This is a genomic window from Serratia sp. PF-27 (assembly GCF_030053255.1).
Taxonomy (GTDB): domain Bacteria; phylum Pseudomonadota; class Gammaproteobacteria; order Enterobacterales; family Enterobacteriaceae; genus Serratia; species Serratia bockelmannii.
In genome coordinates, this window is the sequence record NZ_JASGBT010000015.1 from 278,698 (window position 1) to 334,769 (window position 56,072).

Annotated in this window: 52 protein-coding genes and 1 pseudogene (2 of these 53 only partly in view); 32 read left to right on the plus strand and 21 right to left on the minus strand. The window is 60.5% G+C overall.

Features of this window, described 5'->3' with window-relative positions; all coding sequences use genetic code 11:
- The 4 genes from QMZ29_RS06285 to QMZ29_RS06300 all read right to left on the minus strand — a co-directional run.
- Positions 1–23: the 5' end (the start) of a toxin-activating lysine-acyltransferase gene (locus QMZ29_RS06285; protein WP_043143242.1), read on the minus strand. 427 nt of this gene lie to the left of the window's left edge; 23 of the gene's 450 nt are visible here — the first part of the coding sequence; its start codon is at positions 21–23; its stop codon lies beyond the left edge, outside the window.
- 18 nt (positions 24–41) lie between these two features.
- Positions 42–1,568, minus strand: coding sequence for an MchC protein (locus tag QMZ29_RS06290; RefSeq protein ID WP_197770224.1), 1,527 nt, complete (start codon positions 1,566–1,568; stop codon positions 42–44).
- A gap of 78 nt (positions 1,569–1,646) precedes the next feature.
- Complete coding sequence (locus QMZ29_RS06295; RefSeq protein ID WP_125460888.1) at positions 1,647–1,934, minus strand: E492 group microcin; 288 nt, start codon at positions 1,932–1,934, stop codon at positions 1,647–1,649.
- Entirely contained in the window at positions 1,931–2,221 is a 291-nt protein-coding gene (locus QMZ29_RS06300) for a hypothetical protein (protein ID WP_025302735.1), read from the minus strand. The genes QMZ29_RS06295 and QMZ29_RS06300 overlap by 4 nt, the downstream gene beginning before the upstream one ends.
- Before the next feature lie 300 nt (positions 2,222–2,521).
- On the opposite strand from QMZ29_RS06300, the gene dcp reads away from it, so the two are divergent.
- Both dcp and QMZ29_RS06310 read left to right on the plus strand, forming a co-directional pair.
- Positions 2,522–4,723 carry a peptidyl-dipeptidase Dcp gene (gene dcp / locus QMZ29_RS06305; protein WP_147823760.1) on the plus strand — a complete coding sequence of 734 codons (2,202 nt, stop codon included), beginning with the start codon at positions 2,522–2,524 and terminating at the stop codon, positions 4,721–4,723.
- Positions 4,724–4,812: 89 nt separating this feature from the next.
- A complete protein-coding gene (locus QMZ29_RS06310; RefSeq protein WP_043143238.1) occupies positions 4,813–5,436 on the plus strand; it encodes a hypothetical protein in 624 nt (207 codons plus the stop codon).
- Positions 5,437–5,472: 36 nt separating this feature from the next.
- Here QMZ29_RS06310 and QMZ29_RS06315 read toward each other — a convergent pair whose 3' ends face one another.
- From QMZ29_RS06315 to QMZ29_RS06335, 5 genes are all read right to left on the minus strand, one after another.
- A complete protein-coding gene (locus tag QMZ29_RS06315) occupies positions 5,473–6,783 on the minus strand; it encodes an MFS transporter (protein WP_016927840.1) in 1,311 nt (436 codons plus the stop codon).
- 142 nt (positions 6,784–6,925) lie between these two features.
- On the minus strand, positions 6,926–7,555 hold the full coding sequence (locus tag QMZ29_RS06320) for an N-carbamoylsarcosine amidohydrolase (protein WP_025302739.1): 630 nt from the start codon (positions 7,553–7,555) through the stop codon (positions 6,926–6,928).
- Positions 7,556–7,564: 9 nt separating this feature from the next.
- Entirely contained in the window at positions 7,565–8,317 is a 753-nt protein-coding gene (locus tag QMZ29_RS06325) for a maleate cis-trans isomerase family protein (protein ID WP_015377793.1), read from the minus strand.
- Between the two features lie 15 nt (positions 8,318–8,332).
- Entirely contained in the window at positions 8,333–9,127 is a 795-nt protein-coding gene (locus tag QMZ29_RS06330) for an alpha/beta fold hydrolase (RefSeq protein WP_025302741.1), read from the minus strand.
- The gene (locus QMZ29_RS06335) at positions 9,124–10,275 is read right to left on the minus strand and encodes an FAD-dependent monooxygenase (RefSeq protein ID WP_033645813.1); all 1,152 of its coding nucleotides are present in this window, start codon (positions 10,273–10,275) and stop codon (positions 9,124–9,126) included. Before QMZ29_RS06335 ends, QMZ29_RS06330 begins: the two co-directional genes overlap by 4 nt.
- Positions 10,276–10,601: 326 nt before the next feature.
- Between QMZ29_RS06335 and QMZ29_RS06340 the strand changes: the two genes are divergently transcribed.
- The 4 genes from QMZ29_RS06340 (at position 10,602) to QMZ29_RS06355 (ending at position 16,390) form a co-directional block, all read left to right on the plus strand.
- Entirely contained in the window at positions 10,602–11,660 is a 1,059-nt protein-coding gene (locus QMZ29_RS06340) for a 2,5-dihydroxypyridine 5,6-dioxygenase (RefSeq protein WP_025302742.1), read from the plus strand.
- Between the two features lie 66 nt (positions 11,661–11,726).
- Entirely contained in the window at positions 11,727–12,200 is a 474-nt protein-coding gene (locus tag QMZ29_RS06345; RefSeq protein ID WP_049207179.1) for a MarR family winged helix-turn-helix transcriptional regulator, read from the plus strand.
- 85 nt (positions 12,201–12,285) lie between these two features.
- A complete protein-coding gene (locus tag QMZ29_RS06350) occupies positions 12,286–12,828 on the plus strand; it encodes a (2Fe-2S)-binding protein (RefSeq protein ID WP_025302744.1) in 543 nt (180 codons plus the stop codon).
- Positions 12,821–16,390 carry a molybdopterin cofactor-binding domain-containing protein gene (locus tag QMZ29_RS06355; RefSeq protein ID WP_261425937.1) on the plus strand — a complete coding sequence of 1,190 codons (3,570 nt, stop codon included), beginning with the start codon at positions 12,821–12,823 and terminating at the stop codon, positions 16,388–16,390. The genes QMZ29_RS06350 and QMZ29_RS06355 overlap by 8 nt, the downstream gene beginning before the upstream one ends.
- Positions 16,391–16,396: 6 nt before the next feature.
- Here QMZ29_RS06355 and QMZ29_RS06360 read toward each other — a convergent pair whose 3' ends face one another.
- Positions 16,397–17,278, minus strand: coding sequence for a LysR family transcriptional regulator (locus tag QMZ29_RS06360; RefSeq protein ID WP_282981031.1), 882 nt, complete (start codon positions 17,276–17,278; stop codon positions 16,397–16,399).
- 107 nt (positions 17,279–17,385) lie between these two features.
- Here QMZ29_RS06360 and QMZ29_RS06365 point away from each other — a divergent pair, with 107 nt between their 5' ends.
- Positions 17,386–18,129, plus strand: a complete 744-nt coding sequence (locus tag QMZ29_RS06365; protein ID WP_197770234.1) for a sulfite exporter TauE/SafE family protein — start codon at positions 17,386–17,388, stop codon at positions 18,127–18,129.
- A gap of 291 nt (positions 18,130–18,420) precedes the next feature.
- Positions 18,421–18,687, plus strand: coding sequence for a hypothetical protein (locus tag QMZ29_RS06370; protein ID WP_043143311.1), 267 nt, complete (start codon positions 18,421–18,423; stop codon positions 18,685–18,687).
- Positions 18,688–18,756: 69 nt separating this feature from the next.
- Here the strand turns inward: QMZ29_RS06370 and QMZ29_RS06375 are convergent.
- Positions 18,757–18,956, minus strand: a pseudogene (locus tag QMZ29_RS06375) (FAD-dependent urate hydroxylase HpxO); the annotation flags it as partial.
- 109 nt (positions 18,957–19,065) lie between these two features.
- Here QMZ29_RS06375 and QMZ29_RS06380 point away from each other — a divergent pair.
- From QMZ29_RS06380 to QMZ29_RS06400, 5 genes are all read left to right on the plus strand, one after another.
- Positions 19,066–20,121: a P1 family peptidase gene (locus QMZ29_RS06380; RefSeq protein WP_025302749.1), complete on the plus strand. Its 1,056-nt coding sequence runs from the start codon at positions 19,066–19,068 to the stop codon at positions 20,119–20,121.
- Between the two features lie 16 nt (positions 20,122–20,137).
- Positions 20,138–20,962 (plus strand): M55 family metallopeptidase, encoded by an 825-nt coding sequence (locus QMZ29_RS06385; protein ID WP_060433005.1) that lies wholly within the window; start codon positions 20,138–20,140, stop codon positions 20,960–20,962.
- 200 nt (positions 20,963–21,162) lie between these two features.
- Positions 21,163–23,385 (plus strand): xanthine dehydrogenase family protein molybdopterin-binding subunit, encoded by a 2,223-nt coding sequence (locus tag QMZ29_RS06390; RefSeq protein WP_049207190.1) that lies wholly within the window; start codon positions 21,163–21,165, stop codon positions 23,383–23,385.
- Entirely contained in the window at positions 23,385–23,843 is a 459-nt protein-coding gene (locus tag QMZ29_RS06395; RefSeq protein WP_025302752.1) for a (2Fe-2S)-binding protein, read from the plus strand. Before QMZ29_RS06390 ends, QMZ29_RS06395 begins: the two co-directional genes overlap by 1 nt.
- An 11-nt stretch (positions 23,844–23,854) precedes the next feature.
- A complete protein-coding gene (locus tag QMZ29_RS06400; protein WP_025302753.1) occupies positions 23,855–25,159 on the plus strand; it encodes a c-type cytochrome in 1,305 nt (434 codons plus the stop codon).
- 36 nt (positions 25,160–25,195) lie between these two features.
- On the opposite strand, the gene QMZ29_RS06405 is transcribed toward QMZ29_RS06400, so the two are convergent.
- Positions 25,196–26,365, minus strand: coding sequence for a cupin domain-containing protein (locus QMZ29_RS06405; protein WP_261425942.1), 1,170 nt, complete (start codon positions 26,363–26,365; stop codon positions 25,196–25,198).
- Between the two features lie 559 nt (positions 26,366–26,924).
- Between QMZ29_RS06405 and QMZ29_RS06410 the strand changes: the two genes are divergently transcribed.
- From QMZ29_RS06410 to licT, 3 genes are read left to right on the plus strand one after another with little or no spacing between them, the layout of a single operon-like run.
- Positions 26,925–28,778, plus strand: a complete 1,854-nt coding sequence (locus tag QMZ29_RS06410) for a beta-glucoside-specific PTS transporter subunit IIABC (RefSeq protein WP_261425944.1) — start codon at positions 26,925–26,927, stop codon at positions 28,776–28,778.
- Positions 28,775–30,190 (plus strand): glycoside hydrolase family 1 protein, encoded by a 1,416-nt coding sequence (locus QMZ29_RS06415; RefSeq protein WP_043143223.1) that lies wholly within the window; start codon positions 28,775–28,777, stop codon positions 30,188–30,190. Before QMZ29_RS06410 ends, QMZ29_RS06415 begins: the two co-directional genes overlap by 4 nt.
- Positions 30,191–30,210: 20 nt before the next feature.
- A complete protein-coding gene (licT, locus tag QMZ29_RS06420; protein WP_282994151.1) occupies positions 30,211–31,053 on the plus strand; it encodes a BglG family transcription antiterminator LicT in 843 nt (280 codons plus the stop codon).
- On the opposite strand, the gene QMZ29_RS06425 is transcribed toward licT, so the two are convergent.
- On the minus strand, positions 31,038–31,952 hold the full coding sequence (locus QMZ29_RS06425; RefSeq protein ID WP_043143219.1) for a LysR family transcriptional regulator: 915 nt from the start codon (positions 31,950–31,952) through the stop codon (positions 31,038–31,040). The genes licT and QMZ29_RS06425 overlap by 16 nt on opposite strands.
- A 103-nt stretch (positions 31,953–32,055) precedes the next feature.
- Between QMZ29_RS06425 and QMZ29_RS06430 the strand changes: the two genes are divergently transcribed.
- Positions 32,056–32,622: a chromate transporter gene (locus tag QMZ29_RS06430; RefSeq protein ID WP_043143217.1), complete on the plus strand. Its 567-nt coding sequence runs from the start codon at positions 32,056–32,058 to the stop codon at positions 32,620–32,622.
- Positions 32,619–33,140, plus strand: coding sequence for a chromate transporter (locus tag QMZ29_RS06435; protein ID WP_025302761.1), 522 nt, complete (start codon positions 32,619–32,621; stop codon positions 33,138–33,140). The genes QMZ29_RS06430 and QMZ29_RS06435 overlap by 4 nt, the downstream gene beginning before the upstream one ends.
- A gap of 4 nt (positions 33,141–33,144) precedes the next feature.
- Here the strand turns inward: QMZ29_RS06435 and QMZ29_RS06440 are convergent, their stop codons facing one another.
- Complete coding sequence (locus tag QMZ29_RS06440) at positions 33,145–33,498, minus strand: protease inhibitor Inh/omp19 family protein (protein WP_016927814.1); 354 nt, start codon at positions 33,496–33,498, stop codon at positions 33,145–33,147.
- Between the two features lie 411 nt (positions 33,499–33,909).
- Here QMZ29_RS06440 and QMZ29_RS06445 point away from each other — a divergent pair, with 411 nt between their 5' ends.
- Together QMZ29_RS06445 and QMZ29_RS06450 are read left to right on the plus strand one after the other, a co-directional pair.
- Positions 33,910–35,526, plus strand: coding sequence for a serralysin family metalloprotease (locus tag QMZ29_RS06445; RefSeq protein WP_261425950.1), 1,617 nt, complete (start codon positions 33,910–33,912; stop codon positions 35,524–35,526).
- Between the two features lie 61 nt (positions 35,527–35,587).
- On the plus strand, positions 35,588–36,373 hold the full coding sequence (locus QMZ29_RS06450; RefSeq protein WP_115117046.1) for a 2-phosphosulfolactate phosphatase: 786 nt from the start codon (positions 35,588–35,590) through the stop codon (positions 36,371–36,373).
- Here QMZ29_RS06450 and QMZ29_RS06455 read toward each other — a convergent pair.
- Together QMZ29_RS06455 and QMZ29_RS06460 are read right to left on the minus strand one after the other, a co-directional pair.
- Positions 36,301–36,954 carry a dihydrofolate reductase family protein gene (locus QMZ29_RS06455; RefSeq protein WP_261425956.1) on the minus strand — a complete coding sequence of 218 codons (654 nt, stop codon included), beginning with the start codon at positions 36,952–36,954 and terminating at the stop codon, positions 36,301–36,303. The two genes, QMZ29_RS06450 and QMZ29_RS06455, sit on opposite strands and share 73 nt — an antisense overlap.
- A gap of 69 nt (positions 36,955–37,023) precedes the next feature.
- A complete protein-coding gene (locus QMZ29_RS06460; RefSeq protein ID WP_173888950.1) occupies positions 37,024–38,025 on the minus strand; it encodes an alpha/beta fold hydrolase in 1,002 nt (333 codons plus the stop codon).
- 233 nt (positions 38,026–38,258) lie between these two features.
- On the opposite strand from QMZ29_RS06460, the gene QMZ29_RS06465 reads away from it, so the two are divergent.
- The 5 genes from QMZ29_RS06465 (at position 38,259) to QMZ29_RS06485 (ending at position 44,498) form a co-directional block, all read left to right on the plus strand.
- Positions 38,259–38,690 (plus strand): DcrB-related protein, encoded by a 432-nt coding sequence (locus QMZ29_RS06465; RefSeq protein ID WP_049207056.1) that lies wholly within the window; start codon positions 38,259–38,261, stop codon positions 38,688–38,690.
- A gap of 31 nt (positions 38,691–38,721) precedes the next feature.
- Entirely contained in the window at positions 38,722–42,933 is a 4,212-nt protein-coding gene (locus QMZ29_RS06470; RefSeq protein WP_282994146.1) for an RHS repeat-associated core domain-containing protein, read from the plus strand.
- Positions 42,933–43,622, plus strand: a complete 690-nt coding sequence (locus QMZ29_RS06475) for a hypothetical protein (RefSeq protein ID WP_202669465.1) — start codon at positions 42,933–42,935, stop codon at positions 43,620–43,622. Before QMZ29_RS06470 ends, QMZ29_RS06475 begins: the two co-directional genes overlap by 1 nt.
- A gap of 67 nt (positions 43,623–43,689) precedes the next feature.
- Positions 43,690–44,088: an Imm50 family immunity protein gene (locus QMZ29_RS06480; protein ID WP_197781495.1), complete on the plus strand. Its 399-nt coding sequence runs from the start codon at positions 43,690–43,692 to the stop codon at positions 44,086–44,088.
- 110 nt (positions 44,089–44,198) lie between these two features.
- Positions 44,199–44,498 (plus strand): hypothetical protein, encoded by a 300-nt coding sequence (locus QMZ29_RS06485; RefSeq protein ID WP_197781496.1) that lies wholly within the window; start codon positions 44,199–44,201, stop codon positions 44,496–44,498.
- A 149-nt stretch (positions 44,499–44,647) separates the two neighbouring features.
- Here the strand turns inward: QMZ29_RS06485 and QMZ29_RS06490 are convergent, their stop codons facing one another.
- The gene (locus tag QMZ29_RS06490) at positions 44,648–45,544 is read right to left on the minus strand and encodes a PhzF family phenazine biosynthesis protein (RefSeq protein ID WP_261425964.1); all 897 of its coding nucleotides are present in this window, start codon (positions 45,542–45,544) and stop codon (positions 44,648–44,650) included.
- 54 nt (positions 45,545–45,598) lie between these two features.
- Positions 45,599–46,516: a DMT family transporter gene (locus tag QMZ29_RS06495; RefSeq protein ID WP_261425965.1), complete on the minus strand. Its 918-nt coding sequence runs from the start codon at positions 46,514–46,516 to the stop codon at positions 45,599–45,601.
- 181 nt (positions 46,517–46,697) lie between these two features.
- Here QMZ29_RS06495 and QMZ29_RS06500 point away from each other — a divergent pair, with 181 nt between their 5' ends.
- The 4 genes from QMZ29_RS06500 (at position 46,698) to QMZ29_RS06515 (ending at position 49,283) form a co-directional block, all read left to right on the plus strand.
- Complete coding sequence (locus QMZ29_RS06500; RefSeq protein ID WP_261425972.1) at positions 46,698–47,567, plus strand: helix-turn-helix domain-containing protein; 870 nt, start codon at positions 46,698–46,700, stop codon at positions 47,565–47,567.
- A gap of 17 nt (positions 47,568–47,584) precedes the next feature.
- Positions 47,585–48,019 (plus strand): VOC family protein, encoded by a 435-nt coding sequence (locus QMZ29_RS06505; protein ID WP_261425979.1) that lies wholly within the window; start codon positions 47,585–47,587, stop codon positions 48,017–48,019.
- A 310-nt stretch (positions 48,020–48,329) separates the two neighbouring features.
- Positions 48,330–48,782 (plus strand): MoaF-related domain-containing protein, encoded by a 453-nt coding sequence (locus tag QMZ29_RS06510; RefSeq protein WP_142590397.1) that lies wholly within the window; start codon positions 48,330–48,332, stop codon positions 48,780–48,782.
- A 9-nt stretch (positions 48,783–48,791) separates the two neighbouring features.
- The gene (locus tag QMZ29_RS06515) at positions 48,792–49,283 is read left to right on the plus strand and encodes a nuclear transport factor 2 family protein (protein ID WP_025302780.1); all 492 of its coding nucleotides are present in this window, start codon (positions 48,792–48,794) and stop codon (positions 49,281–49,283) included.
- 171 nt (positions 49,284–49,454) lie between these two features.
- Here the strand turns inward: QMZ29_RS06515 and QMZ29_RS06520 are convergent, their stop codons facing one another.
- Positions 49,455–50,654, minus strand: coding sequence for a multidrug efflux MFS transporter (locus QMZ29_RS06520; RefSeq protein WP_004940721.1), 1,200 nt, complete (start codon positions 50,652–50,654; stop codon positions 49,455–49,457).
- A 251-nt stretch (positions 50,655–50,905) separates the two neighbouring features.
- On the opposite strand from QMZ29_RS06520, the gene QMZ29_RS06525 reads away from it, so the two are divergent.
- Positions 50,906–51,352: a MarR family winged helix-turn-helix transcriptional regulator gene (locus QMZ29_RS06525; protein ID WP_164100175.1), complete on the plus strand. Its 447-nt coding sequence runs from the start codon at positions 50,906–50,908 to the stop codon at positions 51,350–51,352.
- 36 nt (positions 51,353–51,388) lie between these two features.
- Here the strand turns inward: QMZ29_RS06525 and QMZ29_RS06530 are convergent, their stop codons facing one another.
- Positions 51,389–51,670, minus strand: a complete 282-nt coding sequence (locus QMZ29_RS06530) for a YjcB family protein (RefSeq protein WP_004940713.1) — start codon at positions 51,668–51,670, stop codon at positions 51,389–51,391.
- Positions 51,671–51,965: 295 nt separating this feature from the next.
- Here QMZ29_RS06530 and mrdA2 point away from each other — a divergent pair, with 295 nt between their 5' ends.
- A complete protein-coding gene (mrdA2, locus tag QMZ29_RS06535; protein ID WP_261425984.1) occupies positions 51,966–53,891 on the plus strand; it encodes a peptidoglycan DD-transpeptidase MrdA2 in 1,926 nt (641 codons plus the stop codon).
- A 107-nt stretch (positions 53,892–53,998) separates the two neighbouring features.
- Positions 53,999–55,717, plus strand: a complete 1,719-nt coding sequence (locus tag QMZ29_RS06540) for a penicillin-binding transpeptidase domain-containing protein (RefSeq protein ID WP_043142739.1) — start codon at positions 53,999–54,001, stop codon at positions 55,715–55,717.
- Positions 55,718–55,723: 6 nt separating this feature from the next.
- On the opposite strand, the gene QMZ29_RS06545 is transcribed toward QMZ29_RS06540, so the two are convergent.
- Positions 55,724–56,072 carry the 3' portion of an SRPBCC family protein gene (locus QMZ29_RS06545; protein ID WP_089180885.1) on the minus strand. 47 nt of this gene lie beyond the right edge of the window, so only the last 349 of its 396 coding nucleotides appear in the window; its start codon lies off the right edge, out of view; it ends in the stop codon at positions 55,724–55,726.

The following is a 56,072-nucleotide window of genomic DNA, read 5'->3' on the forward strand; positions in this document are numbered from 1 at the left end:
TGGTTTTCTTTGATAAAACTCACGAAATATCCTCAGCGTTGTTATTGTAATACGTTGATCGCCTGGCGCTCGAAACGGTCGAGATAGGTTTGCAATTGTTCGGTGATCTCGCTGACTTCGCCGCGCCAGCCGGAAATTTCTTGAAAAATCACTTCACGGCGCATGAACGTGCGGGAACCCAACCTTCTGGTGACGGTCTGCTTCATCGCCAGTTGTAATCCGGCGGAGGTTTGAGCTGCTGATGTTTCCTGAAGGTATTGCGCGTATAACCGACGGAACGCCAGAGAAAATCTCTCCTCCGCGGTCGTACCCTGTTGTTCGGCGGGAACCCTTACGGGTGCGTCGATGAGCCGGTGCAATAGGGCAATCGCCGGATGAGCATTCCCCAGGCCAAGACCTTGTCGACGGGTAAAGACGCCGGGAGCCAAATCGAACATTTTTTGCAAGCGTTCGCCTAAGGCGAACCACTCGGCGGTGAGAGGCAGGCGTTGTAAAAATGCAGGGTCAAAACCCGCCATACCGAGATTATCCAGCAGGCAGGCTCGTTTATAGGCCATGTTGAAGGCCGCACCGATGCCTTGGTGCGCTGCCGCGAGAAATGCCGGGCCGAATTGATGCTTGGCTAAATAAAAAGCGAGATCTTGCAAGCCTCTCAGCAACAAAGGGGCGTCTTCATTGAGCTTGTTGTGTTGAATGTAGCTGCGCCCGGAATCGCGACGTTCTGCGGGAAAAACACTGCGAACACCATGAAAGTCCAGCAGCCTACCGGCCATATCGCAATTGGAGGGTGAGGTCATCATCACCAAATGCCGGGTGCGGCAGTACGCGATCTGCGTCGCGAGACGCCGGGCAAGCTCGCAGAGCCCGTAGAATGCTTGTTCTTCCTGGGGCAATGCCAACCAGCTTGCGGCGTCAAACTCCGGGGGACGAGGCAGAAAAGCCGGTGCGGTGACAATCAGCTTTTCGACCCGCTGAATATCCGAAGGCTGCCTTTGCATCGCATCATGAGGATGATAGTAGGGTGCGCGGCAAAAATGTGCAGGGCGCACGACGGGCTCACGCACCAGCAACGCCTTACGGTTATGGGGACTTCTCGCCGATTCAGGAGAAATGGCGGCTAAGGGGCTATCGGTCACCAAGATCGCTTTATTGGGCACGGCACCGTAAGGCAGCAGTTTGGCCATGACGTTCCCCCATAATGCCTCCAATACTGCGCCGGTCATCGTCAACTCGCCATCGACATGCTTTGCCCCTTGACCGACTAACGCATTAGCCCCAATACCTTTAACCTGCCAACGCCCATCAAAGCCACAGCGTGCTCCGCCGCCGTTGCGCGAAATAGCGCCGCCGCCATAACGTTCGGCGAAAAAGACTTTTTCATCGTTTAAGCGCGGCGTACCATCATCAAAAATAGCATGGCGATTATTTTCTTCGATGAGATAGCTGGTCTCTTTTTTCAGTTCGTCTTGTTCAGCAGGGCTTAATGCATTGTGCCAGAGTAATTGAGAACCTGTCTTTTTTGCGACGAAAGGGATCAAGCTTTCGTGAAGCATGGCGAGTTTTGTCATTTTTTAATCGTTATTTTTATTGGTGCAGAGTAAGTTAAATCCCGGCCTTATTGCACAAGGAATAATAAGACTGTTTTTTTAATTTGATGAATCCGGTGTTGAAAGTGAAGACGAAGGTGAAGGGCGGCCACCGCCACTGCCATTCCAGGTTGGGCCCATAGGAACCTGTGGAATAGCAACGTTAACCGGCATGTGTGGTGCGGCTTGAATAGCTATTTCCGTCCCGACGCCCACGGCTAAGGATACGGGGGTGGGTAATTTCGCTATTGTGCTCAGGCTACCGACAATGAGCGAAGTCGGATTATAAGAATCGTTGCCGTCAGAACCGTTAATACATGACAATTCAACTTCCGTTAAGGCTCTCATTTAAACTCCTTCTTGCGAGAGGTGATAGATAAAACAAGCGAAAAAATAATCGCCATCGGCAAACCATAACTGGCCGTGGTTTTAAGGGCGGCCGTATCCAAAAGGATCGCCTGGCGCTGCAGGCAGTAGTCTAAAAATACGGCAAGGGGAAATATCAAGAACAGCATAACGATGTGGTACGTGCGCACGCCTTTTTTCTTCGCGTTTTTATAGATCGCACTGATAATGAGGATGAAAATGACAATAAGAACTATTTCCGTTATAAGATACAATTTGATTAGCTCCATTAATCAAAATTTACATCAAGTTACATTGGGTAACCTGATAAGTCAACAGGGTATTTTATGATTCCTCTTTATTTATCATAGTATTGAATTAATTAATCATAAAATGATTACCTTTTGTGACTATGTGTCGATGATGAAAAATAAAGATGTCAAAGAAGCGTTTGGCCGCGGTCGGCGAGGCGGTTAACTTCTAATCACTTGTTTTTGCTCAAACTGCCAACTGCGCCTAAGCTAGGTGATGACTCTGAGGGAGCCATTCCCCGAGACCTTATTCCGTGAACATGGAGGAGTTTCGATTTGATGCGTTTATCCACATTGGTGCTGGCGATCGGCATGGCGCTGGGCTCGCAGGCACAGGCAGCAGAAACCCAACCTCACGCCGACCATAGTGCGCTGCCCAGCGGCCAGGCGAAGGAGGCTACCGTGACCGGTGAAGCCAATCAGCACGATAAGCAAAAGACCCAAAACCCGTTCTTCTATCAAAGCCGTCTGCCGTTCCAGGCGCCGCCGTTCAACCTGATCAAGGAAAGCGACTACGCGCCGGCGATCGAGGCGGGCATCAAGCAAAAGCGGGAAGAGGTGGAGAAGATCGCCAACAACCCGGCCAAGCCCAACTTCAAGAATACCTTCGTGGCGCTGGAGCAGGCCGGTTCGCTGCTGACGCGGGTGATGAACGTGTTCGGCGCCATGACCTCGGCCAACACCAGCGATGCGCTGCAGAAGCTGGATGAAGAAACCTCGCCGATGCTGGCGGCACTGAACGACGACATCATGCTCAACGGCAAGCTGTTCGCGCGCATCAAGGCCATCTATCAGGATCGCGATGCGCTGAAGCTGGATCCGGAATCGCGCCGGCTGGTGGAAGTGACCTACAAGAACTTCGAGCTGGCGGGCGCCAACCTGTCGGACGCCGACAAGGCCAAGCTGAAGACGCTGAACCAGGAAGCGGCGACGCTGAGCACCCAGTTCACCAACAAACTGCTGGCGGCGAGCAAAAACGGCGCGCTGGCGATAACTGACCAGGCGAAACTGGACGGTCTGTCCGAAGGTGAGCTGGCCGCGGCAGCGCAGGCGGCCGCCGAGCGCAAGCTGGAGAAACAGTGGCTGTTGGTGCTGCAGAACACCACCCAGCAGCCGCTGCTGCAGAGCCTGAAAGATCGCGACACCCGCCAAGCGCTGTTCGACGCTTCCTGGACGCGCGCGGAGAAGGGCGACGGCAACGATACCCGCCAGACCCTTTCCCGTCTGGCCAAGGTACGCGCCGAGCAGGCCAAGCTGTTGGGCTACCCGAACTACGCCGCCTGGAAGCTGCAAAACCAGATGGCCAAGACGCCGGATGCCGCCTTGAGCTTTATGCGCAACATCGTGCCGGCGGCCACCGCGCGCGCCGAGCGTGAAGCCAAAGACATTCAGGCGGTGATCGATCAGCAGAAAGGCGACTTCAAGGTGCAGGCCTGGGACTGGCAGTTCTACGCCGAACAGGTGCGCAAGGCCAAGTACGATCTGGACGAATCGCAGATCAAACCTTACTTCGAGCTGAACAACGTGCTGAACAACGGCGTGTTTTACGCCGCCAACCTGCTGTACGGCATCAGTTTCAAAGAACGCAAGGACATTCCGGTCTACCAGCCGGACGTTAAGGTGTATGAAGTGTTCGACAAGGACGGCAAATCGCTGGCGCTGTTCTACACCGACTACTTCAAGCGCGACAACAAGGGCGGCGGCGCCTGGATGAGCAACTTCGTCGATCAGTCGAAGCTCAACGGCACCAAGCCGGTGATCTACAACGTCGCCAACTTCACCAAACCGGCGCCGGGGCAGCCGGCGCTGCTGTCGTATGACGACGTGATCACCATGTTCCACGAGTTCGGCCACGCGCTGCACGGTATGTTCGCCGATCAGGAATACCCGAGCCTGTCGGGTACCAACACCGCGCGCGATTTCGTCGAGTTCCCGTCGCAGTTCAACGAGCACTGGGTCAGCGATCCGAAAGTGTTCAGCCACTTCGCCAAGCATTATCAGACCGGCGAGGCGATGCCGCAGGAACTGGTCGACAAGATCAAGAAGGCCGACAAGTTCAACAAGGGCTACAGCATGACCGAGCTGCTGTCCGCCGCGCTGCTGGACATGCACTGGCACATGCTGACCGCCGACCAGCCGCAGCAAGACGTGGACAAGTTCGAGGCCGAATCGTTGCAAAAAGACAAGGTCGATCTCAGCTACGTGCCGCCGCGCTACCGTTCCAGCTATTTCCAGCACATCTGGGGTAACGGCTACGCCGCGGGCTATTACGCCTATCTGTGGACGGAAATGCTGGCGGACGACGCCTTCCAGTGGTTCACCGAGCACGGTGGCCTGACCGCCGAAAACGGCCAGCGCTTCCGCGACATGATCCTGTCGCGCGGCAACAGCCAGGATCTGGAGAAGCTGTACATCGACTGGCGCGGCAAAGAGCCGAGCATCGAACCGATGCTGATCAACCGCGGGTTGAAGGACGAGTAACCGCGAGTGTGTTCATGCAGAGTAAAAGGCGCAGGAGATTGCGCCTTTTTACTTGGCGATCTTGATTGAAACATGAAAGGAACATGGATATGCAGGAGCTACTGAAAATTGGAAATTGGATTTTATCAACGTTCCAAAGTGGGACTTTAAATGTCATGGCATTAGGCGCCATCTTTCTTATTTTTAGATGGCTTTTCCGTGATATTTCCTCAATAAAACTCTTTGGTTTAATGTCAGATCGTTATCGTAAAAGGCTGGTTGCTGAGAAGAAAAACGGCATTGCGGAAAAAGAGCATGCGGAGATTGTTGATTTTGAAATAAAGCGCACGTCAATTAAAAAAATCATTGGAATCAGTAATTCACACATACAGAATGAAATGATTAAAATTATCATGAACTCCCATGAGTTACTGGGCCCCAAGTACTTCAGTAAATTTAATTTTTTCATGTCATTGAAGAGTGGGAAGGTCTTTGTCGATGAGGGGAAAATAAAAAGAAGATATAAAGATGCATTCTGGATGATGCTGTTTTCGTTTTCTTTCTTGATAGCTTCCTTTGTTAACCTCAGAAGCGATCCTCTTTTTGGATTCGCGCTTTTTGTTCTCTGGGGGGTATTTCTGTTGATATCAATCGCTGCATTCCCCCCATCTTGCGGGCTTAGAAAGAAAGCTCAAGAACACATAGACGCCTATTATTCAGATTCTGGGCGGTAATGTCGGAGCGCAAAATATTGCGCCCCCATCATTAATTCAGCGGTTCACCACCTTGGCCGGCAGGGCCACCACCAGCAGCGAGCTGAGCAGCAGGCAGCCGGCGAAGGCCCAGAGCGCACCGCCGCTCTTGCCGGTCAGATCCAGCGCCAGCCCCATCAGCGAATTGCTTACCAGCCCGGCGATGTTGGCCAGAGAACAGGCCAGCGCGAAGCCGGTCGCCGCCGCCGTGCCGCGCAGGAAGGTGGCCGGCAGGCTGAAGAACACCGGCACTGCGCCGATGATTGCCGCCTGGGCGATGGAGAACAGCAGCACCGTGGCCAGCGCATTGTGGGTGAAGAAGGTGCTGCCGGCCATCGCCAGCGCGCCGATGATAAACGGCACGATGATATGCCAGCGCCGTTCGCGCAGCCGGTCGGAACTGCTGCCGATCAGCAGCATGCCGAGCAGGGCGGCGACGCTGGGGATCGCCGTCAGGTAACCGATGGTGGTGATGTCGGTAACGCCGGCGGTTTTGATGAAGGTCGGCATCCAAAAGCCCATGGCGTAGGCGCTGAGCAGAATAGCGAAGTCGATGCCGCCGAGCATCCACACCTTCAGGTTGAAGAAGCCGTCGCGGAAGCTGTGCTTGCCGTGATCGGCCTCGGCGTCGTCGCGCGCCAGATCGTCGGCGATGCGCTGTTTCTCCTCGGGCGTCAGCCACTTGGCCTGCTGGTAGGTATTAGGCAACAGCCAGAAGGTCAGCACGCCCAACAGCACGCTGGGAATGCCCTCCAGCAAAAACAGCCACTGCCAGCCGTGCAGCCCGTGGCGCATGTCGAAATGGCCCATGATCCAGCCGGAGAGTGGCCCGCCGATCACGCTGGAGAGCGGCAGGCCGATCATGAACAGCGCGATGATGCGGCCGCGGCGATAGGTCGGGAACCACAGCGTAAGGTAAAAGAGCACGCCGGGCAGGAAACCGGCCTCCGCCACGCCGAGCAGAAAGCGAATGACGTAGAACTGGGTCGGCGTGGTGACGAACATGGTGGCGGTGGACAGCAGCCCCCAGGTGATCATGATACGGGCAATCCACATCTTGGCGCCGACGCGCTGCAGGATCAGGTTGCTCGGCACCTCGAACAGAATATAGCCGACGAAGAACAGCCCGGCGCCCAGACCAAAGGCCGCTTCGCTCAGCTGCAGCGCGTCGGCCATCTGCAGCTTGGCCAGCCCGACGTTGATGCGATCGAGGTAGGCCGCCAGGTAACACAGGCAAAGAAACGGGATCAGTTTCCAGGTGATTTTGCGGTACAGCAGCAGCGATTCTGCGTCCGCTTTCCCCGCCAGCGGGGTGTCGACAATGGCCATGATGTTGTCTCCAGGTGGTGCGTGTTGGCCTCCGCAGGAGGCGCCTGTTGTGTTTGCGTTGCATGGACGCCGCCCTGTTTCGGGCGGTCGCGTGAGGCGCTGTCTGCGCCTTCGTTATTGTCGTTGCAGGTGAATCGTTGACTCATAACCGGTTCAGGTAGTCGAGCGCCTCCCGTTTGTGCACCACGTCGCCGTATTTGCTGTCGATGTCGAACAGGTTGGCTTCGTGCGGGTCGGGGTGACGATCGCCGACGCACTCGCGCACCACCATGGCGCGGAAGCCGTGCTGCACCGCGTCCACCGCGCTGGCGCGGATGCAGCCGCTGGTGGAGCAGCCGATCATCAGCAGCGTGTCGATCCCTTGCGCCACCAGCAGCGGCGCCAGCGCGGTGCCGAAGAAGGCGCTGGCGTATTGCTTGCTCAGCACCACCTCATCGGCCAGCGGCGCCACCGGCGGGCAGAACGCCGCCAGCGGGTTGCCCGCCACCATGTCTTTCATCACCGGCGCTTTCTTCACCCACAGGCCGCCATCGGCAAAATGGCCTGCATGATAGCGGATATGGGTGTGGATCACCGGAATTCCCGTTCGGCGCGCGCAGGCCAGCAGCTCGCGGCTTTCCTCGACCGCGCTCACCACGCCCGGCGCGAACAGCGGCGCGCCTTCGGTGGTGTAGGCCTGCATAAAATCGATCGCCAGCAGCGCCGGGCGCCGGCCGAAGCCGATACGCTGGCCCCAGACGCCGCGATAGTTGTCGCTGAGGGTGTCGTTCATTCTGCCTCCTCAATAGGCGCCGGACAGCAGGGCGCCGGCGCCGGGGACGATCGGTTCCAGCTCCAGCGCGGTCAGCATCGCGTAAGTGGTGGCGATGGCGGCGGTGATCACCGGTTTGCCGGTTTGGGCCTCTACCGTTGGGACGGCCGGCAGCGAAGGCATCTGCACGCAGGCGGACAGCACGATAGCATCGACCTCGCGTAAATCCATCTCGGCGACGATCCCCGGCAGCCTGGCCGGATCGTGCCGGCCGACCTCGAGGTTGTCCGGGATCTCCAGCGCGCGCCACACCTTGACCTCGATGCCTTCGTGCTGGATGTAGTCCACCACCAGCTGGGTCAGCGGTTTCATGTAGGGTGCCACCAGCGCGATGCGTTTGGCGCCGATCACCTTCAGGCCGTTGACCAGCGCGCCGGCGCTGCTGATAACCGGCGCGGCGGCCTGATTGTCTTTCGTCACCTGCGCCAGCCGGGCCTGCGATTCGCGGTGATAGCCCAGCCCCATCGCCATGATGGCCACCAGGCAGGCGTAGCCGAGCACGTCGACCCGCGCGTCGGACAGCTCCAGCGCGCAGCGATCGGACTCGGCGTCCATCGCCGCCAATTCTTCTTTATTGACGTGTTTCATGCGCATGCGGCTGGAGTGAAAGGTGAAACGCTCCGGGCGTATCAGCTGGCGCGCGCCCAGCATCGCCGGGATCTCGGTTTCCATCGTGGTGTTGGAGCTGGGCACGATCTGGCCGATGCGGTAGTGGTTGCTCATGTCGGTGTTCCTCAGTTAATCCAGAAAATCGCCCAGGGCGCGGAAGAAGCCGTCGAAATCGTCCCACGGGATCATGTGTCCGGCGTTCTCGACCTCGACGATGGCGATCTCCGGCTGTAGCGCGCGGATCTCTGCCCGGTCTTCGGGCTGAATGACGCCGCCTTTGCCCGCGGCCATCAGCAGCGTCGGCATGGTCAGCAGCGGGTAGTCACGGTGGCTGTCCACCTGATGAAAATCGTCGTAGGCGCGTTGGATCGCCGGCTCGTAGCAGGTGTGCAGCCACTCGGCGCGCAGCCGGCGCTGCTCTTCGCTCCAGGTTGGGCAAAAGGCGCGCATCTGCTCGGCGCTCATGCCCGGCAGCGACTGCCGGATGGAGTCGGCGTACCACGGCCATTGGCCGGGATAGGCGCGGCGGCCGGGGCCGGAAACCGGCGGATCGACCAGCACCAGCCGCCGCACGCCGGCGGGCTGCAGAGCGGCGGCGCGCAGGGCGAAGCGGGCGCCCATCGAATGGCCGAGCAGGGCGTAACTGCCCAGGTTCAGCGCAGCGGCGAAGGCGTTGACGTCCTGTGCGCAGGTCTCTGCGTCATAAGCCAGTTCCGGGCCGCTGGACGACAGACCGCGGCCGCGCACGTCGAGCACGTAGACGTCGTATTTTTCCCCCAGCCGCTCGGCGACGAAGCCCCAGGTGATCGCCGGGCTGGTGATGCCGGGGACCAGGATCAGCGCCGGGCCGTGGCCGCCGTAGCGCAGATAGTGTTGGCGAATGTCGTTGGCGTGAACGTGGGCGCCGTAGAGGAAGGTGCTCATGCGGCGTTCTCCGATTTCAGCGCTTGCGCGTACAGGTCGTAGCCGTAGACCCAGGCCGGATCTTCCTGGGTGCGCAGGAAGGTGTTGGCGTTGGACACCGCCTGCACCCGGGAGGCGCGCTCCTTGCGGTTGGCTTCATACAGCTGGAAGGCGGTGCGGTAGTCGCCGAGGCCGGTTTCCTGCAGGCAGCGGGTCAGCATGGCGGCGTCTTCGATCGCCATCGCCGCGCCCTGCGCCATGTGCGGTTTCATCGGGTGGCAGGCGTCGCCAAGCAGCACCAGACGGCCTTCGCTCCACAGCGGCAGCGGTTTGCGGTTCAGCAATGGCCATTTGGTGACCTGTTCGCTGGATTCGATCAGCGCCTGCACGATCGGGTGGTAGCCGGCGAAGGTCTCGAACATTTCTTCGCGGCTGCTGTCGATGAAGCTGCCCTGGAAATCCCAGGCCGGGTGCGGCACGCCGCTGACGTAGTAATACTCGTCGCGCCGTTGGGTGGTGTAGTAGACCATCAGATGGCGATCCGCCGACCACCACTTCACGCAGTCTTCGAACGTCAGGTTGTATTTCGCCAGCTTCTCGCCGCGGATCAGCGCGCGGTGGGCCACCCAGCCGCTGTAGGTCGGCGCTTCAGCGCCCAGCAGGTGCTCACGAATGCGCGAATTGATGCCGTCTGCGCCGATCACGATGTCGGCGTGGGCCGAGGTGCCGTCGACGAAGTTCAGCACCACCTCGTCACCGCGATCTTCAATTTTGCTCAGGCATTTGCCGAAGTGCAGGGTGCCGGGCTGCAGCGCGGAGAGCTGCAACGCCTGCAAATCGCCGCGGTGCACCGTCACATAGGCGGCGCCGTACTCCCGGCGGGCGAAGGCGCCCAGTTCGATGCGCGACAGGTAGTCGCCGCTTTCGGCGTCGCGGCTGAACCAGAAATCGGGATGAGACGCCATCTGCTCCAACCGCTGCTCAATACCGAGACGGCGGAAAATCTTCAGTACGTTCGGCCCCATGTGAATGCCGGCGCCAAGGCGTGAGAACGCCGGGCTCTGTTCATACAGATCGACGGTAAAGCCGGCTTTTTGCAGCAGCCCGGCGGCGGCGGCGCCCCCCAGCCCGGCGCCGACGACGGCGATGCGTGGTTGTTTGCTCATCATGTTTCCCCTGTCTGTTGGCTTTTTTCAGCGTAGGCCCAACGCGTGGCTGGACGATCGATTTATAGTGTATGCACTAGATAACGCAAAGTTGCAAAAGTGTTAAATCAGATCTTGCTCACGCTAATTGACGGCGTATTACTGTTAAACTCATGTTAATCACAGGATTGATGCGGGATGAAATAGGACTTTCTTATGGTGGATATTCGCAGCTTGCTTTCCTTTGCTTTTTTGACTTAGATAAAATGAGTGTGTTCACTTTAAATTGTTTGAAAAATCACCGCCGCCTTGCGGGCGTCGGTCACCCTTGACGAGACAGGAGACAGGCCATGGCGGTCAATGAAACCCAGTTGGTACAGCTGTTCGAGCAGGTGCTTACGCTGTCGAAGGTCGATGCTTCGCAGAGCGTGGCGATTTTGAAAAGCCATTATTCCGATGCGCGCACGGTGCGCGCCGCGACCGACGCAGCGCTGCGGCTGGGCGCCAAGGTGTATGCCGTCGAACTGCCGGCGTTCAACCATCCGCGAGCGATGGGCAACGACATGACCGCCTATTGCGGCGATACCGCGCTGACCGGCAATCTGGCGGCGCAGCGTGCGCTGGAGGCCGCCGACCTGATCGTCGATACCATGATGCTGCTGCATTCGCCGGAGCAGGAACAGATCCTGAAAACTGGCACCCGCATCCTGCTGGCGGTGGAGCCGCCGGAGGTGCTGGCGCGCATGTTGCCCAACGCGGAGGACAAGGCGCGGGTGCTGGCCGCCGCCGCCGTGCTGGAGCAGGCGAAGCTGATGCAGGTGACCTCCGCCGCCGGCAGCGATTTCCGCGCGCCGCTGGGGCAATACCCGACGGTGACCGAGTACGGCTATGCCGATGAACCGGGGCGCTGGGATCACTGGCCGAGCGGTTTCCTGTTCACCTGGCCGAATGAGGAGCAGGCGGAAGGGGTGCTGGTGCTGGAGGTCGGCGATATCTTGCTGCCGTTCAAAAGCTATGCGCGTGAACGCATCACGCTGGAGATCGAACAAGGGTTCGTTACTCGCATTCACGGCGGCTTCGAGGCGGAATACCTGCGCGAATACATGAAATACTTCGACGATCCGGAGGTGTACGGCATCTCGCACATCGGCTGGGGCCTGCAGCCGCGCGCCCAGTGGACGGCGATGGGTCTGCACGACAAGAACGACGGCATGTGCATGGACGCGCGCGCGTTCTACGGCAACTTCCTGTTCTCCACCGGGCCGAACACCGAAGTGGGCGGCACGCGCAAAACGCCTTGCCATATGGACATCGCGCTGCGCCGCTGCGACATCCGCCTCGACGGGCAAACGGTGGTGGCGGACGGGGAAGTGGTGGCGCCGGAGGCCTCGCGCGTGCGCCGGGCGTAATCGTTGCTGCCAACGGCGGGGGTTTGTACTATTCTCGTGGATTCCATAGATGGTGAGAGTAACGCAATGACGCCCCCCGAATACCCGTCAGCCGTGAGCGGCCAACCCGAAAATTATCATTTTACCGAGCAAGTCGGGCACCTGCTGCGCAAGGTTTATCAGCGCCACCTGGCGATTTTCCAGCAAAACGTCGGCGATTCGCAGCTGACGGCGGTGCAGTTCATCACCCTGTGCGCGGTGCGCGATATGGGGCCGAGCTCGCTGACCGAGCTGGTGCAGGTGACGGCGGTGGATCAGGCCACCATACGCGGTATCGTCGAACGGCTGAAGGCGCGCGATCTGATCACGGTGACGCCGGATCCGATCGATCGGCGCAAGGTGGTGGTCGGCCTGACCGACGCCGGCGCCGTGCTGCTGACGGAAACGGTGCCGCAGGCGGCGAAAATCACAGAGCTGACGTTCGGAACGCTCAACCCGGCCGAACGGATAGCGCTGATATTCCTGCTGAATAAAATGCTGGAAGATCCGCCCACCGGCTGATTCGCCCGCGCAACGTCGGTTGCCTGGTGGTCGGCGGCGAGAGGCCAGCCCATAAGATCATCACGTGCAGGCGGAGACGCGAACAATGGCGATATCTGAAGTGCAATCGCTCAGGGATGGCGCGAAAACCACGCTGACGGAGCATCCGCTGATGCTGTCGGTGAACGGCGAACAGCTTCATGCGCAGGTGATGGCGGATACGCCGCTCTTGCTGGTACTGCGCAACGATCTGGCGCTCAACGGCCCGAAGTACGGCTGCGGCCTGGGCGAATGCGGTGCGTGTACCGTGTTGATCGACGGCGTGGCGGCGCGCTCCTGCGTGATCCCGGCGCTCGGCGTGTCCGGCCGGGCGATCGTGACCCTGGAAGGCCTTGGCGATCGCCAGCGCCCGCACCCGGTGCAGCGTGCCTTTATCGAAGAGCAGGCGGCGCAATGCGGCTACTGTCTCAATGGCATGATCATGACCACCAAAGCCCTGTTGGATCGTAATCCCGCCCCGAGCGAGGCGGAGATCCGTCAGGCGCTGTCCGGCAACCTGTGCCGCTGCGGCACCCATCTCGAAATCCTGCGTGCGGTTCAGCGCGCCATCATTCTCTGCCGCGATGAGGACGCCCACGCCCATGACTGATTCCCGTGCCCCATCGCCGAGCCAGGCCGACTTGCTGCAGCGCGACGGCGTGCTGCTGATCGTCGACAGCGTGCAACCGCCGCCGGGGCTGGTGCCCAAAGGGCAAACGCCGGTGCTGAAGCCCAAAGAGCAGGGGCTGTTTATCGCCCTGTGCGGCAGCGGCGAAATCTATGCCTTTAACGGCCATGTCGATCTTGGCACCGGCGTGCGCACCGCGCTCGGGCAGATCGTCGCCGAAGAGTTGTACCTGCGCATGGATCAGGTGCAAATGGTGTTGGGCGATACCGAACGCGCGCCGAATCAGGGCGCCACCATCGCCAGCGCCACGCTGCAGATCTCCGCCGTGCCGCTGCGCAACGCCGCCGCCGAAGCGCGCCGTTGGCTGTTGCGCCAGGCGGCGCAGCGCTTCGATGCGCCGGTGGAACAGCTGACGCTGGAGGAGGGCGTGATCCGCAGCCCGCAGGGGCAGGCGCTCAGCTACGCCGAGCTGGTGGCCGGCGGTCATGTCGAGCTGTCGATTTCCGGCGACGCGCCGCTGAAACCGCAGGCGGAGTATCGCCTGGTGGGCACCAGCGCCGCGCGCGTCGATATTCCGGCCAAGGCGACCGGCGAAACCACCTACGTACACGATATGCGCCTGCCGAACATGCTGCACGGCAGGGTGGTGCGGCCGCCCTATGCCGGGTACGACAGCGGCGAATTTGTCGGCACCAGCCTGTTGGCGGTGGATGAAACTTCGATCGCGCATATTCCCGGCATCGTCAAACTGGTGGTGATCGGCGATTTCATCGGCATCGTCGCCGAGCGCGAAGAGCAGGCGATCAAGGCGGCGCAGGCGCTGCAGGTCAGCTGGAAAGACTGGCGCCGCAATTTGCCGCAGATGACCGACGTGGCGCAGGCGCTGCGCGACAATCCGCACTCGACCCGGGTGGTGCACGATACCGGCGATGTGGACGCGGCGCTGGCGGCGGCCGACAGGCGTTTCACCCGCAGCTACCTGTGGCCGTATCAGCTGCATGCCTCGATTGGCCCTTCCTGCGCGCTGGCGGATTACCGGCCGGAGCGCCTGCAGGTCTGGTCAGGCAGCCAGAACCCGCACCTGCTGCGCGCCGATCTGGCCTGGCTGCTGGAATACCCGGAAGCGCAGATCGAGATCGTTCGCATGGAGGCGGCCGGTTGCTATGGCCGCAATTGCGCCGATGACGTCTGCGCCGACGCGGCGCTGCTGTCGCGCGCGGTGGGCAGGCCGGTGCGGGTGCAGCTGACCCGCGAACAAGAACATGTGTGGGAACCGAAGGGCACGGCGCAGCTGATGGAGGTGGACGGCGGGCTGGACGCCGCCGGGCACCCGGTCGCCTATGACTTTCGCACCTATTACCCTTCCAACGGCGCGCCGACGCTGGCGCTGCTGCTGACCGGCCGGGTCGAACCGCTGCCGGTGGCCTATGAAATGGGCGACCGCACTTCGGTGCCGCCTTATGCGTATCCGGCGCTGCGCGTCAGCATCGAGGACATGGCGCCGATCGTGCGCGCCTCCTGGATGCGCGGCGTTTCCGCCTTGCCGAACACCTTCGCCCACGAATCTTATATCGATGAGCTGGCCCACGCCGCCGGCGTCGACCCGCTGGAATATCGGCTGCGCTATATCCATGACGAACGCGCCAGTGAACTGATGCGCAGCACCGCAGAACGCGCCGGCTGGACGCCGCACACCGAACCGATGCAGACCCCGGCGGAAGACGGCGTGCTGCGCGGGCGCGGCTTTGCCTATGCCCGTTACATCCACAGCAAGTTTCCCGGCTTTGGCGCGGCCTGGGCCGCCTGGGTGGCCGACGTGGCGATCGACAAAGCCAGCGGCGAAGTGGCGGTGACGCGCATCGTGGTCGGCCACGACGCGGGCATGATGGTCAATCCGGACGGCGTGCGCCACCAAATTCATGGCAACGTGTTGCAATCGACCAGCCGGGTGTTGAAAGAGCGCGTGACCTTTGAGGAATCGACGGTCTCCGCCAAAGAATGGGGGGCTTACCCGATCCTGACCTTCCCGGAGGTGCCGGAGGTGGACGTGGTCATGATGCCGCGCCCTTACGATCCGCCGCTGGGCGCCGGGGAGTCGGCGTCGGTGCCCAGCGCGGCGGCCATCGCCAACGCGGTGTTCGACGCCACCGGCATTCGTTTTCGCGAGCTGCCGATCACCTCGGACAAGCTGCGTGAAGCGCTGAACGGGCCGGATGCCGAGCGGCAGGCCGCGCCGCTCAAGAAAAAGAAGCGCGGCAAATGGTGGTTCGGCGGCGCGGCGGGGCTGTTCGGCGCGGTGCTGGGCATCGCCGGCAGCGCCTTGCCATGGCGGGCGGAGATCGCGCCGGTGGCGACGCCCGGCGCCGGCACCTGGTCGGCCGCCACGCTGGATCGCGGCCGTCAGTTGGCCGCCGCCGGAGACTGCGCGGTTTGCCATACCGCGTCGGAAGGGGCGACCAATGCCGGCGGGCTGGCGATGGCGACGCCGTTCGGCACGCTCTACAGCACCAACATTACTCCGGACGTGGCAACCGGCATCGGCAACTGGTCATTTACCGCATTCGATCGGGCGATGCGCCAAGGCATCGCCCGCGACGGCCGCCACCTCTATCCGGCATTTCCTTACACCGCCTTCAGTAAAATGACCGACGGCGACATGCAGGCGCTGTACGCTTATCTGATGTCGCAACCGGCGGTGCGCCAGAGCAATCCGGCCAATCAGATGCGTTTCCCGTTTAACCTGCGGCCGCTGATGGCCGGCTGGAACGCGCTGTTCCTGCGCCAGGGAGAATATCAACCCGATCCGCAACAAAGCGCGCAGTGGAACCGCGGCGCCTATCTGGTCAACGGCCTTGGCCACTGCGCCGCCTGCCATTCGCCGCGTAATCTGCTGGGGGCGGAAAAGGGCGGCGCGGCCTTCCTGGCGGGAGGGATGGTGGACGGGTGGGAAGCGCCGGCGCTGAATCAATTGGCCAATGCGGACAAGCCCTGGACTGAGGAGCAGCTGTTTCAGTACTTCCGCACCGGGCATTCCGCCGAGCACGGCGTGGCGGCCGGGCCGATGGGGCCGGTGGTCAGCGAACTGGCGACGTTGCCGCAGAGCGATCTGCGGGCGATGGCCAACTATGTGATGTCGCTGAGCGCCAAGGCGACGCTGAATGTGGAACCGCAGGCGCAGTTGGCGGCCCGCGCGTTGCCTGCGGGTCAACTGGCGGGCGAGCGGTTGTTCCAGGGCGCTTGCCAGGCCTGCCACAGCGCCGCCGCCGGCGGGCCGCAGCTGTTCGGCGTCAGCCCGGATCTGGCCAATAACACCAATATCTTCAGCGATCGCCCCGATAACCTGATCAAGGTGATCCTGCAAGGGATCCCCAAGCCGGCCACCGCCGAATTGGGCTTTATGCCGGGCTTTAAGGACAGCTTTTCCGATCGGCAGGTGACGGCGCTGGTGAATTATCTGCGCCAACGCTATGCCGGCGACAAACCGGCCTGGCGCGACGTGGAGGCTCAGGTGGCGCGGTTGCGCGCAGAGCCTGGCACGCACTGAGCCGCCTCAGGCATGGCGCAGGAACGCTACCAGCCGCTGCGCCGGCAGCGGCAGCTGCGCCAGGTCACGCACCGCGATTGACAGACGCCGGGTCGCCCACTCGTCCGTCAGCGGCAGGGCGCCGTGTCGGATCTCCGGATGGCGTTGGGCGCTCTCTTCCGGCACCACCGCCAGCCCGGCGCCGCGCAGCACCATGCGGCAGATGGCGTCGAAATTAGCCGCACGCGCCCGCAGCCGCATCGGGCCGCCGCTGCGTATCGCCAGCTGTTCCAGATGCTGTTGCAGCGCACTCTCTTCCGGCAGGCCGATGAAATCAAAAGGCAGGGCGTCCGCAAAGCTGAGCGAGCGGCGGCCGCTGAGCGCATGCCCCGGCGGCAGCGCCAGCACCAGACGATCCTGGCGAAAAGGGTAGCTTGCCAGCCCACGCAGATCGGCGTGGTCCGCCACGATGCCGATATCCGCCGCCCGTTCGGCGATCGCCAGCGCGATGGCCGGGCTGGGCAGCTCCTCCAGCGCGATGTCGGTGTGCGGGTGCAGCACCAGAAAATCCGCCAACAGCTCCGGCAGAAAAGCGTCGGCGGCGACGGTATTGGCGACGATGCGCAGCTGGCTGCGCTGGCCCGGCGCGAACTCGGCCATATCACCCCGCAGCCGGTCGCGCTGTTGCAGCAGCACGCGCGCGTGTTGCAACAGGCGCTCACCCGCGGGCGTCGCCTGGACGCCGCGCGGATTGCGCGTCAACAGCGCCACGCCGGCCTGTTGTTCCAGCCCGCGCATGCGGGCGCTGGCGGCGGCCAGCGACAGCCCGACGCGCTCGCCGCCGGCGGTGATGCTGCCGGTTTCGAGCACCGCCACCAACAGCCGCAGATCGATAAAGTCAAAATGCATGCGTTCTTCCTCTGTCTTTGCCGCAGGCAGGCTCTGCCATTGCCGCATTGTGCTGCGGCGCGGCGCTGGCCACAATCGAGCCGTTGATTCGCCATAAGGATAGACGCATGTCGCTGACGTTACTCGAGATTATCGCCCTGACGGGCATTTTTACGCTGGCCGGCACGGTCAAAGGGGCGATCGGTCTGGGGTTGCCGACGGTCTCGATGGGGCTGCTCAGCCTGATGATGCCGCCGGGGCAGGCCGCCGCGCTGCTGCTGTTACCCTCGTTGATCACCAATCTGTGGCAGTTGCTGTGCGGGCCGAGGTTGGGGGCGCTGTGCCGTCGACTCTGGCCGATGATGCTGTGCGTCACGCTGGGCACGTTGCTGAGCGCCGGCGCGCTCACCGCCACCGACGGCCGCCTGGCGCCGCTGGCGCTGGGCGTTTGCCTGATCGGCTATGCGCTGTTGGGATTCACCCGTTTCGACTGGCGCGTTTCCGCCACGGCAGAGCCTTGGCTGGGGCCGCTGTGCGGCCTGGTGACTGGCGTGCTGACCGGCGCCACCGGCGTATTCGTCATACCGGCGGTGCCCTATCTGAACGCATTGGGCCTGGCGCGTGACGATCTGGTGCAGGCGCTGGGGCTGTCGTTCACCGTCTCGACGCTGGCGCTGGCCGCCGGATTAGCCTGGCATCAGGCGCTGCCCGCTACGCTGCTCGGCGGTTCGCTGTTGGCGTTGTTGCCGGCGCTTGCCGGCATGTGGTTGGGGGAGAGGGTGCGTCGTCATTGTCGCCCGCAGCTGTTCCGTCGCCTCTTCTTTATTGGGTTATTAATCTTGGGCGTTGAGATTATTTGGCGATTCAATTAATTGAATCGATAGCATCTGCGTGTAATTAGGTTCGGTATATTATTCTGGATTTTATTCCAATATAATTATTTTCAGCAGTGAGAATACACCTTCAGTCATTCTTGTCAAAAAATAGCCCTTATGACAGCGGTTCCTGCGCCAGTGGTTTCTGGGGAATGGCAGTTCTACAGGAAATGGTTATGGCGGCAATGGCACTGGACCGAGAGAGGCCAGAGAATCCAGAACCAAACGCTAATTAACAGCTGCAATCCCAGCACAGAAGTAAAATTCTGTGCTTTTATGGGGTATATGATGAATAAATATGTTGTTTTTATAAAGAGCGATGAATCAAGGGTGCAGAGAAAGGAAGTGGTTACACGAGAAATAATTAAAGATATGAAGCAGAAAGGGTTCAGAAAGCATCATATTGAAGTAGAAGCTGAGAACGAAAATGATGCCATTAACCAACTAAATAAGAACAGCAATGACTATTTGGACTCATTGAGAAATTTTTCCGGTGATTTATTGTTTTGCTCTGTTTGCGTCATTGTTATGGTCATGGTTTATTTATTCAATTGAGCCATAATCCAGTTTTGAATCATTCATTTTTTTATACTATCCGATTGCCCGCTAAAAACCCAATAAGGCTCAGGCCTGCGGGCCGCCCAAAATGGTCTCCCACATGCCGGCGAGAATGCGTTTGCCGATTTCGCTCTTCAGTCTTCATACCCGCCGTGGGTGATAGCCATGTCTTTGCCGTGCGCCACGTCGCAGCGTTTGCGTGCCTTCAGCACCAGATCTTGATAACGCAGCAGGGTGTCTTCGATGCCCTGCGAGTGGGTCTGAACGGCGATGGGGCAAGGCGATTTTTGCTGCCCGCTTCCGCTTTCAATTTACGGCGCGGCGCATTGCGCGATATTCTGGTTTTCTGATGGGCTAACGGCGGATGAGGGAACCATGATTGACAGCCAGGTGTTTGAACAACAAAGCCTCGACAATCTGCTGAGCTATTGGCGGCGCCATCGCCGCCTGCCGGGCGCGCGCTATCCGGCCGGGCCGACAGACAGCCTGTGTGACGTGCCGGGCGTCAGCGTCGGGCATCACACCTTGGCCGACGGCGAATGCCAGACCGGCGTCACCGCCATCGTGCCGCCGGGCGATCTGTTCAACCAACCGTTGCCGTGCGGCAGCGCGGTGCTCAATGGCTTCGCCAAGCCGCTGGGATTGGTGCAATTGAATGAGCTGGGGGAGTTGCAAACGCCGATCCTGCTGAGCAACACCTTCGCCGTCGGCACGCTATTCAACGCCATGGTGCGGCGCAGCTGCTTGCGCTACCCGCAGATCGGCCGCGGCAGCGCCACCATCAACCCGCTGGTGCTGGAGTGCAACGACGGCTACCTCAACGATATTCAGGCGATGGCGGTGCGTGAGGAGCACGTCTTCAGCGCGCTGGATAACCATTCCACCCGCTTTGCGCGCGGCAGCGTCGGCGCCGGGCGCGGCATGAGCAGCTTCGGCCTGAAGGGCGGCATCGGCACCGCCTCGCGTTATTGCCCGGGGCTTGGCACCACGCTCGGCGTGCTGGTGCTGGCCAACTTCGGTACCCTCGACTCGTTGACGCTGAGCGGCGTGCGCGTTGGCCCGGCGCTAGGCAAGCTGTTGGCGGATCCACCGCCACAGGTGGACGCCGGTTCGGTCATCATCATCATCGCCTGCGATCGGGCGCTGGACAGCCGGCAGCTGAACCGCATCGCCCGCCGAGCGGGCGCGGGTCTGGGGCGGGTGGGCAGCCATTGGGGGCACGGCTCCGGCGACATCGCGCTGGCGTTCTCCACCCGGTTGCTGGGGGCCACGCTGCCGGACGAACGGCTGGAGCCGCTGTTTGCGGCGGCCGCGGATGCCACCGAATACGCAGTATTGGATGCGTTGCTGAGCGCCGAGGGCGTCAGCGGTTTCCAGCAGCACGCGCGTATGGCGTTGGGCCCGCTGCTCGATCGGCTGGCGGCAAATTGAATAACGGGAGTGTGATGTGAAAGTCTTTATCTCTGCGGATATTGAGGGTATTGCCGGCGTGATGCGGCCGGAGCAGTGCAACCCGGCCCACGCCGACTATGCGGCGGCGCGCGAGCTGATGGAACAGGAAGTCAACGCCGCCATCGACGGCGCTTTTGCCGGCGGCGCTACCGAGGTGACGGTGGCCGACAGCCACGCCATGATGCAGAATCTGCGCGCCGACCGCATTGATGCGCGGGCGCGCCTGGTGCAGGGCAAACCGCGCGGGCTGTCGATGGTGGAAGGGCTGCAGCATCAACGTTACGACGGCCTGATGTGCATCGGTTATCACAGCGCCGCCGGCGAACGCGGCGTGCTGGCGCATACCATCAACGGTCGGGCCTTTTATCGCGTCAGCCTGAACGGCGAAGTGGTAGGCGAAAGCGATCTGTATGCGGCGATGGCGGCGGAGTTGAACGTGCCGTTGTGGCTGGTGAGCGGTGACGACGAGCTGCAACGTTGGATCGCTGAACGTTATCCGCAATCTGGCTATGTTTGCGTAAAACGCGCCCTCTCGCAAACCGCCGCCGAATCGCTCAGCCCACAGCGGGCGCGGGCGGAGATCCGCGAGCGGGCGATGCAACAGGTGCGCCAGGGCGCCAGACTGCCGGTGGAGCGCCGTTTTATGCCGCCTTACCGGCTGACGCTGATGGCGGCCAAACCGGTGCTGGCGGATCTGTTCAGCCTGGTGCCTGGCGTGCAGCGCCAGGACGCGCTGACCGTGGCCTTCGACAGCGACAACATGGCGGCGCAAATCAACCTGCTCAGCGTCTTCTCCTATCTGGCGACGACGCAGAGTTGACCCCGGTGCGGGTGCCTGCCCGCACCGCACGATTCTCCAATAGAAAAACCCTCTTCAACATTAAGTCTACTGGATAATAGGCTACGCTAATTATTGCTCTGTTGCGCTATATCACCTGACGGGCGCAACAAGCCATTCCCATAACAAGATTTGTTTCGCCGAAGGCAGTGACGCCTTCGGTTTTTTTGGAGTCATGAGCAATGAGCATATCCCAAGTTCCGCTTTCGCGGCGGCGGTTTATCGTCGGCGCCGGGGCGTTGGTGATCGGCGCCTATCTGCCATCCACCGGCGCGCTGGCGCGTTCGGCTGCCCCGATCGCCTCCGGCGCGGCGGCGTTAGACGCCAACGCCTTCGTTCAGATCGGCGCCGACGGCGTCGTCACCGTCATCAGTAAACACACCGAAGTGGGCCAGGGGGTCTATACCGGCATGGCGACGCTGGTCGCCGAAGAGCTCGATGCCGACTGGGCACAGGTGCGGGTCGTGGCCGCGCCGGTGGACACCAATGTCTACAAAAACCTGGCCTTCGGATTCCAGGGCACCGGCGGTTCCAGCTCGGTGGCCAATGCCTATGAGCAAATGCGGCGCATGGGCGCCATGGCGCGCGCGCTGTTGGTGCAGGCCGCCGCGCAGAGCTGGAAAACCTCGGCGCAGGAAATCACCGTGCAGGCGGGCAAGATCCGCCATGCCGCCAGCGGGCGCGAAGCGGGCTTCGGCGAATTCGCCGCGCTGGCCGCCACGCTGCCGCCGCCCGATCCCGCCAGCCTGACGCTGAAGGATCCGGCCAATTTCACCCTGATCGGCAAAACGCGCGGTTTGCACCGCGTCGATTCGCTGGCGAAAACCAACGGCAGCGCGCAGTTCTCGCAGGATATCCACGAGCCGGGCATGTTGACCGTCACCATCAAAAAACCGCCGCGTTTCGGCGGCAAGGTGGCGACGTTTGACGCCGAACGCGCGCTGGCGGTACCGGGTGTGGTGGCGGTGAAACAGGTTGCCACCGGCGTGGCGGTTTACGCCAACAATACCTGGGCGGCGATCCAGGGGCGGGACCGGCTGCGGGTCACCTGGGACGACGCGCAGGCGGAGCGACGCAACACCGAGGAAATCTACGCCGAATTCCGTCAGGTGGCGCAGAAAACCGGCGTGGTGGCGAAGAGTCTTGGCAAGCCGGACGAGGTGTTCGACAAGGCCGACAAGGTGATCGAGGCCGAATACACCTTCCCGTACGTCGCGCACGCGCCGATGGAGCCGCTGGACGGCTATCTGTTCTGGGACGGCGAGAGCGTCAAGGCGCGCTACGGCTGCCAAATCCAAACGCTCGACCACAAGCAGCTGTGCGATCTGTTCGAGTTGCCGCCGGACAAGGTACAGATTGAAACCATTCTGGCGGGCGGCAGCTTCGGCCGGCGCATCGATTTAGGCAACCCGACGCTGGGGCCGGATCTGGCGGCCGACATGGCGGCGGCGGCCAAAGGCATCGGCCCCGGCCACGGCGTGAAGGTGGTGTGGACGCGCGAGGACGACATCCGCAACGGCTGGTATCGCCCGATGATCCTGCACCGCCTGCGCGGCGCCATTCGGGGCGGCAAGGTGGTGGGCTGGACCGATACCGTGGTCGGTCACTCCTGGACGCGCCACAGCGCGATGGATGCACTGGTGGTCAACGGCCTCGATCAGATGATGGTCGAAGGCGCCAGCGAGGTCTCATACACTTTCGAAGCCTTCCGCTGCGATGCGCATATCGTGCCCGGCAAGGTGCCGACCACCTCGCTGCGGTCGGTCGCCAGCACCCACACCGGCCACGCGGTGGAGAGCTTTATCGATCAGCTGTTGCAGGAAACCGGCCAGGATCCGGTGGAAGGGCGACTGGCGTTGATGGGCGATGCGCCGCGCGCGGCGGGCGTGCTGCGGGCGGTAGCGAAAGCCGCTGACTGGCAGGGCGCTAAAGTGGTAGACGGACGCGCGCGCGGCGTGGGCGTCGCCAAGGCGTTCGACACCTATGTGGCGCAGGTGGCCGAGGTGTCGATCGGCGAAGGCGGCATCCCGAAAGTGCATAAAGTGTGGTGCGCGGTGGATTGCGGCGTGGCGGTGAACCCCGACGTGATCCGCGCGCAGATCGAGGGCGGCATCGGTTACGGCCTGAGCCTGGCGCTGTACGGCAATATCACGCTGAAAGACGGCGTGGTCGAACAGTCCAACTTCAATAACTTCCGCCCGTTGCGCATCGATGAGATGCCGGAGATCGAGGTGATCATTGTGCCCTCGACCGAGAAACCGACCGGCGTGGGCGAGCTGGGGGTGCCGACCATTGCCCCGGCAGTCGGCAACGCGCTGGCGCTGCTCGGGCGGCCGCGCACCTCGCTGAGCCTGCCGCTGCATAATCCCACTGCGAATCCGGCGTCTGACAAGGAGAGAACCTGATGATTCAATTAACCGTAAACGAGCAGCCGCTGACCTTCGAGGGCGATCCGCACATGCCGCTGCTGTGGTTCTTGCGTGACGAAGCCGGCCTGACCGGCACCAAATTCGGCTGCGGCATCGCCATGTGCGGCGCCTGTACCGTGCATCTGGACGGCGTGCCGGTGCGTTCATGCATGACGCCGGTCTCCGCCGCCGTCGGCAAAAAAATCACCACCATCGAAGCCGTGGGCGCCACGCCGGAAGGCAAGGCGGTGCAGGAAGCCTGGCTTGATCTGGACGTGGTGCAGTGCGGTTACTGCCAGTCCGGCCAGATCATGAGCGCCAGCGCGCTGCTGGCGCAAAGCAAGAACCCGAGCGATGCGGACATCGACGCGGCGATGGGCGGCAACGTTTGCCGTTGCGCCACCTATGTGCGCATTCGCGCCGCCATCCACCAGGCCGCCAAGGCGTTGGGTTAGGGAGAGATGCGATGAGCAATGCCTTGAAAGGGCTGTTATGGCTGATTATCGCCGTGGTGGTGTTGGCGGGAGGATACGCGCTGTATACGCTGCTGCGGCCCACCGGCGCTGAGCCTGCGGCGCCGATCGCCGGGGCGCCGGCCGGCATCACCGACAAACTGGCGCGCGGCGAGTACCTGGCGCGTGCCGCCGACTGCGTGGCGTGCCACACCGCGCCGGGCGGCGCGCCTTATGCAGGCGGCTTCGCCTTCAAGTTGCCGTTCGGCACCATTTACGGCACCAACATCACCGCCGACAAGGAAACCGGCATCGGCAACTGGAGCGACGATCAGTTCGTACGCGCGGTGCGTGAGGGAATCGGCCCACAGGGCAATCTGTATCCGGCGATGCCTTATACCTCGTACACCGAACTGAGCCGCGATGACGTGCTGGCGATCAAGGATTATCTGTTCAGTCTGCCGCCGGTGAAACAGGCCAACCCGCAAAACGAGCTGTCGTTCCCGTTCAACCAGCGTTGGGGCATGAAATTCTGGAACCTGGCGTTCTTCCAGGAGCAGCGTTTCGCGCCGGATCTCAACAAGGATGAACAGTGGAATCGCGGCGCCTATCTGGCGACGGCGCTCGGCCACTGCGGCGAGTGCCATACGCCGCGCAATCTGGGGTTCGGTCTTAACCAGAGCAAGCACCTGAGCGGTGAAGTGGTGCAGGGCTGGTTCGCCGCCAACATCACGCCGGACAAACAGACCGGCATCGGCGGCTGGAGCGACCAGCAGCTGTCGCAATATCTGGCCACCGGCCATGCGCCGGGGCGCAGCAGCGCCGCCGGCCCGATGGCGGAAGCGGTGGAAAACAGCCTGCAGTTCCTGACGCCGGAAGATAATCTGGCGCTGGTGAAATACCTGCGCGACATCGAACCGATTGCCGGCGATGGCGCCGCTGCGGTGAATCTGCAGCCGAAGGGCGCGGGGGCTTCCACCCCGATCCTGCCGGGCGGGCAAGACAGCTCGCTCGGGCGGCGGATGTTCGCCAACGACTGCAGCGGCTGCCACCAGTGGAACGGGCCGGGCCGCCAGAGCGAGTACGCGTCGCTGGTGGGCAGCACGGCGGTGAACGATCCGCAGGGGCGCAGCGTGGTGCAGGCTATCCTGAAGGGGACGAGCATCAGCGTCGGCGAGCGGCATGAGATGATGCCGTCGTTCGGCAGCGCCTATTCCGACGAGGAAGTGGCGGCGGTCGCCAACTTCGTGGTCGGCCATTTTGGCGACAAGCAGGGCAAGGTCACCGCCAAACAGGTGGCGGAGCAGCGCAAGCAGTAAAGAAAGCGGCGAGGGAGTCTCTCCCTCGCCGCAGCGTCAGCGGCTGCGCCGCGACATCACCCGTTTGTCTTTCGGTCTATCCTGCCAGTCCTCAACCTGATTATTGAAGTTGTCCGCCAGCAGGTAAGCCGGGGTTTTCGCCAGCCAGTCGGACAACGAAATATCCTGATAAATGCCGTTGTCCATCACGATCAGTACCTTCAAATCCTCATCGCCGATGTTCTCGATGTAATGGCCGAAGCCCTGCGGCACGTAACCGACGTCTGAAGGGGCGTACTCTTCCGTCTGCGCGTGGCCGTGCGAGCTGAACACCGTCATCCGGCCTTTGCCGGCAATATAGTATTGCCATTCGTTGGCGTTGGGGTGCCAGTGCAATTCCCGGATCGCGCCGGGTTTCACGATCTCGATGATGCCGGTCATGGTGGTGGAAATAGGAAATTCTTTCGATGACACCAAATGGACGCTGCCCGCATCATTTTCAAAGAACGGCTTTTGCTTCATTAATTCATAGCGGTGGGTCAGCGGGGCATTATTTAATCCGCCGTCGTTTTTCGGCAATGGTAATGTGGGCGGGACGGCGCCGCCGACAATATAAGCTTCACCCTGTTTGGCCTTGGAAAATACCGCCGCCGGCATGTCGACGCTTTTTTCCAATACCTCTTTCGGCATATGCGCCACCCAGTCGGTGATGCTGAAGGTGCCGAATTCGGAGAAATGCCCGTTATCGAATGCCAGAATAAAATGCGCGCCGTCCGCCAGCGCCTGAATGGAATGGCCATAGCCTTTCGGGAAATACCAGACGTAGCCGGGGCCGAAATCCGCCACCTCACATTTTCCCTCGGGATCGAGGATGGTGATGCGCGCATGGCCTTCCAGCATGAATGCCCATTCGGCGGCGATGGCGTGCCAATGCAGTTCGCGCACGCCGCCCGGCTCCAGCGTCATGTCGACGCCCGCCACGCCTTCGGAGATCGGGAATTGCTCGACGGTGGCTTCGCGTGCCCAGCCGTTGGGCAGGCTGCGTTTTTTGCTGTCGGTGAATTTGTATTTATAGAGATGCTGCGCATCGGCAGGCGGCTGATAGCTGCTGGGAGGCACGATATTACGATGGTCGTCGGCAGCGGCATTTTTGGCGATGCCGCCGATCATGCCGGCGGCGGCCGCGCTGACGGCGGAGACTTTCAATATATCACGACGCGATAGCATAGCATTTTCTCCAATATAAACCGTGCGCCTGCAGCAGCAGGCGACGGGGAAGGCGCGATCGCCATTGAAATGATTTTTTGTCATCGGCGGGAATAGGCTGTGACCCTTAAACCCTAGCGGCTGGAATGTATTGCGTAGGCGCTTATTTGTTTGCGTTTGTTACTAAGTGAGTGCAGGTTTAATTAATTGCCCGGAAGTTGAATAGTCATGGATCTGAATTAATCTTTCCCTGTAATTAAATAAACAAAGTGACAATAAAGCGCATTATTTTGGGTTATTTCCTTCCGATTGCGCTATGGGTGTGCGCAAAAAGCGTGCAGCGGCGACATTGCAGTGCATTTACGCTAAATCGTGACGCCTTTCACAACGCTGACGTATGGCTATTGCCGAGTATTCGCGAGTATGGTGATACTTTTAGCGCGGTCGAGAAGACCGCACACCATTTTTATTGCGGCGTGTTACTGCTAAAGCAGGCAAGACCAAAATAGGAATGCACTTCTCCTTGTGACGAGGCGCATTTCCATTTTGGTCTTTTTTTTGCATTTTACCGGGGAAAACAATGGACTATCAGAAACTTGGCTTAGAAATATTGGCGCGGGTCGGCGGTAAAGGCAACGTCAGCAAGCTGACGCACTGCGCGACCCGTTTGCGTATGGAATTCAACGACGACGCTAAAGTGGATTCGAAGGCGATCGAAGCCCTGCCGGGCGTTATCAGCGTGGTGGTGCGCGGCGGCCAGTTTCAGATCGTGGTCGGCAATAACGTGCAGCAAACGTTCCGCGTGCTGCAAAAGGAGATTGGCCAGCCGCAAACCGGCGCTCAAAAGCAGCAGCCGAAAGGTGGCGTGGTGTCACGGATTATCAGCGTGATTTCCACGACCTTTACCCCGGTGATCCCGGCCATTACCGGCGCGGGGATGATCAAGGCGCTGCTGGCGATCCTCAAGCTGGCCGGGGCGATAGATCCCGCCGGCACGACCTATCGATTGCTGGATACCGTCGCCGATGCGGCGTTTTTCTTCCTGCCGGTACTGTTGGCTTACGGTGCCGCGATAAAATTCGAGTGCAATCCCATCCTGGCGATGACCCTCGCCGGCGCGTTGCTGCACCCTAATCTGGCTCAGATGCTGGCGGCAGGCACCGCGATTGATTTTCTCGGCATGCCGGTGCGGCTGGCGGATTATGCCGGCTCGGTGTTGCCGATCATTTTTACCGTGTGGCTGATGTCCTATATCGAGCGGTTTGCCGAGAAAGTTTCGCCGACGATGATCAAGTTCTTCACCAAACCGATGATTGTGCTGCTGGTCACCGCGCCGCTGGCATTGGTGGTGGTCGGGCCGTTCGGCATTTTCCTCAATGACATGGTGGCCGCCGGTGCGGCGATCGTCGATGGTAGGGCTAGCTGGCTGATTCCTATGTTGATGGGCGGGCTGCAGCCATTTTTGGTGATCACCGGCACCGCCTGGGCGATGACACCGATCGCCACCGGCCAATTGACCAAGAATGGTTTTGAGATGATTAACGGGCCGGGCATGTTGGCGTCCAATATTGCGCAAGGTGCGGCGACGCTATGTGTGGCATTCCGCACCAAGAACACGAATTTGCGCCAGTTGGCGTCCTCCGCCGGTTTTACCGCGTTGTTGGGGATCACTGAACCCTCGCTGTACGGGGTGACGCTGAAACTGCGCAAGCCGTTGATCGCAGCGATGATCGGCGGTGGCTGCGCCGGCATTTACGCCGGGTTGAGCGGGTTGGTGCGCTATGCCTTCGTTTCTCCTGGCCTGGCTGCTTTGCCGGCGTTTATCGGTGAGAACCCGATGAATATCGTGCATGCGCTGATCACTTGCGCCATTGCCATCGTCGTGACCTTTGCCCTGACCTGGATCCTTGGCTTCGACGATCCGGTCGAGGAGGCGAACGAAGTGACTCAGGTGGCGGCCGACGAGGTATCGCCGGTTTTCAGCCCGCTGACTGGCAAAGCCGTGACGTTGGATCAGGTCAACGATGACGTCTTCTCACTGGGCTTGTTGGGCCAGGGCATGGCGATCATACCGTCGGAAGGGGTGCTGCGTGCGCCGCTGGACGGCGAGATCGTGACTTTCCTGCCGTCAAAACATGCGGTCGGCATCAAGGGGGACAACGGTGCGGAGCTGTTGCTGCATATCGGCATCGATACGGTAAACCTGGGTGGCCAACACTTTGACTCCGGACTGCAGGTCGGCGACCGCGTGAAGGTCGGCGACGAGCTGGTGCGTTTTGACATCGGCGCGATCGCCGCATTGGGCTTCGATCTGACGACGCCGGTATTGATCGTCAACAGCGAAGCGTTTCAGGTTCAGGTGTTACCTAAGCCGCATGGCGTTCATGCCGGTGAGACGATTATGGTGCTGAAGACCAATAAGGAGCCGGCATGATTTATCAACGCTTGCACGATTTTCCCGCCGAGTTTCTCTGGGGCGCGTCGACTTCCGCCTATCAGGTGGAGGGCGCATGGAATGAAGACGGCAAAAGCCCGTCGATCGTCGATATGCTCGAACATCCCGCAGGCACGGCGGATTTTACGGTGGCTAGCGATCACTATCATCGCTTTCGCGAGGATGTGAAGCTGTTCGCTGAACTGGGGTTAAAGGCCTACCGGTTTTCGGTTGCGTGGACGCGCGTGTTGCCCGATGGCGTCGGCGAAGTCAATGCGCCGGGGCTGGCGTTTTACCGGCAGTTGATCGACGAATTGCTGGCGCACGGCATCGAGCCGGTGGTGACGCTGTATCATTTCGATCTGCCTTATGTGCTGGAGCAGCAGGGCGGCTGGTCCAATCGCGCCACCATCGAGGCTTTTGTCACTTACGCCGGCGTGCTGTTCGACGCCTTCGGCGATCGGGTGAAGTATTGGCTCACCATCAATGAACAGAACACCATGATCCTGCACCCCGGCGCTATCGGCACGCCCAAAGGCGGTGCGTTGCCTGACAAACGGACGCTGTATCAGCAGAGTCATCATATGTTGGTCGCTCAGGCCAAAGTCATGGCATTATGCCATCAGCGCTGTCCCGGCGGGAAAATTGGCCCGGCGATCAATACCACCTCGATGTATCAGGAGACCTGCAATCCGCTGGATGCCATTGCCGCTCATAACTGGGAGACGTTGCGCTGTTGGAGTTTTCTCGATGTGGCGGTGCATGGCCGCTACAACGCCCTGGCCTGGCGTTACCTTGAGGATCGGGGGTGGTCGCCGGACAGGGAGCCGGAGGACGCGGCGCTGCTGTTGGCGGCACGACCGGATTATGTGGCGATCAATTACTATTCCACCGCCACGATCGCCGCCAGCCGCGGCGACGGTTCAGACGTGAGCGCACGCGCCGGCGATCAGCAAATTATGCTCGGCGAACCGGGTGTGTATCGTGCGGCGGAAAACCCGTTTGTCGGCAAGACGCGCTACGGATGGGTGATCGATCCGGTTGGCCTGCGCTTAACGCTGCGCAAGACCTTCGAACGCTATCACCTGCCGATACTCATCACGGAGAACGGCATTGGCGCGCCGGATGAATTGCGGGCGGATGAGACCATCGACGACGACTATCGCATTGAATTCATGCGGCAGCATGTCGAACAGATGCGGTTGGCGATCAACGATGGCGTCGAGCTGCTCGGTTACTGCCCGTGGGCGGCGATTGACGTCGTCAGTACGCATCAGGGTTACGCCAAGCGCTATGGATTTATCTACGTGAACCGCGGAGAACGGGATCTTAAGGATCTGCGGCGCATCAAAAAACGCAGTTTTGACTGGTATCGGCAGCTTATCGCCGCCAATGGCCGGTTGGGCAAATAAGCAAGGTGACGGCCGAGACGATGAAAGTCATTAAGGTGCTCAACAACAGTCTGGTGTTAACCGCGGACGACGATAACCGTGAGGTTATCGTCATGGGCAAGGGAATTGGTTTTAACAGCAAAACCGGAGACGAGATCAACTCGGCCGCCATTGAGAAAGTGTATGTGGTGCAGGAGGGGCAAAAGGGGCGGGATTACCTGCGGCTGATTGAAACTGCCCCGACGGAGCACATCGAAATTGTGCAGATGATCCTCAGTGAGGCCAACCGCCAACTGAACGGCAACATTAATGAACAGATTTTCTTTACGCTGGTGGATCACGTCAGTTTTGCTATCGAACGTCATCACAAGGGTATCATCATCCAAAACCGCCTGCTGTTCGAGGTGAAGCGTTTCTACCCGCGAGAGTTTGCGGTGGGGCTGCAAGCCTTGGCCTACATTAACCAGCGGCTGAATATCCATCTGCCTGAAGAGGAAGCGGGCAATATCGCCTTTCATCTGGTCAACGGCCAGACCGAAGTGCAAAACATGGAGCACACGTTGCTGGCGGTGAAGATGCTGAAAGATGTTTTCAATATCATCAAATACCACTTTCGCCTCAATATCGACACCGATTCGCTGAACTACGCGCGCTTTTTAGTGCATATGCAGTTCTTTATCCAGCGCATGCTCGACGGCAAACAGATGACCTCGAAGGCCGATTTTCTGTTTGCCCAGATGACGGCCGAGTACCCGCATGCCTATCGTGGCGCGCTATTGATCCGCGATTACGTGAAGAATCTGCTGCAAATGGAGATGTCGAACGATGAGCTGCTGTATTTGATGATCCACCTGACGCGCATCACCGATCAGCCCGAGGCCTGAACCGCCTCGGCGACCAGTTCGCGAAAGCGCTCGACGATCGGTGAGGCCGGGCTATGGCGCAGCGCCAGGTAAAGCGGGGCGCTGAGCTGCGCTTCTTCGGCGAGGGTGCGGTAGACAATGCCGTCGCCGCCCAGCCGCCGCATCGAGCCGGGCACGATTGACAACCCCAGCCCGGCGCCGACCAGGCTGAGGGTGGCCGGCAGGCGTGGCGCTTCCTGCACGATGCGCGGGCTGAAGCCGGCGCGGTGGCAGGCGGCCAGGATGGCGTCGTACAGCCCCTGGCCGGCCGGGCGGCGATAGAGAATAAACGCCTCGTGGGCCAGTTCGGCCAGCGGCAGCGGCTGCTGCGTTTCTTGCGCCAGCCGGTGGCCCAGCGGCAGGGCGACGATCATCGGCTCGCTGAGCACCGGCTCGACGCTCAGGCCGGGAATGCCGTTGGCCGGCGAACGCACGAAGGCGGCGTCGAGGCGCTGTTCCAGCAACGCCTCCATCAGTTCGCCGCTGCCGGCTTCTTCCAACTGGGTGGTGATACCCGGCAGGATGTCGCGGTAGCGGCGCAGCAGGTTGGGCACGAACGGATGCAGCGCGGCGGAGCTGGTAAAACCGATGGCGATGTGGCCCTGCTCGCCACGGGCGGCGCGCTGTACCGCTTCGCGCAGGCGTTCGGCGCGCGCCAGCAGGGCACGGGCCTCTTCAAACAGCACGCCCCCCGCTTCGGTGACGCGCACGCCGCGCGGCAGGCGCTGTAACAAGGTTACGCCCAGTTCGTCTTCCAGCCCCTGCAGCAGGCGGGTCAGCGGCGGCTGTTGGATAAACAGCCGCTCGGCGGCGCGGGTGATGTTGCCTTCTTCCACCACGGTGACGAATGCCCGCAGGCGACGCAGTTCGATCATAGCCATACCTCAAAGGTATTGTTAGTTTCTCCGGAATGCATTAGACATCATGGCACGGCGGCGCGCATGATACCAGACATCAAAACAAGCGATGTGGAACGGCAATGTCATGTCAGATATCAATACGTTAAAACCGCACCCGGCGGCAGCGCCGGGTAATGCGGAGCTGTTTTTGGGCTTTCTGTGGCTGGGGCTGATCGGCTTCGGCGGTGTGCTGCCGATGGCGCGCAGTATGCTGGTGGAGCGCCGGCGCTGGCTGAGCGGCGAACAGTTTACCGAGCTGCTCGGTCTGTGCCAGTTCCTGCCCGGCGGCAATGTGATCAACCTGTCGGTGGCGGTGGGCATGGAGTTTCGCGGGCTGCGCGGCGCGCTGTGCGCCTTGCTGGGCCTCATCAGCGCGCCGACGGCGATCGTGGTGGGGCTGGGCGTGGTGTACGCCCGCTTTCAAAACGATCCGCATGTGCAGCATGTGTTCGCCGGGCTGGCCGCCGCCGCCGCCGGGCTGCTGCTGTCGACCGGGATCAAGATGCTGCTGCCGCTGCGCGGTAAATGGCCGGCTCTGACGATCGTCGCGCTGGCGCTGATCGCCATCGCCTGGCTGCGCCTGCCGCTGTTGCCGACCATGCTGGTGCTGGCGCCGCTGAGCATTCTGCTGATGTGGCGGTGGCCGTCATGAGCGGGGTGTTGATTGCGTTGGCGCTGATCTTCACCGAGCTTTCTTTATTGGCGTTCGGCGGCGGCATGACCATTCTGCCGGAAATGCAGCGGCAGGTGGTTGAGGTGCATCAGTGGATGAGCGCCCAGGAGTTCAGCGCGCTGTTCGCCATGGCGCAGGCCGCGCCGGGGCCGAACATGATGATCGTGCCGCTGGTCGGCTGGCACGTCGCCGGCTGGGCGGGGCTGTTAGTGTCTTCGATCGCCAAGTTCGGGCCGTCTTCCATCGTTACGCTATTGGTGATGGGCGCCTGGCGGCGCTTTAAGGATCGCCCGTGGCGCCGCATCGTGCAGGCCGGACTGGTGCCGCTGACCGTGGGGTTGGTGGCGGCCAGCGGTATCTTGATCGCCGAGGCTTCCGCGCCCAGCTGGCGGCTGGCGGCAATCGTGGCGCTGGCGACGGGGTTGAGCATGAGCAAGCGCCTCCATCCGCTGTGGGTGCTGGCGGGCGGCGCGCTGCTCGGGTTACTGTTCGCCTGAAGGGTTAGCGCGGGATCAGTACAAAGCGCGAAGGGCCGTTGCGGTCGATCAGCTCATAGCGCTTCGGCGCGGTCAGGGCCAGAAACGCCACCATGCTCCCTTCGGCGTCGGTCAGCGTCATGCCGTCCGGCGTCGGCCGCCAGGCGACCGGCAGCGCGTGCAGCGCCAGCGGCTGCAGGCATTGGGCGGAGGCGCTGAAACGGAAAGCGTTGGTGTTGGCCACCGCTTCGTCGCTCAGCTGCACCTCGCAGACGGTTTTACCGTCGCCGATGGCGGCGAGCTGCCAGTCGCCCTTCAGCGCGGCGGGTTCCAGCAACGGCAGTGAACTGCCCAGGGCACTGCTGCACAATATGCTCATAACGACTCCTGTCAGGCTGGCGCGGCGCAAGGCGCGCATAAGGAAATGGGTTGGCATCGGGTCACTCCTTTCGGCTGTCCGTTCACACTTTAGCACGTACCTATCTTGATGATGAGGGAAGGATTAGGTTTTTTAATCCTCGATTATTCTGATCTGATCGGTGATAAAATACGCAAAAAGACGAATAATTAACCTGTTAATGCGCTCATTTTTCTCATTAATATAGTGAGAATACAAATTGTTACGCTTATCTTCATCTCAATGCCCGGCACGGTGAAGCCAGGCCGGGCGGGCTCGCGCCGCCGGGGTGAGTCACTATACTGGTCATTCCTAAGCCTTGGCTTAGATTAGAACGACTGATGAATAGTCTTACAAAGCGAGTGGGTTCCTATTGTGTAAAAGGAGAATACAATGCGCAGTCGCCACAACGACATTTTGCAAGATGACGATGAGTTCACCAGCCTGGCCGCCACATCTCCCAACGATCATAACTATCAGTTTTACTATCACCAGCCCGGCAGCATTTATGACGGATTGGGCTACGGTGCGCTGTTCACGCTGGACAACGCCAACCTGTACAGCAACCAGCGCGGCGGGGCAGCCATCAACAACCTGGGTAAAATCCGCGATAACTTCAGCTTCGATCGCGCCGCCGATCAGTTGACGCGGCCGGGCCTGACGCACAACGGTGATCAGGTGTATCACCAGTCGGCCGCACTGACCTATTCCTTCCTGACGCAGAGCGCGCTGAACCGCATCGGCCAGACCGGCGACGGTGACAAGGGGCTGCAGCCTCTGACTCAGGCGGCACAGGCTCAGGCGCTGAAATCGATGCAGGCGTGGGCCGACGTGGCGAACGTGACCTTTACCGAGGCGGCGTCCACCGATATCAACCACCGCGCGGACATCACCTTCGCTTACTTCACCCAGCGCGCCGACGGCAGCACCGCCGCCGGCAGCGGCCCGAATGCCATCAACGCGTACGCCTATTACCCGCCGAGTTCCAAATCGGGCAGCGATAACGCCTTTGCGGGCACGGTGTGGTTCAACAAGAACTTTGCCACCCATCAGGCGCCGGTTAGCGGTGACTTCAGCAGCCAGACCTTCACCCACGAGCTGGGGCATGCCCTGGGGCTGGCGCACCCGGGATCTTATGACGCGTCGCTGGGCAACCCGAGCTACCAGAACGATGCCGCCTATTATCAGGATTCGTTGCAATACTCGATCATGAGCTATTTCAACGCCGGTTACACCGGCGCCGACACCAAAGGGGTCTATGGCTATGGCCCGATGGTGGATGACATCGCCGCGATCCAAAAATTGTACGGCGCCAACATGAGCACCCGCACCGGCGACACGGTGTACGGCTTCAACTCCAACACCGGGCGCGATTTCCTGACCGCCACGGCGGACAACGGCAAACCGGTCAACTTCGCGGTGTGGGACGCCGGCGGCAACGACACGCTGGACTTCTCTGGCTACAGCCAGCAGCAGATGATCAATCTGAACGACGGCGCGTTCTCCAGCGTCGGCGGCGGCACGCAGAACGTCGCCATCGCGCGCGGGGCGATCATCGAGAACGCCATCGGCGGCAGCGGGCGCGATGTGATCATCGGCAACGATCAGGACAACCTGCTGGCGGGCAACGCCGGCTCCGATATCCTGTACGGCGGCCTGGGGGCGGATCATCTGTGGGGCGGCAAAGACGCCAATAACTTCACCGACTATTTCGTCTATCTCAACGCCAGAGAGTCCACGGTGGCGGCGTTCGACGTGATTGAAGACTTCGAGCACGGCATCGACAAGATCGATCTCTCCGGCCTGCGCTTCAACAACAGCCTGAGTGAGCTGCGCTTTATCGACAGCGGCAACGCCTTCAGCGGCCAGAAAGGCGAGATCCAGCTCAACTTCGACGCTTTCAACGGCACCACCGATCTGCTGATGAACACCCAGAGCAACAGCTATGCCGCCGACTTCAAGATCCACGTGGTCGGGCAGGTGGAGCAGAGCGATATCTTGTTTGCCTGATAAACTGAGCAAATCGTCTCATTATACAAGGGCCTGACGGCCCTTTTTTGGGAGCGTGATCATGAGCGGTTTTTTTTCACAATCAAGATTCGATGTTCGTCTTGAATGGGGAATTCAGGCGGTTGAATTGATGGCGCAGGATGTGGATTGCGTCGTTATCGTCGATGTGATGTCTTTCGCAACCTGTGTGAGCGTTGCATTATCTCGAGGTGCGGTGGTTTACCCTTATCCATGGAAAGATGACAGGGTACAGCAGTATGCCGAAACATTCGGGGCGGTAGTTGCCAATGCCAACCGACGCTTCGCCGGAGAAGGCTACTCTCTTTCACCTGCTTCACTGGCCGCGTTGAATCCGGGCACAAAATTAGTGCTGCCATCACCTAATGGCTCTGCACTGGCGTTTAAGGCTCGTGAGTCAGGAGCCGTGGTGTACGCCGGCTGTTTGAGAAATCTGACGGCGACGGCGGATGCTTGCAACGGGTACAAAAAAATATTGATCGTTGCTGGGGGCGAGAAGTGGCCGGACGGCAGTTTGCGTCCGGCGCTAGAGGACTGGGTGGTTGCAGGCGGCATAGCCTCTCTGTTCTCGGGGAAAACACTGTCCCCAGAAGCCTTGGCGGCCGCAGCTTGCTATCGAACGCTACCAATTAACATATTGTTCGAGTGCAGTTCTGCCCGGGAGCTGATAGAACGCGGCTTTGCCAAAGACGTTGAGCTTTGTCTGACACTTGACGCCGAGAAGGATGCCAGCCGGTTGCAAGACAACTACTTCATTTACACTGACCCGGCCGCCGCCGCGCTTTCCGCTACGAAAGAACCGGTCGTCACCTCGCCGGCGCGGCGGTAGTGGGCCACGATCACGCCGCCGGGCGAGACCACCGAGTGGGTCAGCGTGAAGGCCGCCGGCGCCGCGTTGTCATCGAACAGCCGCTTGCCGCCGCCGAGCAGCACCGGGTAGGTGAGCAAGCGCAGTTCATCCACCAGATCGTTGGCCAGCAGCTGTTGCATCAGCGTGCTGCTGCCCTGCACCAGCAGCACCGGCCCCTGGGTGCGCTTCAGCTCGCGCAGCCGGGCGATGATGTCCCGCCCCAGCCACTGGCTGTTTTCCCACGCCAGCGTTTCGCCGTGGTGGGTGGCGACGTATTTGGTGGCCTGATTGAACGTGCGGGCGATACCGGCGGAAAACGGATCGGCCTCGTCGGTGATGTGCGGCCAGTAGCCGGCGAAGATATCGTAGGTGCGCCGCCCGAGCAGCAGATCGAAAGGTGCTGAGAAAAGATCGCTCATCGTTTCCGCGACGGCGTCATCCCAGTAGGGTGCGGTCCAGCCGCCGAAGCGAAAACCGCCGCTGCGGTCTTCGTCCGGCCCGCCGGGCGCCTGCATCACGCCGTCGAGGCTGACGAACGCGCTGGCAATAATCTGTCGCATGGCTGTCTCCTGCAATTGAGTGCCAGCTGAAAGTTTAGCCGCCGTGCGGCGGCCGCGCCAACCAGCCGCTCAGGGTTGCAGCGCCTTGAGCAACGCCTGATGGAAACGCTCCGGTTCCTCCATTTGCGGCGCATGGCCCAGCCCGGCGAATTCGATCAGCGTGGCGTGCGGGATCAGCTTCGCCGCCTGTTTGCCCAGCTCCGCGTAGTGCCCGATCCTGGCCTTGACCGCCGGCGGGGCGATATCGCTGCCGATGGCGGTGGTGTCGGCGGTGCCGATCATCAGCGTGGTGGGCGTTTGCAGATCCTTGAACTCGTAATACACCGGCTGGGTGAAGATCATGTCGTAGATCAGCGCCGAGTTCCACGCCACCAGGCGGTGGCCCGGCCCGTTGTTCAGCCCGGCCAGCATATCCACCCAGCGATCGTACTCCGGCTTCCAGCGGCCGCCGTAGTAGGTGCGTTGCTCATAGTTGCGGATGCCCTCGGCGGAGGTGTTCAGCTCGCGCGCGAACCATTGATCGACGCTGCGCCACGGCACGCCTTTCGCCTTCCAGTCCTCGAGGCCGATCGGGTTGACCATCACCAGCCGTTCCACCGCCTGCGGATACATCAGGCTGTAGCGCGTGGCCAGCATGCCGCCGGTGGAGTGGCCGATGACGATGGCCCGGCTGATTTTCAGGTTCTGCAGCAGGCCGTGGGTGTTTTGCGCCAGCTGCTGGAAGCTGTACTGGTAATGCGCCGGCTTGGTGGAGGCGCAAAAGCCGATTTGATCCGGCGCGATGACGCGATAACCGGCCTTGCTCAGTGCCTTGATGGTGTCCTGCCAGGTGGCGGCGCAGAAGTTTTTACCGTGCAGCAACAGCGCGGTGCGGCCGTTGGCGGTGCCTTCCGGCGGCACGTCCATATAGCCCATCTTTAACGTCTGCCCCTGTGAGGTGAAGCTGAATTGCTGCAACGGGTAGGGGTAGTGAAAGCCCTGCAGCTCCGGGCCGAACTTCGGCGTTTCGGCGGCGGCGGGGAACGCGGCCAGCGTGGCGCACAGCAGTGCGCTGCGGGTGAATCTCAGCATCCTGATCTCCTGAAAACGGACGAGAGCCGAGTATAGCCACAATCAGGGCGTCGGCGCGCCAGTGGTTTCAGATAATTCTGTAATATGACGGTTTGATTCCCAGCCAGATTCCGGCCACGCTCTTTTTCACAGTGAACGCGGTCACGCCGCGCAACATTGGCGGCGCCTGATGGTTTTATTTCAAGGCTAAGTTATGCGATGCTTAAGCATTATTTATGCAAAAGGATCCTCGCATGTCCGCTTTATCCCGCTGCGCTTTCAGCGAAGGCAGCGTCGCTTTGCCGGAAGGCTATGCCGATCGCACGGTCAACGTCCTGTTGGCCGGCGATGATGTTTCCCCCTCAGTCAATATTTCCCGCGATGCGCTGCAGCCGGCGGAGAACCTGGAAGGCTACGTCACCCGCCAGCTCGATGCGCTGGCGCAGGGGCTGAAAGGCTGGGCGTTCAAAAGCCGCGAGCCGGCGACGCTGGGCGATGGGCTGGCCGCCGGTGAATGGGTGCGCGCCAGCTACCTGCGCGACGGCAAACGCATCTGGCAGAACCAGGCGGTGTTCGCCCTGGCGGAAGGCCGGGTGCTGGTGTTCACCCTGGCGATGGCGCGCAAGCTGACGCCACAAGACGACGCGCTGCTGCAGCAGGTGCTGAGCAGCTACCGGGCGGCCTAACGATGAACTCTTTGCGTAAAAGGACCTTACGATGACCGAAGCGGCTCGCGTCGGCGATATTATCGGGCATTCCCATGCCCTGGCCGGCATGATTGCCGGCACCCTTGTCGGCGGCCTGATCGCCGCCGCAGGCGCGGTGGCGGCGGGGGCGCTGTTCGTCGCCGGCCTGGCGGCCTCCTGTATCGGCGTCGGCGTGCTGCTTATCGGCGCCAGCCTGGCGGTGGGGTATCTCACCGGGGAGGCGGCCACCGCGGCGCGCGACGGCATTGCCGACGCCGGTGCCGGTAGCCTGACCCCCAAAGGCAATATCGTCACCGGTTCCCCCAACGTTTTCATCAACGGCAAACCCGCCGCGCTCGCCACCAATAGCCAGGTGGCCTGCAGCGACGACGGCCCGAGCATGCAGATGGCGCAGGGCTCCGACAAGGTCAGCATCAACGGCCAGCCCGCCTCGCGCGTGGGGGACAAAACCAACTGCGACGCGCAGGTGATGGAAGGTTCGCCCAACGTGTTTATCGGCGGCGGCACCGTCACCACCTTGCCGATCAAGCCCGAAGTGCCGGATTGGCTGTACAAGGTCTCTGACCTGACGCTGCTGTTCGCCGGCCTGGGCGGCGCCGCCGGCAAGTTGGGGGCGCTCGGCAAACTGCTGGGCAAGCTGCCCGGCATCAACAAACTGGCGCGCATCGCCTGCCGTGCCGGCACCCTGATGACCGCGACCGCCGCGGTTGGCATTATCGCCCGGCCGGTGGATATCGTCAGCGGCCAGAAATTCCTCGACGGCGAAGACGATCTCGATTTCGTGCTGCCATCGCGCCTGCCGGTCGCCTGGCAGCGCTATTGGCGCAGCGGCAACCCCGGCGACAGCGTACTGGGCCGCGGCTGGAATCTGTTCTGGGAGAGCAGCCTGCAGCCGTATCAGGACGGCCTGGTGTGGCGCGCGCCTTCCGGCGACTTCGTCGCTTTCCCTATGGTGCCGCGCGGCCACAAAACTTACTGCGAAGCCGAAAAATGCTGGCTGATGCACAACGATGACGGCAGCTGGCAGCTGTTTGACGTCGGCGAACAGATTTTCCACTACCCGCCGCTGGCGGGCGAGCAGCCGAGCCGGCTCAGCATGATCACCGACGCCATCGGCAACGCCACCTCGCTGTTTTACGACGACGAGGGGCTGCTGAGCGAACTGGTGGACAGCGCCGGGCAGCGCCTGATGTGCCGCTATGCGCAGGGCCGCCTGCGCGAAGTGGCGCTGCAAACCGCCGAAGGCGAACGGACGCTGGCGCGCTACGGTTACGATGAGCAGGGCCAACTGACGACGGTGAGCAACCGCGCCGGTGAGGTAACGCGCCGCTTTGGCTGGCGCGACGGCCTGATGATCAGCCACCAGGACGCCGCCGGGCTGCTGAACGAATACCAATGGCAAGAGATCGACGGCGTGCCGCGCGTGACGGCCTATCGCAACAGCGCCGGAGAATCCCTTGAGTTCGGCTATGACTTCGCCGGCGGGCGCCGCAGCGCGGTGCGCGGCGACGGCAAGCGCGCGGAGTGGCGGCTGGATGACGACGACAACGTGGCGCAGTACACCGATTTCGACCAGCGCCGCTACGGTTTTATCTACCAACGCGGCGAGCTGTGCAGCGTGCTGCTGCCCGGCGGCGCGCAGCGCCAGAGCGAATGGGACCCTTACGGCCGCCTGTTGTCGGAGACCGACCCGCTCGGCCGCGTGACGCGCTATCAATATTCGCGCAACAGCGGCCGGCTGTTCGCCGTCGCGTACCCGGACGGCAGCAGCGAGGCGCAGCACTGGGACACGCTGGGGCGCCCAACGCGTTATGTCGATGCGCTGGGCAATACCACGCTGTACCGCTATCCGGATGACGAAGAGAGCCTGCCGGCCAGTGTGATCGACGCGCTGGGCGGGGAAGTGAAGCTGGAGTGGGACGCCCGCGGCCAGCTGACGCGCTACACCGACTGTTCCGGCAGCGTCACGGCTTATACCTACGATGCGCTGGGGCAACTGACGGCGCAGACCGATGCCGAAGGCCACCAGACGCGCTACCTATGGGATAACGGCGGGCGCCTGCACACCCTGATCCACCCGGACGGCGGCGAAGAGCGTTTTAACTGGAATGCGCACGGCCAGCTGGCCGAACATCAGGACGCGCTGGGCAGCCTGACCCGCTGGCAGTACAACGCCCTGGGGTTGCCGGTCAGCATCACCGACCGCATCAACCGCACCCGGCGCTATCACTACAGCCCGCAGGGCTGGCTGACGCGGCTGGAGAACGGCAACGGCGGCGACTACCGCTTCAGCTACGATGCGGTGGGCCGCGTGCTGGCCGAAGAGCGCCCGGACGACACCCGCCACTATTATCGCTACGGCGCGGCCGGGCTGCTGGAAGAGCACCGTGAGGTCGGCCTGCCGGGCGGCGCAGGCGAGCTGACGCAGCGCGAACAGCGCTTCCGCTTCGACGAGGCCGGGCAGCTGGTCTGGCGCAGTAACGCCAGTGCGGAATGGCATTACCGTTTCGACCCTATGGGGCGGCTGCGTGAGCTGAACCGCCTGCCGACGGCGAGCGGCGTGGCGCTGGGCATCGAGCCGGACAGCGTGCAGATGCGCTATGACGCCGCCGGGCGGCTGCTCGGCGAGCAGGGCGTGAACGGCGAGCTGCAATACCAGTGGGATGCGCTGGCCAACCTGCAGGCGCTGACGCTGCCGCAGGGCGATCGCCTGCAGTGGTTGTATTACGGTTCCGGCCACGCCAGCGCCATTAAATTCAACCAGCAGGTGGTGAGCGAATTCACCCGCGATCGCCTGCACCGGGAAACCGGCCGCAGCCAGGGCGCGCTGCAGCAGCAGCGGCGTTACGACGCCATGGGCCGCCGCAGCTGGCAGAGCAGCGCCTTCGGCCACGACAAACTGACCCGGCCGGAAGACGGCGTGCTGTGGCGCGCTTATCGCTACACCGGCCGCGGCGAGCTGGCCGGGGTGAGCGACGCGCTGCGCGGCGAAGTGCACTACGGTTACGACGCCGAAGGCCGCCTGCTGCAACACCGCGAACCCAATCAGGGCAAACCGGGCGCGCGGCTGGTGTACGATCTGGCGGATAACCTGCTGGGCGAGCGCAGCCCGCAGAACGACATCGACGCGCACCTGCCGCTGGCGCCGATCGCCGACAACCGGCTGACGCACTGGCAAAAACTGTTTTACCGTTACGACGCCTGGGGCAACCTGATCAGCCGGCGCAACGGCCTGTATGAACAGCACTACCGCTACGACGCCGACAATCGGCTGGTGCAGGCGCACGGCCGCGGCCCGCAGGGCGAGTTCGAGGCGCAGTACCATTACGACGCGCTGGGCCGCCGCAGCCGCAAGGCGGTGCGCTACAAGGGCAAAACCGAACAGACGACCCGTTTCCTGTGGCAGGGTTACCGGTTGCTGCAGGAGCAGCGCGACGACGGCAGCCGCCGCAGCTGGAGCTACGATCCGGCCAGCCCGTGGAGCCCACTGGCGGCGCTGGAGCAGGCGGGCGACAGCCGCTCGGCGGATATTTACTGGTATCACACCGATTTGAACAGCGCGCCGCTGGAAGTGACCGATGCAGCGGGCAACCTGTGCTGGTCCGGGCAATACGACACCTTCGGCAAGCTGCAGGGCCAGACGGTGGCCGGCGCGGCGAAGCGGCAAGGCGCGCAGTATCAGCAGCCGCTGCGCTACGCCGGGCAATACCAGGACGACGAAAGCGGCCTGCACTACAACCTGTTCCGCTACTACGAACCAGAGGTGGGGCGTTTCACCACGCAGGATCCGATAGGGTTGGAAGGTGGGTTGAACCTGTATCAGTATGCGCCGAACCCGCTGATGTGGGTGGATCCGTTTGGGTTGAGTACCAGAAGAGACCAACTTCCAGGGGATAAAACGCTTGAGACGTCTCGAGCAGCAAGAAGGGAGGCTATGCGTTCACAAGGTATCCCTACATCGCAAACATACCAAGTCCAAGTAGTCGAGGATATAACCCAATCTGAAAACTCAAAACTTAACTCAGGTATTTTGCATGAGGAACGGATTATGAGAAATAATTCTGAGGTTGGTCGTGTAAAAGTGCATCATCAAGGGCATGTTTTCACGGACAATGACACTTTTGAGAAACCACATTATCATGGTACTAAAGGCGAGCATTTCTCTTATGAGAAAGGCCGACCAAGGAATACAAATAAATACAAAGGTGATAGGTGCTTCTAATGAGAACAAAGCTGATTACTGATGCAAAAGCTAGTTTAAAAAAAATTGGTGTCTCAGTAAAAGACACGGATCTTTCTTTAATTAATGTGTTCTCAAGCGACGAATATGAGCTATACATAAAAAAGTTATGGGCAACAATAAATAGCTTTAAGGTTAAAAGGATTGTATTCCTTGATGATGACTATTATGTGGATAACGTAAGTGACAAAATAAAAAGTATAAAAAGAGCTGTGGGTAAAAACGGTTTAATGGAACTGAAGAAAAATGTAATTGAAAAAGAAGATATTATTGTTAATAATAGAAACTATTTTATTGATATGGTTGAGGTTAGTGATGATGTGAGCCTTCTAACTGTGGAGGGAATTTATAAAGCAATATATAGTGGTGGTGGGGTTTATTTATTCTTGCAGGAGGGGTTAATTTGTGAGAGTGATTCACTGTTAGGGTTGATAAAATCGTATAATGATGAGTGTGATATTTCTTGTAAATTACACTTTGGAGAAACTCTGACATCAGAGAGGTATTTCATTCTAACAGGGGGGAATGAACATAATAATTCTCACTTATGGAGTGGAGCTTCAAGGTTGACAGGGGAAGAAGTTGATAAACTCATTGAAAAAACTTCCCATCATTACCCAATGGTATTTGAAAAGCAGATATTAAAGTTTGAAACTCGCTCGCAGAGATAGGGATGTTATGCTGGGATTTATATCTGGAGGTTCTTGGGGGCACTATAACTGTTCGTGAGGTGTTGATATGTGGTTTGAAAATGCTATAGGAAAAGAAAAGATCAAATTCATGTTTAATAATGAGTTTAACATTAAAAATATTGAAGTTGATAATTTCTCATTGGAGCACTTTTCAGATTTAAAGATTAGGTTTTATTGTAAGGATATACCCAAAAAGTATCCTATAAAATGGAACGAAGAGGGCTTTAATGCAATGAGTTTAGTAGTTGCTTTTGGAGATGTCATTCAATTTAATGTTACTGGGTCAAGGGTCGGTTTTTTGTGTTCGCCGATAATAAATTCTTTAAAGGAATTCTCTGAAATAACTATAAAACATCATGGGTTTTATTTTTATTGCAAGGCAAGATTTTTAACTATAGAAAGTATTACTCCATATATCGATGAAAGATGGGACTGGTTGGAATAGGACCAGTGAGATATGCTAAAGTTGTTTATTTGAATAATCACAATAAGGTTACTTGGAGCAACGAAATTAAAGCTAAGCGTGGGTGTTGAGTATCTAATGGAGAGTGTGTTATGAATCTCGTAAAGGTTGATTGGACTCCTGAACATATGGGCGGGAGAAAAACAGTCCCTCCAGCAGGAAAGTATTATGCAGTATCTCGACTTCCTGAGGACAAGGAGTGGCAAAATAATGCCTGGAGCGTTGTTTTTGAGCTAGAGGAATCCAAGTCTGAAAATGGCAAGACGTTTTCGTTGGGAACTGTATATTTTCTTATGGAATCTGCACCTAAAGAGCGTATGGTTCAGCATGATAAATTCGAAATTTACGAAGGTCCCAAAAAAGTAGCGGATGTTTTTCTTCTTCGAACCTGATTATTGATAGTGTTGGTACTGGATAGTGCTAACTACTACAGAACCAGGCGCTAGCTGAACTTCTTTCAGCGAGAGGTAATTGCTGAACCTCATTAGGGCAAGCCGAAGGGGCAGATAAAACCACTCCCTCCAACCTGTTACCCCCCAAACTAAATACCCAATGTGCCGTTAATCAGGGTGCAGCACTGCCCGCCGATCCAGGGTTCGCCGTCAATAAAGCGCACGCTCACGCGGCCATCTCGATTCAGTTGAGTGCCCTGGCGCACCTGGTAGCCCTGTGCGGTCTGGCCGCCGTCGGGAAAGCGGTTGGCCTTCAATAAGCGCGCCAGGCAGGCGTTGGCGCTGCCGGTCACCGGATCTTCAATCAAAACACCGCATTCCACCATAAACGCGCGCATTTCGTAATCGGCCGGTTCGGTTGCGGAGCAGGGGCCATAGATCACCACGCCATCCACATCGCAAGCCGTTTGCAGCCGTTTAATCGTGGCCTGATCCGGCGTCACCGCCAGGCAGGATGGTGCGTCCGGCAGGCGCACCATCAGCCAGCGAATGCCCATCTCGGCAATCACCGGCAGGGGGCCTCCTTCAATCATCGCGGGCCGTAAAGCGGCCATCAGCCGTTCTGTTTCCTCAGCCGCCATTGGGCGGAACTCAACTTCGGGCGCGGCGAACGCCAAGGTGCCTTCCGGCTGGATATTGACCGCCACCAGGCCGACGCCGCATTCCTGCATCACCGTTCCGGGGCGTTTAGGCGCCAATCCGGCTTCCAGCAGGGCGTGTGCGGTGCCCAGCGTCGGGTGGCCGGCGAAGGGCAGCTCCTTTTCGGTAGTGAAGATGCGCACCTTATAATCCGCCGCCGGGTGCGTCGGTTTAAGCACGAAGGTGGTTTCCGAAAGGTTGGTCCAACGGGCCAATGCCAGCATCTGCGCGTCGTTCAGCCCTTCGGCTTCCAGCACCACCGCCACAGGATTGCCGAGCAGCGGCGTGGCGGTGAAAACGTCCACCTGTTTGTAGGCGCGGGGTGTCACATCATCGCTTCTGAGCATTGGCCATCATCCGTTATCAACAAAACCTGATGATAACGATATTCGCCAATGGCTTCAAAGGGTTGAGTTTTGTTTTGAGATATCTGCCCGTCGCCACTTCAGCCCCGGCTTGGCGAACATCACCAGGTTGCCCAGCAGGATCAGGCACAGGCCCAGCACGGCGTTGAAGTGCCACTGATAGCCTTCGTAGATCGTTGAGATGGTCAGTGCCACCAGCGGGAACAGCAGGGTGCTGTAGGCCGCCGCGCCGGCGCCGATGCGGCCGAGCAGGCTGAAGTAGGCGGCGAAGGCGATCACCGATCCGAAGATCGCCAGGTACAGCAGGGAGCCGATATAGCGGCTGCTGAATTCGATCTGGAACGATGCGCCCTGTGCCAGGGCGATCAGCGCCATCAGCATCGCGCCGTAGGTCATGGCGTAGGTGTTAGTGGAAAAGATATCCAGCCCGCGGCGCTGATGGCGCGCGCTGATCATATTGCCCAGCGAGAAGCCGTAGGTGCCGAGCGCGCTCAGGCCGATGCCTTTAAGCAGCTCCGGCGCCATGCGGGTGGCGGCCAGATCTTGCCAGAACAGCGCCACGATGCCGGTCAACCCCAGCAGCGCCGCCGGCAGCAGGTTGGGGCTGGGGCGCTGGCGGAAGAACAGCAGGCTGTTGAGGGCGTTGAACAGCACCGCCATCGAGAAGATCACCGATTCCAGCCCGCTGCTGATGTAAGCCGCCGCGTGGTAAAAGCAGAAGAAGTTGAAGCCGAACACGCAGCAGCCCTGCAGCACGCAGAACAGATGATCGCGCGGGGCGAGACGGCGCAGGCGGCGCGTTAACAACAGCACGGCGAACATCACCGCGGCGGAAATGGCGAAGCGGTAAGCGATTGAGACGGGAATGGCCACCGGGCCTTCCTGTTGCAGGGTGATCGCAATCCAGGTGGTGCCCCAAATCAGCACCACGGCGAGGTACAACAGCGCATTCATTCTATTTGTTACTCCGAAAAAACCGATGGCGCAGTATCCGCTTTGGCGCGCGGCGGCGCTTGCAGCGCTTTGCGCCCAGTTGCATATTCTTGCGCTTTTTTTGCCAAAAGCGCGCCGCGGCGGCTGGCATGCCGCGGCGTCACTCTTTACACTGTCGGCATGTCGAACAACGGGGCCGGCGATGTCCAACTATCAGGCGTTTGAAACACTGCGTGAGCACAAGGCGCGGCTGCACGGCAGCGTGCTGCTGGGCACCGGCGTGGAGCTGGCGGCCTGGTCCAACTGCAACGATCGCGTCACGCAGGAAAGCGCCGACCACCATACCCTGAGCCTGTACGTCGCCGACGGCTATGAGTGCTACCAGCAGGTGCCGGGCGGCTGGCGCAACGGCGGCGGGCCGGATCGGTTCTGCATCATGCCGCGCCAATACGCCTCCACCTGGGATGTGCGCAGCGATCTGTCGTTCGTGCACCTGTATTGCACCGATGGGCATCTGCGGCAGCTGGCGGAGCAAACCTGGGATCGCAGCCCGGCGGCGATCAACGTGGAGCCGCGCAGCTTCGGCGAAGATTCGCAGATCACGCTGCTGTACCGCCAGTTTTTGCTCAACTGCGATTGGCAAGACAGCGCCAATCTGCTGGCGCTCAGCAGCGCGTCGAACCTGCTGATGTCACACCTGATCCAGCGTTACAGCCAGCTGCAGTGGAAGCTGCCGCCGGTGCGCGGCGGCCTGGCGCCTGCGGTAGCCCGGCGGGTGCGGGAATATATCGAAAACCACCTCGATCGGCCTTTGCTGTTGGCGGATCTGGCGGCGCAGGCCGGGTTGAGCGAATACCATTTCGCCCGCATGTTCAAGCACGCCACCGGCCTGGCGCCGCACCAGTTCGTGATGCGCGCCCGGCTGCAGCGGGCGGAACAGCTGTTGCGGCATAGCCAACAGCCGATCACCGAGATCGCGCTGGCGTGCGGCTTCAGTTCCGCCAGCCATTTCAGCAACCGCTTCAAGGCGGCCTATGGATTTGCTCCGCTGCAGGTGCGGCAGGGGCGCTAACCGAAAGGGAGTGCAGCATGGATCAACCGTTTGCCGGGCTGGGCGTGTTGTTTTTCGCCGGATTCGGGCCCATCACGCGTGAGAGCGACGAGAGCAAGGCGTTTTATGTCGAGGCGCTGGGGCTGCCGCTCAAGCCGATGCTGGGCAACGAAACCTATCTGCTCTCGGAGCAAGGCGCGCTGGACGGGGTGAAGCATTTTGCCCTGTGGCCGCTGGCGCAAGCGGCGCAGTCCTGCTTTGGCGACGATCGCTGGCCGGCGGATCTCGCAGTGCCGCAGGCGTGGATCGAGTTTGACGTAGCCGACATGGCGGTAGCCACCCAGAGGCTGGTCGATCGCGGTTATCGGCTGTTGGTCGCCAACCGCGAAGAGCCGTGGGGGCAAAGCGTTACTCGGTTGCTCAGCCCGGAAGGACTGCTGGTTGGCGTCACCTACACGCCCTGGTTGCGTTAAACGCCGTGCCGTTCGCCGCCGTTTTGCAGCGGGGGGCGGTCTAAGAACAAATACGCATTAGCTTAAAGCGATCTGCGCTATAGACCTATCGAATCCCCGAGTTGTTTCCTTCCCTGAAAGCAGTAATCCCGTTCATTGCGTAAAAACCAAGGGCCAGAACGCGCTATTGCCATGTCATTTTACGGCGATTTTCCCCCGTCTTTTTTTGCCGCCAGGTGCCTGATGGGAATAGAGATTATTCTTATATTTCCGCCAACCCTTAAGAAATAATAATGATTCTCGTTTTCAACCACGGAAAGGAGAAGGAACGATGAAAACAGTGAAGCGAACGGGCATCGCGTTGGCGATAGCCCTGACTTTCCCCCTGGCATTGCCTGCCGCTACGGCGGCGCAACCCTCCCTGACAAACAGTAAGGCGGCGACGATGACGGAAAAACACGGGCAGTTCATTGCGGTCGGTAAAGTGGTGCAGGTGACCTTCGGCGATTTCGCCTTCAAGCTGGATTTTACCGATGACAAGACCATGACCTTCACCGGTATCGGCGAGGCGTCGCAGGGCATCACCGATACGGTGCAGTACACCGCAGTGGAGATTCGGCCGAAGGTTTACATGGTTTATTGGCACGAACCGCAGTCCGGCGACAACGTGACGCATATCGAGGACTTTGAGCGCGGCGAGGTGTACACCAACATCGCCGCCAAGGACGGCAGCTTCACCCATCTGAAAGGGCAGCTGAAAATCGTAGGTCACTCAGGAAACTAAGGAGCAGTTATGAAAAAGGCATTGATCGCCTGTGCGATCGTCGGCGGCTTGCTGGCGAGTTACCCGGCGTTGTCAACGGATCAGGCGGCGTCGCAAAAGTCGGCCGGCAAGGGCGGCTATCATCATGCCCAGCAAAAGCTGAAGGTGGTGGAAGATCTGTACGCGGGCTTCTTCAACCGCCACGACATCGGCGTGGCGCAGAGGCTGATTGTGGAAAACTACAAGCAGCATAACCCGTTCGTCGGCGACGGCATCAAGCCGTTCCTCGATTTCTTCAGCCAGACCTTTAAAGACAATCCGCAATACAGCGCCAAAATATACCGCAGCGCGGTCAACGGCGATCTGGTCTACGTTCACGTCAAATACCAAAATAACCCGCAGGATCGCGGCACCGCCAGCGTGGATATTTATCGGGTGAACGATCAGGGGAAAATCACCGAGCATTGGGACGTCAATCAGGATGTGCCGGAAAAATCGGCTAACGACAATACCATGTTCTGAGCCACAAGGGCCGCTGCGGCGGCCCTCTACGCGCCTGCAACACTTTATTTACTTACATAAATATTAAATGACCGCCGCGTCGAGTAGGCTACGGCCGCCTTTGGCAGTGGTGGTACGGTTGATGGGCGTCATTGTCCCGCCACTGCTTGAGGCGTTTCCCCACATTCCCCGTTATCCCGCACGTTGATTTTCCACTTTTTTGAACTGATGGCGCAGCTGCAGCGCATTGCAAAGCACCAAGACTGCCGTGACGGCGAACACCCAACGGAACCCCATCATCGCCGAAATGCCCGATCCCAGCAGCGGGCCAACCACGTTGCCCAGGTACATAAAGGATTGGTTATAGCCGAAGATGCGCCCGGTCACCTGATCGGAGGAATACTTCAGCAGCAGCGCCTGCACCGCCGGCATCAGCGCGCCGTCGGCAAAACCCAGCAGGAAGCGCAGAATGCCCAGCTGCAGCGGCGTATTGACCCAGGCCATCACGGCGAACAGGCCGGTGGTGAACAGCAGCGCGGCGATCAGGATGCGCGCGGTGCCGATGCGATCGCCGAGCCGCCCGAGGCGTGGCGCCGAGATCAGCGCCGCAATGCCGGGCACGGCGGCGATCATGCCGCTGACAAAGGCGATATTGCTGACGTCGCCCGACAGCTCGCGAATGAACAGCGTCAGGATCGGGCTGATGGACGAGTTAGCCAGCTGGATCATCAGGGTACAAACGAACAGGGTGACGATCAGCGTCGGATAGGGCAGCGAACGGAATACCGCCTTGCCGCTCAGCTGATCCGCTTTTTTCACCGTGATGCGCCGCTCTTTAATCAGGAACAGCGTCACCAGGAAGCTGACGAACATCAGCCCGGCGGTGACGAAAAATACCACCCGCAGCCCCAGATGGTCGGCCATCAGCCCGCCCAACAGCGGCCCGGCGATCACGCCGGAGATCTGCCCGGTAGAGAGCGTGCCCAGCGCCCAGCCGCTTTTATCGCGCGGCGCCTGCGAGGCGACCAGCGCCATGGCGTTGGGAATATAGCCGGACGTCAGCCCCATCAGGGCGCGCAGCGCGAACAGCTGCCACACGTTAGTGGCCAGCCCCTGCAGCGCGATGACGATCGCCATGCCCAGCGAGGCGCGCAGCAGCATCAGCTTGCGGCCTTTGCGGTCGGCCAGGCTGCCCCACAGCGGCGAGACCACCGCCGAGACCAAAAAGGTGCCGCTGAACACCAGCCCGGACCACAGGCTGAGGGATTGGTGATCGCTGACGCCGAGCTGTTCGACGTACAGCGGCAGAAAAGGGAGGATTTGGCTCATCGCCAGCCCGGTGAAGAAACACCCGAGCCAGACCGAGATCAGATTGACTTTCCACGCTTCCATCGGCTTACCGTACCACGTTGAATAAGGAGGGATTTATTAAGCAAAATAATAATAACACTGCAAATTAATCGGCGAGGGGCAAATGCGTGAGCAAACGTAACCCTGCCGATGCAGTGTCTTTTTTGCTATATATTAATAGCTATATTATCATAGGTAACTAGGTTAAGCCAGAGCGGCGCGGTAGCCAGGCAGGGCACTGCGCGATCCGGCGGTGTGAAAGCAGGGATAAACTGAACGCTAGATTGATGCCAATGAAAAAAGATCACCCTGAAGACGTGACGCTGCTGCGCACGCAGTTAATGTCGCTGGTGCGCCGTTTACGGCGCGAGTCGCGTAGCGACGAAAAATCCTGGGCCCAGCTAATGCTGTTGGGGGCTATCGATCGCCACGGCGGCGAGGCGACGCCGTCGCTGCTGGCGGAATCGGAGCGCATGCGTTCCTCTAACCTGGCGGCCGCGTTGCGTGAGCTGGAGGCCGACGGGCTGCTGGTGCGCACGCCGGATGCCGAAGACAAACGCCGGGTGCGGGTGCGCCTGACGTCCGCCGGACTGGGCCTGCTGGAGCAAAGCCGCAGCCGGCGTGAGGCGTGGCTGCTGGCGGCGATGGAAAGTTGTTTAACGGAGCAAGAACAGGCGCTGTTGGTTGAGGCGGGGGCGTTGATGGCGCGGCTGGCGGCGGCGCCAACGGACGAGGAATAATCGCTGGGCGGCCGGTGCGCCGCCCGTGCAGCGAGGTTACGGCATCGGCCAATCGGCCGGCATGGTGCTGACCACGTCCACGTAGCGATCCCAGGCCGATGACCAGAACTGGGTGAAGGCTTCCAGGGTAAGGTGGATGCCCATCAGGCCCATCACGAACCAGCAGGCGGTAAACAGGCCCAGGCTGCTGAACATGAACGCCATGCCATTGCGGCTGGTTTTACGGCAAACGACGTTTAACTGGCTGGCGAAGAACATCATCACGGCGCTCAGCAACTCCCAGCGCATCATGACTAAACCGGTGGCAATGGTACTCATCGAACTCGATCCTATGTAACAAAAAGCCGCATCCGGCAGGGCGCCGACAGGGAAATGCGGGGGAATATCGGTAATAGTGTGATTAAGATCACATTGTAGCATTGGGGCGAACGGGGGCTCAATGGGGATCGCGGTGAAAAAATCGCCGCCGGTAACATTCCAATATGCTGAAACAGTTATGCCATTTCATTAGCAACCTTTTCATGGGGCGTCGCGCCCGATAACGCTATGCTTGCCGGCTTTTCAGCTCCCTGATTTTGCGGGGGAAATGTGACGCAAAAGGTACCGGCACTGCATGGCCCTGTTAAAAGAAACAATTCGCGACCACTCTGCGGAAGAAAGGCTGTTTATCCGCCGGGCAGGCGTGGCGCTGGCGCTGGTAGTGGTGTGCTTCGGCGTATTGATCGTCAACCTCTACCGGCTGCAAATCCGCCAGCACGGCTTTTACCAGACGCGCTCCAACCAGAACGACATCAAGATGCTGCCGCTAGCTCCCAGCCGCGGGCTGATCTTTGATCGTAACGGCACTCCGCTGGTGCGAAACGTGACACTGTATCGTATCGAGATCACGCCCAGCAAAATCACCGACATGGCGGCGCTGCTGCAGGCGCTGAAGCCGATCGTCGACCTGACGCCGGAGGACATCAGCGCGTTTCGCGATGACATGCACCACAACAGCCGTTACAAGCCGGTGACGCTAAAAACCGGGCTGAGCGACACCGAGGTGGCGCGTTTTGCCGTCAATCAATACCGTTTCGACGGGGTAACAATCGATACCTATCAACAGCGTGAATATCCTTACGGCGCTCAGCTGGCGCACGTGCTGGGCTATGTGTCGAAGATCAACGATAGCGATCTCAAGCGCCTGGACAAGGCCGGCCTGAGCGAAAACTACGCCGCCGACCGCAACATCGGCAAACAGGGCATCGAAGCCTATTACGAGTCCGAGCTGCACGGCACCACCGGCTATCAGGAGGTGGAGGTGGATAACCATGGGCGCGTGATCCGCCTGCTGAAGGAGCAGCCGCCGAAGGCCGGCAAAAACATCTACCTGACGCTGGATCTGCCGCTGCAGCAGTACATCGAATCGGTGCTGAAGGGGCAGCGCGCCGCGGTGGTGGTGGAAGATCCGCGCGACGGCGGCATCCTGGCGATGGTCTCCAGCCCCAGCTACGATCCCAATCCTTTCGTCAAAGGCATCGGCTATCAGGCCTATAAGGCGCTGCTCCGCAACCCGGATCTGCCCCTAATCAACCGCGTCACCCAGGGGCTGTACCCGCCGGCGTCCACGGTGAAGCCCTACATGGCCGTTTCGGCGCTGTTCGCCGGGGTGATCACGCCCACCACCACCTTTTTCGGCGCGCCGACCTGGACGCTGCCCGGCACTGAGCGCCGCTACCGCGACTGGCTGAAAACCGGCCACGGCATGCTCAACGTCACCAAAGCGATCGAGGAGTCCGCCGACACCTTCTTTTATCAGGTGGCGTATGAGATGGGCATCGATCGTATTCACCACTGGCTGAGCCAGTTCGGCTACGGCCAGTCCACCGGCATCGATCTGAACGAAGAGTATCGCGGCGTGCTGCCGAGCCGCGACTGGAAGCTGAAGGTGCACAAAAAAGGCTGGTATCAGGGGGATACGGTTTCGGTGGGCATCGGCCAGGGGTATTGGGTGGCGACGCCAATCCAGATGGTAAAAGCGCTGACCACGCTGATCAACAACGGCCAGGTGAAAACGCCGCATCTGCTGTATTCGCTGCAGCAGGGCAACCGGGTGACGCGCTACCAGCCGCCGGCGCAAGCGGCGCAGATCGGTGATCCCCACTCGCCTTACTGGGGCATCGTGCGCAACGGCATGTACGGCATGGCCAACCTGCCGAACGGCACCGGTTACAAGCTGTTCCATACCGCGCCGTACCAGGTCGCCGCCAAATCCGGCACCTCGCAGGTGTTCAGCCTGAAGCAAAACCAGACCTACAACGCCAAAATGATCCCGGTGCGGCTACGCGATCACATCTTCTATACGCTGTTCGCGCCTTACAAAAACCCCCGGGTGGCGATGGCGCTGATCCTGGAAAACGGCGGTGGCGACGGCGTGGTGGCGGGGCCGACCGCACGCGCGATCCTCGACCATATTTTTGACCCGGCCAACGCGCCACAGCCCGGTGATATGCCGCAAAGTAAACCGCAGTTAAACGACAGTGCAGATGTGCAACGGTGATGCGGTTTGTTTTTACTTTCTTACAAACTGCAATCTCCTGACCATTTCCGGCAAGGTAGACTGAAATAACACCATAAACCGAATAAAAACGTAGGGTTAACACAACAGTGGCGCCATCGACCAAAAAGAGCGGTAAAACCTATTCCACAGTTCGTTTCGGCTGGATTTGCGCCGGCATGCTGGTCTGTTTTTTTCTGTTGGCGTTCAGGGTCGGCTACCTGCAGCTGCTGGAACACCAGCAGTTGGCGGATCAGGCCGACCAGCGTTCGATCCGCACCCAGGTGGTGCCGACCAACCGCGCTATGATCACCGATCGCAACGATGAGGCGCTGGCGGTCAGCGTGTCGTCCAAAGACATCGTGCTGGACCCGAAGCATATTCTCGATACCCAGACCGATACCGGTAACGAACGCTGGCAGAGTATGGCCAACGTGCTGAAGATCCCGCTGGCGGACATCCAGCATCTGATCCAGAGCAACGCGCACAAACGTTTTGTCTACCTGGCGCGCAAGGTGGAGGACGACAACGCCGCCTACATCAGCAAACTGCACCTGACCGGCGTCAGCGCCGAGCAGGATTTCAGCCGCTTTTATCCGATGGGCCAGGATGCCGCCGGGCTGATCGGTATCGTCGGCCAGGACAATCAGGGGCTGGAGGGCATCGAGCTGGGCTTCAACCCGCTGTTGCAAGGCAAAAACGGCCTGCGGGTCTATCAGAAGGATGGCAGCGGCGCGGTGATCGGCGTGCTCAAAAGCGTGGATCCGGTGCCACCGCCGAACGTGACGCTCAGCATCGACAAATTTATCCAGTACGTGCTCTATGCGCAGATCCGCGACGGCGTGGTGGCTAACCAGGCCGACTCCGGCTGTGCGGTACTGGTCAAGATCGACACCGGCGAAATCCTCGGCATGGCCAGCTATCCGTCGTTCAACCCGAACAACTATGGCAGCACGCCGGCGAAAGATATCCGCAACGTGTGCAGCAGCGACAGCTTCGAACCGGGTTCGACGGTGAAACCGGTGGTGGTGATGGTGGGGTTGGAACATAAGCTGATCCGGCCGGATACCGTGTTGGACACCACGCCGTATCGGGTGAACGGTCACCTGATCAAAGACGTCGGCCACTGGTCGAAACTGACCATCACCGGCGTGCTGCAAAAATCGAGCGACATCGCGGTATCGCACATTGCGCTGGCGCTGCCGGCCACCGTGCTGCCGGCGGTCTACCGTAGCTTTGGCCTGGGGCGGCCGACCGAGCTTGGCATCGGCAACGAGAGCAGCGGCTATCTGCCGCAGCACCGTGAACGCTGGGCCGATATCGAACGCGCTACCTTCTCCTTCGGCTATGGGCTGCGCGTGACGCCGCTGCAGATGGCACGCGAATATGCTGCTATCGGTTCCTTCGGCATTTATCGGCCGCTGTCGATCACCAAGGTGACGCCGCCGGTGATGGGGCAACGTATTCTGCCGGCGGATACGGTACGGTCCGTGGTGCATATGATGGAGAGCGACGCCTTGCCTGGCGGCAGCGGGGTGAGCGCCGCGGTACCGGGCTATAGGCTGGCGATCAAAACCGGTACCGCCGAGAAAATGGGCCCCAGCGGCAAATACGACGGCGGCTACATCAACTACACCGCCGGCGTGGCGCCGGCCAGCGATCCGCAGGTGGCGCTGGTGGTGATGGTCAACAACCCGAAAGCCGGCAAGCACTTCGGCGGTTCGGTGGCGGGGCCGGTGTTCGGCAAGATCATGGCCCAGGTGCTGGAGCACATGAATATCCTGCCGGATGCCCAACCGCTTAACGTGGTGTCGTCGGTCAAGAGCTGATGGGGATTAGCGCGATTCCAGCAGGCGCTTTAGCGCCTGCAGATCGGCGTTCACCAGCCCGGCATCGCGGGCGAACAGCGCGTCGTCCATCTCCGGTTGGCGGAACAGGGTGAAGATCACCTCGGTGCCGTGCCGGTTGGCGAGCGCGCGCAGCGGCACGTAGACCACGCCGCCGTTCGGCAGCGTCACCCAATGATCCAGCACGCCGAAGGCATTCGGCGCGCTGAAGCGAATACGAAGGTTTCCCTGTGGGGTGTCTGCCACCCATTCTTCATCTTCCTGCCGTAAACTGTTGGCCAACCCTTTGGCCCACAAGGGGAAATTTTCCGGCTGGCTGAGAAAGGCGTACACCTCG

Coding starts and splice junctions, on each gene's coding strand:
- QMZ29_RS06290 (WP_197770224.1), bottom strand. CDS start 1,568: ATGACAAAACTCGCCATGCTTCACGAAAGCTTGATCCCTTTCGTCGCA.
- QMZ29_RS06295 (WP_125460888.1), bottom strand. CDS start 1,934: ATGAGAGCCTTAACGGAAGTTGAATTGTCATGTATTAACGGTTCTGAC.
- QMZ29_RS06300 (WP_025302735.1), bottom strand. CDS start 2,221: ATGGAGCTAATCAAATTGTATCTTATAACGGAAATAGTTCTTATTGTC.
- dcp (WP_147823760.1), top strand. CDS start 2,522: ATGCGTTTATCCACATTGGTGCTGGCGATCGGCATGGCGCTGGGCTCG.
- QMZ29_RS06310 (WP_043143238.1), top strand. CDS start 4,813: ATGCAGGAGCTACTGAAAATTGGAAATTGGATTTTATCAACGTTCCAA.
- QMZ29_RS06315 (WP_016927840.1), bottom strand. CDS start 6,783: ATGGCCATTGTCGACACCCCGCTGGCGGGGAAAGCGGACGCAGAATCG.
- QMZ29_RS06320 (WP_025302739.1), bottom strand. CDS start 7,555: ATGAACGACACCCTCAGCGACAACTATCGCGGCGTCTGGGGCCAGCGT.
- QMZ29_RS06325 (WP_015377793.1), bottom strand. CDS start 8,317: ATGAGCAACCACTACCGCATCGGCCAGATCGTGCCCAGCTCCAACACC.
- QMZ29_RS06330 (WP_025302741.1), bottom strand. CDS start 9,127: ATGAGCACCTTCCTCTACGGCGCCCACGTTCACGCCAACGACATTCGC.
- QMZ29_RS06335 (WP_033645813.1), bottom strand. CDS start 10,275: ATGATGAGCAAACAACCACGCATCGCCGTCGTCGGCGCCGGGCTGGGG.
- QMZ29_RS06340 (WP_025302742.1), top strand. CDS start 10,602: ATGGCGGTCAATGAAACCCAGTTGGTACAGCTGTTCGAGCAGGTGCTT.
- QMZ29_RS06345 (WP_049207179.1), top strand. CDS start 11,727: ATGACGCCCCCCGAATACCCGTCAGCCGTGAGCGGCCAACCCGAAAAT.
- QMZ29_RS06350 (WP_025302744.1), top strand. CDS start 12,286: ATGGCGATATCTGAAGTGCAATCGCTCAGGGATGGCGCGAAAACCACG.
- QMZ29_RS06355 (WP_261425937.1), top strand. CDS start 12,821: ATGACTGATTCCCGTGCCCCATCGCCGAGCCAGGCCGACTTGCTGCAG.
- QMZ29_RS06360 (WP_282981031.1), bottom strand. CDS start 17,278: ATGCATTTTGACTTTATCGATCTGCGGCTGTTGGTGGCGGTGCTCGAA.
- QMZ29_RS06365 (WP_197770234.1), top strand. CDS start 17,386: ATGTCGCTGACGTTACTCGAGATTATCGCCCTGACGGGCATTTTTACG.
- QMZ29_RS06370 (WP_043143311.1), top strand. CDS start 18,421: ATGAATAAATATGTTGTTTTTATAAAGAGCGATGAATCAAGGGTGCAG.
- QMZ29_RS06380 (WP_025302749.1), top strand. CDS start 19,066: ATGATTGACAGCCAGGTGTTTGAACAACAAAGCCTCGACAATCTGCTG.
- QMZ29_RS06390 (WP_049207190.1), top strand. CDS start 21,163: ATGAGCATATCCCAAGTTCCGCTTTCGCGGCGGCGGTTTATCGTCGGC.
- QMZ29_RS06395 (WP_025302752.1), top strand. CDS start 23,385: ATGATTCAATTAACCGTAAACGAGCAGCCGCTGACCTTCGAGGGCGAT.
- QMZ29_RS06400 (WP_025302753.1), top strand. CDS start 23,855: ATGAGCAATGCCTTGAAAGGGCTGTTATGGCTGATTATCGCCGTGGTG.
- QMZ29_RS06405 (WP_261425942.1), bottom strand. CDS start 26,365: ATGCTATCGCGTCGTGATATATTGAAAGTCTCCGCCGTCAGCGCGGCC.
- QMZ29_RS06410 (WP_261425944.1), top strand. CDS start 26,925: ATGGACTATCAGAAACTTGGCTTAGAAATATTGGCGCGGGTCGGCGGT.
- QMZ29_RS06415 (WP_043143223.1), top strand. CDS start 28,775: ATGATTTATCAACGCTTGCACGATTTTCCCGCCGAGTTTCTCTGGGGC.
- licT (WP_282994151.1), top strand. CDS start 30,211: ATGAAAGTCATTAAGGTGCTCAACAACAGTCTGGTGTTAACCGCGGAC.
- QMZ29_RS06425 (WP_043143219.1), bottom strand. CDS start 31,952: ATGGCTATGATCGAACTGCGTCGCCTGCGGGCATTCGTCACCGTGGTG.
- QMZ29_RS06430 (WP_043143217.1), top strand. CDS start 32,056: ATGTCAGATATCAATACGTTAAAACCGCACCCGGCGGCAGCGCCGGGT.
- QMZ29_RS06435 (WP_025302761.1), top strand. CDS start 32,619: ATGAGCGGGGTGTTGATTGCGTTGGCGCTGATCTTCACCGAGCTTTCT.
- QMZ29_RS06440 (WP_016927814.1), bottom strand. CDS start 33,498: ATGAGCATATTGTGCAGCAGTGCCCTGGGCAGTTCACTGCCGTTGCTG.
- QMZ29_RS06445 (WP_261425950.1), top strand. CDS start 33,910: ATGCGCAGTCGCCACAACGACATTTTGCAAGATGACGATGAGTTCACC.
- QMZ29_RS06450 (WP_115117046.1), top strand. CDS start 35,588: ATGAGCGGTTTTTTTTCACAATCAAGATTCGATGTTCGTCTTGAATGG.
- QMZ29_RS06455 (WP_261425956.1), bottom strand. CDS start 36,954: ATGCGACAGATTATTGCCAGCGCGTTCGTCAGCCTCGACGGCGTGATG.
- QMZ29_RS06460 (WP_173888950.1), bottom strand. CDS start 38,025: ATGCTGAGATTCACCCGCAGCGCACTGCTGTGCGCCACGCTGGCCGCG.
- QMZ29_RS06465 (WP_049207056.1), top strand. CDS start 38,259: ATGTCCGCTTTATCCCGCTGCGCTTTCAGCGAAGGCAGCGTCGCTTTG.
- QMZ29_RS06470 (WP_282994146.1), top strand. CDS start 38,722: ATGACCGAAGCGGCTCGCGTCGGCGATATTATCGGGCATTCCCATGCC.
- QMZ29_RS06475 (WP_202669465.1), top strand. CDS start 42,933: ATGAGAACAAAGCTGATTACTGATGCAAAAGCTAGTTTAAAAAAAATT.
- QMZ29_RS06480 (WP_197781495.1), top strand. CDS start 43,690: ATGTGGTTTGAAAATGCTATAGGAAAAGAAAAGATCAAATTCATGTTT.
- QMZ29_RS06485 (WP_197781496.1), top strand. CDS start 44,199: ATGAATCTCGTAAAGGTTGATTGGACTCCTGAACATATGGGCGGGAGA.
- QMZ29_RS06490 (WP_261425964.1), bottom strand. CDS start 45,544: ATGCTCAGAAGCGATGATGTGACACCCCGCGCCTACAAACAGGTGGAC.
- QMZ29_RS06495 (WP_261425965.1), bottom strand. CDS start 46,516: ATGAATGCGCTGTTGTACCTCGCCGTGGTGCTGATTTGGGGCACCACC.
- QMZ29_RS06500 (WP_261425972.1), top strand. CDS start 46,698: ATGTCCAACTATCAGGCGTTTGAAACACTGCGTGAGCACAAGGCGCGG.
- QMZ29_RS06505 (WP_261425979.1), top strand. CDS start 47,585: ATGGATCAACCGTTTGCCGGGCTGGGCGTGTTGTTTTTCGCCGGATTC.
- QMZ29_RS06510 (WP_142590397.1), top strand. CDS start 48,330: ATGAAAACAGTGAAGCGAACGGGCATCGCGTTGGCGATAGCCCTGACT.
- QMZ29_RS06515 (WP_025302780.1), top strand. CDS start 48,792: ATGAAAAAGGCATTGATCGCCTGTGCGATCGTCGGCGGCTTGCTGGCG.
- QMZ29_RS06520 (WP_004940721.1), bottom strand. CDS start 50,654: ATGGAAGCGTGGAAAGTCAATCTGATCTCGGTCTGGCTCGGGTGTTTC.
- QMZ29_RS06525 (WP_164100175.1), top strand. CDS start 50,906: ATGAAAAAAGATCACCCTGAAGACGTGACGCTGCTGCGCACGCAGTTA.
- QMZ29_RS06530 (WP_004940713.1), bottom strand. CDS start 51,670: ATGAGTACCATTGCCACCGGTTTAGTCATGATGCGCTGGGAGTTGCTG.
- mrdA2 (WP_261425984.1), top strand. CDS start 51,966: ATGGCCCTGTTAAAAGAAACAATTCGCGACCACTCTGCGGAAGAAAGG.